At 68.5% G+C, this 55,330-nt stretch carries 51 protein-coding genes; 26 read left to right on the top strand and 25 right to left on the bottom strand.

Annotated features, from left to right (window positions below; genetic code table 11):
• Positions 1-353: 353 nt before the first annotated feature.
• Positions 354-791, bottom strand: a complete 438-nt coding sequence (locus MKK84_RS28890) for a DUF488 family protein (protein WP_243925556.1) — start codon at positions 789-791, stop codon at positions 354-356.
• Positions 792-993: 202 nt separating this feature from the next.
• Between MKK84_RS28890 and MKK84_RS28895 the strand changes: the two genes are divergently transcribed.
• Positions 994-1,878 (top strand): glycoside hydrolase family 25 protein, encoded by an 885-nt coding sequence (locus tag MKK84_RS28895; RefSeq protein WP_243925685.1) that lies wholly within the window; start codon positions 994-996, stop codon positions 1,876-1,878.
• Between the two features lie 134 nt (positions 1,879-2,012).
• Entirely contained in the window at positions 2,013-2,771 is a 759-nt protein-coding gene (locus MKK84_RS28900) for a Crp/Fnr family transcriptional regulator (protein ID WP_243925557.1), read from the top strand.
• 105 nt (positions 2,772-2,876) lie between these two features.
• Here the strand turns inward: MKK84_RS28900 and MKK84_RS28905 are convergent, their stop codons facing one another.
• Positions 2,877-3,260, bottom strand: a complete 384-nt coding sequence (locus MKK84_RS28905) for a VOC family protein (RefSeq protein ID WP_243925558.1) — start codon at positions 3,258-3,260, stop codon at positions 2,877-2,879.
• A gap of 218 nt (positions 3,261-3,478) precedes the next feature.
• On the opposite strand from MKK84_RS28905, the gene MKK84_RS28910 reads away from it, so the two are divergent.
• Entirely contained in the window at positions 3,479-4,405 is a 927-nt protein-coding gene (locus tag MKK84_RS28910; RefSeq protein WP_243925559.1) for a DnaJ C-terminal domain-containing protein, read from the top strand.
• Between the two features lie 85 nt (positions 4,406-4,490).
• Complete coding sequence (fabI, locus tag MKK84_RS28915; RefSeq protein ID WP_243925560.1) at positions 4,491-5,315, top strand: enoyl-ACP reductase FabI; 825 nt, start codon at positions 4,491-4,493, stop codon at positions 5,313-5,315.
• 13 nt (positions 5,316-5,328) lie between these two features.
• Here the strand turns inward: fabI and MKK84_RS28920 are convergent, their stop codons facing one another.
• The gene (locus tag MKK84_RS28920; RefSeq protein WP_243925561.1) at positions 5,329-6,483 is read right to left on the bottom strand and encodes an AAA family ATPase; all 1,155 of its coding nucleotides are present in this window, start codon (positions 6,481-6,483) and stop codon (positions 5,329-5,331) included.
• A gap of 15 nt (positions 6,484-6,498) precedes the next feature.
• Complete coding sequence (locus MKK84_RS28925; protein ID WP_243925562.1) at positions 6,499-7,473, bottom strand: polyphosphate kinase 2 family protein; 975 nt, start codon at positions 7,471-7,473, stop codon at positions 6,499-6,501.
• Positions 7,474-7,570: 97 nt separating this feature from the next.
• On the opposite strand from MKK84_RS28925, the gene MKK84_RS28930 reads away from it, so the two are divergent.
• The 3 genes from MKK84_RS28930 to MKK84_RS28940 all read left to right on the top strand — a co-directional run bounded on the left by MKK84_RS28930 (position 7,571) and on the right by MKK84_RS28940 (position 13,837).
• Positions 7,571-8,158, top strand: coding sequence for a histidine phosphatase family protein (locus tag MKK84_RS28930; RefSeq protein ID WP_243925686.1), 588 nt, complete (start codon positions 7,571-7,573; stop codon positions 8,156-8,158).
• A gap of 111 nt (positions 8,159-8,269) precedes the next feature.
• On the top strand, positions 8,270-12,340 hold the full coding sequence (locus MKK84_RS28935) for a Pls/PosA family non-ribosomal peptide synthetase (RefSeq protein ID WP_243925563.1): 4,071 nt from the start codon (positions 8,270-8,272) through the stop codon (positions 12,338-12,340).
• 339 nt (positions 12,341-12,679) lie between these two features.
• A complete protein-coding gene (locus MKK84_RS28940) occupies positions 12,680-13,837 on the top strand; it encodes a sensor domain-containing diguanylate cyclase (protein WP_243925564.1) in 1,158 nt (385 codons plus the stop codon).
• A gap of 19 nt (positions 13,838-13,856) precedes the next feature.
• On the opposite strand, the gene MKK84_RS35580 is transcribed toward MKK84_RS28940, so the two are convergent.
• Positions 13,857-15,332 carry a PAS domain-containing methyl-accepting chemotaxis protein gene (locus tag MKK84_RS35580; protein WP_279599765.1) on the bottom strand — a complete coding sequence of 492 codons (1,476 nt, stop codon included), beginning with the start codon at positions 15,330-15,332 and terminating at the stop codon, positions 13,857-13,859.
• Between the two features lie 835 nt (positions 15,333-16,167).
• Between MKK84_RS35580 and MKK84_RS28955 the strand changes: the two genes are divergently transcribed.
• On the top strand, positions 16,168-16,374 hold the full coding sequence (locus MKK84_RS28955; protein WP_243925565.1) for a SlyX family protein: 207 nt from the start codon (positions 16,168-16,170) through the stop codon (positions 16,372-16,374).
• Between the two features lie 8 nt (positions 16,375-16,382).
• Here the strand turns inward: MKK84_RS28955 and MKK84_RS28960 are convergent, their stop codons facing one another.
• Positions 16,383-17,816: an NAD-dependent succinate-semialdehyde dehydrogenase gene (locus MKK84_RS28960; RefSeq protein ID WP_243925566.1), complete on the bottom strand. Its 1,434-nt coding sequence runs from the start codon at positions 17,814-17,816 to the stop codon at positions 16,383-16,385.
• A gap of 101 nt (positions 17,817-17,917) precedes the next feature.
• The gene (locus tag MKK84_RS28965) at positions 17,918-18,703 is read right to left on the bottom strand and encodes a class II glutamine amidotransferase (protein WP_243925567.1); all 786 of its coding nucleotides are present in this window, start codon (positions 18,701-18,703) and stop codon (positions 17,918-17,920) included.
• A 320-nt stretch (positions 18,704-19,023) separates the two neighbouring features.
• On the opposite strand from MKK84_RS28965, the gene MKK84_RS28970 reads away from it, so the two are divergent.
• Positions 19,024-19,416 carry a response regulator gene (locus MKK84_RS28970; RefSeq protein WP_243925568.1) on the top strand — a complete coding sequence of 131 codons (393 nt, stop codon included), beginning with the start codon at positions 19,024-19,026 and terminating at the stop codon, positions 19,414-19,416.
• Between the two features lie 434 nt (positions 19,417-19,850).
• Here the strand turns inward: MKK84_RS28970 and rpsU are convergent, their stop codons facing one another.
• Complete coding sequence (rpsU, locus tag MKK84_RS28975) at positions 19,851-20,186, bottom strand: 30S ribosomal protein S21 (RefSeq protein WP_243925569.1); 336 nt, start codon at positions 20,184-20,186, stop codon at positions 19,851-19,853.
• Between the two features lie 221 nt (positions 20,187-20,407).
• Here rpsU and MKK84_RS28980 point away from each other — a divergent pair, with 221 nt between their 5' ends.
• Positions 20,408-21,454: a threonine aldolase family protein gene (locus MKK84_RS28980; protein WP_243925570.1), complete on the top strand. Its 1,047-nt coding sequence runs from the start codon at positions 20,408-20,410 to the stop codon at positions 21,452-21,454.
• Between the two features lie 240 nt (positions 21,455-21,694).
• Here the strand turns inward: MKK84_RS28980 and MKK84_RS28985 are convergent, their stop codons facing one another.
• Together MKK84_RS28985 and MKK84_RS28990 are read right to left on the bottom strand one after the other, a co-directional pair.
• Positions 21,695-22,882 carry a DUF1501 domain-containing protein gene (locus tag MKK84_RS28985; protein ID WP_243925571.1) on the bottom strand — a complete coding sequence of 396 codons (1,188 nt, stop codon included), beginning with the start codon at positions 22,880-22,882 and terminating at the stop codon, positions 21,695-21,697.
• The gene (locus MKK84_RS28990) at positions 22,879-24,408 is read right to left on the bottom strand and encodes a DUF1800 domain-containing protein (protein WP_243925572.1); all 1,530 of its coding nucleotides are present in this window, start codon (positions 24,406-24,408) and stop codon (positions 22,879-22,881) included. The genes MKK84_RS28985 and MKK84_RS28990 overlap by 4 nt, the downstream gene beginning before the upstream one ends.
• A gap of 179 nt (positions 24,409-24,587) precedes the next feature.
• Between MKK84_RS28990 and MKK84_RS28995 the strand changes: the two genes are divergently transcribed.
• On the top strand, positions 24,588-26,201 hold the full coding sequence (locus MKK84_RS28995; RefSeq protein WP_243925573.1) for a peptide chain release factor 3: 1,614 nt from the start codon (positions 24,588-24,590) through the stop codon (positions 26,199-26,201).
• A 64-nt stretch (positions 26,202-26,265) separates the two neighbouring features.
• Here the strand turns inward: MKK84_RS28995 and MKK84_RS29000 are convergent, their stop codons facing one another.
• Positions 26,266-26,724, bottom strand: coding sequence for a response regulator (locus MKK84_RS29000; protein WP_243925574.1), 459 nt, complete (start codon positions 26,722-26,724; stop codon positions 26,266-26,268).
• 8 nt (positions 26,725-26,732) lie between these two features.
• On the bottom strand, positions 26,733-27,200 hold the full coding sequence (locus tag MKK84_RS29005; protein WP_243925575.1) for a BLUF domain-containing protein: 468 nt from the start codon (positions 27,198-27,200) through the stop codon (positions 26,733-26,735).
• A 290-nt stretch (positions 27,201-27,490) separates the two neighbouring features.
• Between MKK84_RS29005 and MKK84_RS29010 the strand changes: the two genes are divergently transcribed.
• From MKK84_RS29010 to MKK84_RS29030, 5 genes are all read left to right on the top strand, one after another.
• On the top strand, positions 27,491-28,837 hold the full coding sequence (locus MKK84_RS29010; protein WP_243925576.1) for a flagellar hook protein FlgE: 1,347 nt from the start codon (positions 27,491-27,493) through the stop codon (positions 28,835-28,837).
• A gap of 31 nt (positions 28,838-28,868) precedes the next feature.
• On the top strand, positions 28,869-30,698 hold the full coding sequence (flgK, locus tag MKK84_RS29015; RefSeq protein WP_243925577.1) for a flagellar hook-associated protein FlgK: 1,830 nt from the start codon (positions 28,869-28,871) through the stop codon (positions 30,696-30,698).
• A gap of 2 nt (positions 30,699-30,700) precedes the next feature.
• The gene (locus tag MKK84_RS29020; protein WP_243925578.1) at positions 30,701-32,257 is read left to right on the top strand and encodes a flagellin; all 1,557 of its coding nucleotides are present in this window, start codon (positions 30,701-30,703) and stop codon (positions 32,255-32,257) included.
• 150 nt (positions 32,258-32,407) lie between these two features.
• A complete protein-coding gene (locus MKK84_RS29025) occupies positions 32,408-32,668 on the top strand; it encodes a hypothetical protein (RefSeq protein ID WP_243925579.1) in 261 nt (86 codons plus the stop codon).
• Position 32,669: 1 nt separating this feature from the next.
• Positions 32,670-32,990, top strand: a complete 321-nt coding sequence (locus tag MKK84_RS29030; RefSeq protein ID WP_243925580.1) for a porin — start codon at positions 32,670-32,672, stop codon at positions 32,988-32,990.
• A 20-nt stretch (positions 32,991-33,010) separates the two neighbouring features.
• Here the strand turns inward: MKK84_RS29030 and MKK84_RS29035 are convergent, their stop codons facing one another.
• Genes MKK84_RS29035 through MKK84_RS29045 form a run of 3 tightly spaced genes read right to left on the bottom strand, consistent with a single transcriptional unit; the run spans position 33,011 to position 34,978 of the window.
• Complete coding sequence (locus MKK84_RS29035; protein ID WP_243925581.1) at positions 33,011-33,484, bottom strand: hypothetical protein; 474 nt, start codon at positions 33,482-33,484, stop codon at positions 33,011-33,013.
• On the bottom strand, positions 33,471-33,815 hold the full coding sequence (locus MKK84_RS29040; protein WP_243925582.1) for a rod-binding protein: 345 nt from the start codon (positions 33,813-33,815) through the stop codon (positions 33,471-33,473). The genes MKK84_RS29035 and MKK84_RS29040 overlap by 14 nt, the downstream gene beginning before the upstream one ends.
• A gap of 26 nt (positions 33,816-33,841) precedes the next feature.
• Positions 33,842-34,978 (bottom strand): flagellar basal body P-ring protein FlgI, encoded by a 1,137-nt coding sequence (locus MKK84_RS29045; RefSeq protein ID WP_243925583.1) that lies wholly within the window; start codon positions 34,976-34,978, stop codon positions 33,842-33,844.
• A gap of 243 nt (positions 34,979-35,221) precedes the next feature.
• Between MKK84_RS29045 and MKK84_RS29050 the strand changes: the two genes are divergently transcribed.
• Positions 35,222-35,650, top strand: coding sequence for a flagellar assembly protein FliX (locus MKK84_RS29050; protein ID WP_243925584.1), 429 nt, complete (start codon positions 35,222-35,224; stop codon positions 35,648-35,650).
• On the opposite strand, the gene MKK84_RS29055 is transcribed toward MKK84_RS29050, so the two are convergent.
• Positions 35,651-37,147: a helicase HerA domain-containing protein gene (locus MKK84_RS29055; RefSeq protein ID WP_243925585.1), complete on the bottom strand. Its 1,497-nt coding sequence runs from the start codon at positions 37,145-37,147 to the stop codon at positions 35,651-35,653.
• A 156-nt stretch (positions 37,148-37,303) separates the two neighbouring features.
• Between MKK84_RS29055 and MKK84_RS29060 the strand changes: the two genes are divergently transcribed.
• The 6 genes from MKK84_RS29060 (at position 37,304) to dksA (ending at position 42,695) form a co-directional block, all read left to right on the top strand.
• Positions 37,304-38,551, top strand: a complete 1,248-nt coding sequence (locus tag MKK84_RS29060; RefSeq protein ID WP_243925586.1) for an Hsp70 family protein — start codon at positions 37,304-37,306, stop codon at positions 38,549-38,551.
• A 274-nt stretch (positions 38,552-38,825) separates the two neighbouring features.
• On the top strand, positions 38,826-39,392 hold the full coding sequence (locus MKK84_RS29065; RefSeq protein ID WP_243925587.1) for an HAD family hydrolase: 567 nt from the start codon (positions 38,826-38,828) through the stop codon (positions 39,390-39,392).
• A complete protein-coding gene (locus MKK84_RS29070; protein WP_243925588.1) occupies positions 39,359-39,523 on the top strand; it encodes a hypothetical protein in 165 nt (54 codons plus the stop codon). The genes MKK84_RS29065 and MKK84_RS29070 overlap by 34 nt, the downstream gene beginning before the upstream one ends.
• Positions 39,524-39,708: 185 nt before the next feature.
• Entirely contained in the window at positions 39,709-41,082 is a 1,374-nt protein-coding gene (locus MKK84_RS29075; protein WP_243925589.1) for an MBOAT family O-acyltransferase, read from the top strand.
• Positions 41,083-41,084: 2 nt separating this feature from the next.
• On the top strand, positions 41,085-42,101 hold the full coding sequence (locus tag MKK84_RS29080; protein WP_243925590.1) for a hypothetical protein: 1,017 nt from the start codon (positions 41,085-41,087) through the stop codon (positions 42,099-42,101).
• Between the two features lie 174 nt (positions 42,102-42,275).
• A complete protein-coding gene (dksA, locus tag MKK84_RS29085; protein WP_243925591.1) occupies positions 42,276-42,695 on the top strand; it encodes an RNA polymerase-binding protein DksA in 420 nt (139 codons plus the stop codon).
• A gap of 88 nt (positions 42,696-42,783) precedes the next feature.
• On the opposite strand, the gene MKK84_RS29090 is transcribed toward dksA, so the two are convergent.
• The 3 genes from MKK84_RS29090 to MKK84_RS29100 are packed head-to-tail and all read right to left on the bottom strand — an operon-like array spanning position 42,784 to position 45,771.
• Positions 42,784-44,571, bottom strand: coding sequence for a pilus assembly protein TadG-related protein (locus tag MKK84_RS29090; protein ID WP_279599766.1), 1,788 nt, complete (start codon positions 44,569-44,571; stop codon positions 42,784-42,786).
• Complete coding sequence (locus MKK84_RS29095; RefSeq protein ID WP_243925593.1) at positions 44,498-45,145, bottom strand: TadE/TadG family type IV pilus assembly protein; 648 nt, start codon at positions 45,143-45,145, stop codon at positions 44,498-44,500. Before MKK84_RS29095 ends, MKK84_RS29090 begins: the two co-directional genes overlap by 74 nt.
• Positions 45,139-45,771, bottom strand: coding sequence for a TadE/TadG family type IV pilus assembly protein (locus tag MKK84_RS29100; protein WP_409566558.1), 633 nt, complete (start codon positions 45,769-45,771; stop codon positions 45,139-45,141). The genes MKK84_RS29095 and MKK84_RS29100 overlap by 7 nt, the downstream gene beginning before the upstream one ends.
• A 207-nt stretch (positions 45,772-45,978) precedes the next feature.
• Here MKK84_RS29100 and MKK84_RS29105 point away from each other — a divergent pair, with 207 nt between their 5' ends.
• The gene (locus tag MKK84_RS29105; RefSeq protein ID WP_243925693.1) at positions 45,979-46,392 is read left to right on the top strand and encodes a hypothetical protein; all 414 of its coding nucleotides are present in this window, start codon (positions 45,979-45,981) and stop codon (positions 46,390-46,392) included.
• Positions 46,392-46,862, top strand: coding sequence for a hypothetical protein (locus MKK84_RS29110; protein ID WP_243925595.1), 471 nt, complete (start codon positions 46,392-46,394; stop codon positions 46,860-46,862). Before MKK84_RS29105 ends, MKK84_RS29110 begins: the two co-directional genes overlap by 1 nt.
• 3 nt (positions 46,863-46,865) lie before the next feature.
• On the opposite strand, the gene MKK84_RS29115 is transcribed toward MKK84_RS29110, so the two are convergent.
• A complete protein-coding gene (locus tag MKK84_RS29115; RefSeq protein WP_243925596.1) occupies positions 46,866-48,143 on the bottom strand; it encodes an NAD(P)/FAD-dependent oxidoreductase in 1,278 nt (425 codons plus the stop codon).
• Positions 48,144-48,296: 153 nt separating this feature from the next.
• On the opposite strand from MKK84_RS29115, the gene gltX reads away from it, so the two are divergent.
• Positions 48,297-49,637, top strand: coding sequence for a glutamate--tRNA ligase (gene gltX / locus MKK84_RS29120; RefSeq protein ID WP_243925597.1), 1,341 nt, complete (start codon positions 48,297-48,299; stop codon positions 49,635-49,637).
• A gap of 369 nt (positions 49,638-50,006) precedes the next feature.
• Here the strand turns inward: gltX and MKK84_RS29125 are convergent, their stop codons facing one another.
• From MKK84_RS29125 to MKK84_RS29145, 5 genes are all read right to left on the bottom strand, one after another.
• Positions 50,007-50,774, bottom strand: a complete 768-nt coding sequence (locus MKK84_RS29125; RefSeq protein WP_243925598.1) for a class I SAM-dependent methyltransferase — start codon at positions 50,772-50,774, stop codon at positions 50,007-50,009.
• Between the two features lie 111 nt (positions 50,775-50,885).
• Positions 50,886-51,071: a type II toxin-antitoxin system RelE/ParE family toxin gene (locus tag MKK84_RS29130; RefSeq protein WP_279599772.1), complete on the bottom strand. Its 186-nt coding sequence runs from the start codon at positions 51,069-51,071 to the stop codon at positions 50,886-50,888.
• Positions 51,072-51,172: 101 nt separating this feature from the next.
• Complete coding sequence (locus MKK84_RS29135) at positions 51,173-51,424, bottom strand: type II toxin-antitoxin system ParD family antitoxin (RefSeq protein ID WP_243925600.1); 252 nt, start codon at positions 51,422-51,424, stop codon at positions 51,173-51,175.
• 98 nt (positions 51,425-51,522) lie between these two features.
• On the bottom strand, positions 51,523-52,731 hold the full coding sequence (locus MKK84_RS29140) for an MFS transporter (RefSeq protein WP_243925601.1): 1,209 nt from the start codon (positions 52,729-52,731) through the stop codon (positions 51,523-51,525).
• A gap of 490 nt (positions 52,732-53,221) precedes the next feature.
• Positions 53,222-55,321, bottom strand: a complete 2,100-nt coding sequence (locus MKK84_RS29145) for an OmpA family protein (protein WP_243925602.1) — start codon at positions 55,319-55,321, stop codon at positions 53,222-53,224.
• Between the last annotated feature and the right edge of the window lie 9 nt (positions 55,322-55,330).

Below are 55,330 nucleotides of genomic sequence, written 5' to 3' on the forward strand. Positions count from 1 at the left end.
ACACGCGCGCTCCCTCGACCGCAAAGAGGCTACGACGTTCACAGATCTCCAGCGGTCACCGACGCCGGCGGCGGAGCGCGACAGGCCCCCTCTCCCGCACGGGAGAGGGGACCCGCGCTTGACCCTGAACCGATATAGCCAGACCCGATGCCTGAATCCGCAAGCGCAGAGGTGAAAGGGCGGTCGCATGGGAGGTTTGGACAGCCGGACCTCATGACCAACGTCGATTTCACATCCGCTTTGTGACCCTGCAGCACTGTGCAGGAAAGTGGACCCATATCCTTCGAGAGTGCAGGCGAGGCCGCCAACGCGTCTGATCCGGATTGCTGTCTTCTGCTGTCTGAAACAACCTTTCAGAGATCCCGCACCGCAAATCCCCGCGCGGTGAGCCGCTCCGACAGGATGCGCCGGTGGCAGACGGACGGGTCGCGTTCGAAGCACAGCAGGCAGAGCGGTGCCGCCTCGGCCATCGCCGACAGGTCGTCGAGGGCCGTCTGCCCGGCGGCGGTGTCGAGCACCTCCTCGCAGTAGATCCGGCGCAGCAGCGCCGCATCCCCCGCCCGGGCCGCCTGCCGGCCGGATTTCGGAGTGCCGAGGCTGCGCAGGTGGACATAGCCCAGGCCAGCCTCCTGCAGCGATGCCGCGAGCACGCCCTTCGAGAACCCGCGCTTGCGCGAATTCGCCACTGCCCGGACATCTGCCAGCACGCCAACCCCGGCATCGCGCAGGATGCCGCCGAGCTGCTCCGAATCCAGGCCTTCGTACCCTATGGTGAAGATTTGCTTGCTCACGGCGGTGTGACCGAACTCGCTTTGTGGACCCGGCACTTAGCCGGGCGTCATCCTGTGCAACACCGCTGGATCCCCTGCGTATGTCACGGCAATGCAACGCGTCTCGGAATTCCGCCGCAATGATCGCAAAGGTCCGTTAACTGCGCTGGGGCCATCGATTACGCCTGTCTTTGGCGCTTCTTCGGTGGCGGGCTCAACACTGATGTCGCGAATTGCTCAGCTCTCGCGCACTTCCTTCCTCGGCGACGCGCACGGCGTGACGGGGCGCCTCAGGGCGGTCCGCCGGCTCGCCGGCCGGTTCGCCGCGGTGGCGATTCTCGCCGGGTTGGCGGCCTGCGCGTCGAACAACGACTTCTATCCGACCAAGGGCGATGCCAAGCCCCATCCCGGTGTGGCCAAGGCCAAGCTCCACCCGATTCAAGGCATCGATATCTCCAAGTGGCAGGGCAACGTCGACTGGGCTTCGGTCCGGGCCTCCGGCACGCAGTTCGCCTTCATCAAGGCGACCGAGGGCGGCGACCACGTCGACGAGCGATTCCGCACCAACTGGGACGGCGCGGCTCGGGCCGGCGTGCCGCGGGGCGCCTACCACTTCGTGTTCTGGTGCCGCTCGGCCCGGGAGCAGATGGACTGGTTCAAGCGGAACGTCCCGAACGATCCCACCGCCCTCCCGCCGGTACTGGACGTCGAGTGGAACGGCCATTCCCAGACCTGCCCAAAGAAGCTGCCGCGGGCGCAGGCCCTCGCGATGGTCACCGAGATGCTGGAAGAGATGGAGCGCTATACCGGCAAGCGCCCGATCATCTACACCGACATCACCTTCCACAAGGATGTGCTGGAGGGCGAACTGCCCGACTACCCGCACTGGCTGCGCTCCACCGCAGCGGAGCCGGAGCAGCGGTTCGTCAATCGCAAATGGATGCTCTGGCAGTTCACGTCTACCGGCCGTGTCCCGGGCGTGCGGGGCGACGTCGACCGTAACGCTTTCTACGGTACGCCGTCGGATTGGGCTTCGTTCCTGACGACGGATTGCGATCCTCGGGAGCATAAGCGCCTGTCTGAACAGGGACTTTGCACCGACAAATAACGTCGCTGAGTGATTGCCAATATAAGTTAGTTCAGCGTCGGACAGCGAGGGCTATGCGTGGGAGCCCGGTCAAGACTGGGCGCACCTGAGAGGATTCTTTCGGGAGCTACGGATCTTAGATTGTCCCCAGCCCGATGCCAATCGAAAGTTCCGGCCCCACGGGCAATCTGCTCCTGGATGCGCTCTCGGACCCGGATCGGGCGCTGATCGCGCCGCATCTGGAGCGCACCACCTACGCCCGCGGTGAGACGGCTTTCGAGGCCGGTGCGGCGGTCACGCACGTCATCTTCCCCTGCCGCGATACGATTCTCGCGCTGGTCGTGACCACCCGGGACGGGCGGACCGCCGAGACCGCAACCATCGGCCATGATGGGGCCGCGGGCGCGGTCGTCGGCGGGGGGCGCGTACCGGCCTTCGCCAAGGGGATGGTGCAGATCGGCGGTTCGGTGCTGCGCCTCGAAGCCGACCGTCTGGAGGAAGCGGCCGGCCGATCCGCTTCGTTGCATGATCTGTTCATGCGCTATGCCGATTGCTTCGTGGCGCAGTTGCTGCAGACCGCGGCCTGCAACGCGCTCCATCCGATCGAGCAGCGCTGCCTCCGCTGGCTACTGACGATTCAGGACCGGATCGAGGGCGATACGCTCCCGGTCACCCACGAGCTTCTGGCCGCGATGCTCGGGGTCCAGCGCACCTATCTGACCCGCATCCTGCGGGTGCTTCAGGACCAGGGCCTGATCCGGGTCGGGCGCGGGCGGATCACCGTCCTCGACCGTGACGCCGTCTCGGCCAGTGCCTGCGAGTGCCACGCCCGCCTGCGGATCCGCTGCGAGACGGTGCTGGGGACGGTGTACGGCCCGGCGAGCCGCACAGCCATCGCATCGGCGGACGGCTAGAGAGGCTGCCGATCGCGCCACAGCACGGTCGGCGACAATTCCGTTCCGGCCGGCTCGGAAGGCGCGAGGAACTCCCCGTTCCGTACGGGCTCTTATGCGCCCGCTTCAGGCCGCCTTGCGCTCCAAAATCTCGATCAGCGCCCCGTCCGGACCCTCCACGAAGGCGATGCGCAGGCCCGGTCCGCGCTCCGTGATCCCGGTGCGGATCGGAACGCCACGCGCTTCGAGATCGGCCATCGCAACTTCGAGATCGTCGACGCGCAACCCGACATGCTCGAGGCCGAGGCAGGGCATCGGCCCGGCCGGTGCGGTCTCGGCCGGGGCCTGCTCGATGAACACGGTTAGCCCGCCGAGATCGAGGACGACCCGCTGCACCGGATCGCCGCCGACGCGCTTCACCTCCCGGGCCCCGAACGTCTCGACATAGAACATCGCGGCCCGCACCGCGTCGCGGCTGCGCAGATGGATGTGGTCGCAGGCGTAGTGCATCGGGGCCTCAATTCCTCGCGATTCGGCCTCGGGACCGGCTGTCGTGCAGCCTTCGACCCGGCAGGGTGGCGACGTTATGCACCTTCTGCCTCCGCGGCGAGGGGCACCGCTTGACGTCCCGTGCGAACCCGCAGACTTTCGCCGCCAGCAACGTTGCAGGTATGCAACAACCTTCCCACATCCGGGTGGAAATCCCACACCGCACAGCCAAGAGTTCCATGCGCAATCCCTACGACGTGCTGGGCGTGGCCAAGGGGGCGAGCGAGGCCGACATCAAGAAGGCCTATCGCAAGCTCGCCAAGGACTTCCACCCCGACCGCAACAAGAACGACGTGAAGGCCAAGGACCGGTTCGCCGAGGCGAACTCGGCCTACGAGATCCTGGGCGACGCCGAGAAGCGTAAGCAGTTCGACCGCGGCGAGATCGATGCCGACGGCAAGCCGCGCGCGACCGGATTCGAAGGGTTCGGCGGTGGACGGGGCGGCGGATTCGATTTCGAGGGCATGGCCCGCAGCCGCCAGGGCGGCATGGGCGGTGGCATGGCCGGCGGAATGGGCGAGGACATCTTCTCGCACATCTTCGGCGAGGCGTTCCGCGCGGGCGGCGCCGGCCCCGGCGGCCAGCGCGGAACGCCCAAGGGCGATGACGTCGCCGCCGAACTGGCGGTGACGCTCGAGCAGGTCGCCAGCGAGGAGAAGCTGCGCCTCTACCTGCCCACAGGGCGGGAGGTGGACGTGGTCATCCCGCGGGGCATGGTCGACGGCCAGACCATCCGGCTGCGCGGCCTTGGCCAGAGTGCGGGACCGCGCGGCGAGCCGGGTGACGCGCTGCTTACCATCCGGATCCGGCCGCATCCGCGCTTCACCGTGGACGGGTCGGACCTCCGCACCACCGTCGACGTGGCCCTTGAGGATGCCGTGCTCGGCGGCACGATTCGCGTGCCGACGCTGACCGGCGCCGTCGAGATGCGGATCCCGTCGATGACGAGTTCGGGCCGCACCTTCCGCCTGCGCGGCAAGGGTCTGCCGCGCAAGGACGGGAGCGCCGGCGACCTGTTCGCCACCACGGCCATCGTGCTGCCCGAGGGCGAGGATGCGGCCTTGATGGAATTCGCCCGGTCACGGCGCGGCGCAAAGGCTGCGTGAGGCGGGCCGGACTTCCGTCGCCCGGCGGCCTCCGCTAAGGAGGCCCCCCGGCTCCGTGATGGGCCGCGCGGCTTCGGGATCGATCATGGCGGAACACGGGCAGGGCCTTCTGGCGGGCAAGCGGGGCATCGTCCTGGGCGTCGCCAACAACCGCTCGATCGCCTGGGGCATCGCCCGCAGCGCCCGCGCTCACGGGGCGGAACTGGCCTTCACCTATCAGGGGGACGCCCTGCGCAAGCGTGTCGAGCCCCTGGCCAAGGAACTCGACGCCCACGTCATCGGCCATTGCGACGTCACCGACTCGTCCACGATCGATGCCGTGTTCGAGGAAGCCGCACGGGTCTTTCCCGAGGGCATCGATTTCGTGGTCCACTGCATCGCCTTTTCCGACAAGGACGAGCTGACCGGCCGCTATATCGAGACCTCGGAGGACAACTTCACCAAGTCGCTCCTCGTCTCGTGCTACTCGTTCACCGCGGTGGCCCAGCGCGCGGAAAAGATCATGCGGCCGGGCGGCTCGCTCGTGACGCTGACCTATTACGGCGCCGAGAAGTGGATGCCGCACTACAACGTCATGGGCGTCGCCAAGGCGGCTTTGGAAGCTTCGGTGCGCTACCTCGCGGCCGATCTCGGCCCGAAGAACATCCGCGTCAACGCGATCTCGGCGGGCCCGATCAAGACCCTCGCGGCCTCGGGGATCGGCGACTTCCGCTACATCCTCAAGTGGAACGAGTACAATTCGCCCCTGCGGCGGACCGTGACCATCGGCGAGGTCGGCGAGACGGCGGCTTATCTGGTCTCCGACATGTCGGCCGGCATGACCGGCGAGATCCTGCACGTGGATGCCGGCTACCACGTCGTCGGCATGAAGAACCCGGATGCGCCGGATCTGACGCTCGACAAGGATTGAGAGCGCGGCGCGCTCAATCCTCCTCCGCTTCGGCGAACGCTCCCGTCAGCGTCAGCCCGTCGATCCAGGTCTCGCCGTCGCGCTTGACGACGATATGGGGCTGGGCGCCGCCATGCGCCGCGATTCCCGCCGCCAGCCGCTCGGAATGCGTCACCAGCCAGACTTGCGTGCGCCGCGACGCCTGGGCGATCAGTCGTGCCAGCGGATCCATCAGATCGGGATGCAGGCTCGTCTCGGGTTCGTTCAGCGCGATGAACGGCGGCAGGCGGTAGCCGAGCAGCGCGCCGGCCACTGCCAGATAGCGCAGGGTCCCGTCCGATAATTCGGGCGGGTCGAAGATCCGGGCGGGAAAATCGGGGACGCGCAGGCCGAAGCTTGCGTGGCGGCCGGGCACCGGCACCACCAGACGTGCGTCCGGAAATGCGGCATCGACCGCCGCGTCGATCTCGGTGGTGTCCTGCCGGATATGCGCCAGGGTGGCGAAGACGGCCGCGAGGTCGGAGCCGTCCGAGGCGAGCGTCGGCGTCGTAACCGCGAGGCAGGGTCGGCGCAGAGGTGAGTCGGCGTCCGTCCGGAAATCATGGTGGAAGCGCCACGCCGTCAGGGCGATGCGGACCAGGGCGATCTCCGGATGGTCCGTCGCGCCGAGGAGGCTGCCGAGCGCCGTCTCGGTCGGGAGCAAGTCCTCGCCGAGGGAGCGCTTGCGGCCGTCCCCGTCGCGAACGAAACCGGTGCGCCCGTCGCGGTCGAGGATCACCGCCGCGCGGCCGCGGGTCCGGAGCGTCAGGCGCTCGGCCTTCACCTGTGGCTCGTGCTGGAAAGCCGCGCCGTAGGTTGCCCCGCCGGCCTGCTGCACGAGGCCGATCTCCACCGTGTAGCTGAAATCCTGGGCGATCCCTTCATGGCGCAGGGTGGCGGATAGGCGGATCCGGGCGGCCTCTCCCCGGCGTCGCCGACCGGCCCAGAGAGCCGACTCCATCCCGCCCTCGGCGGCGAGGTCGCGGGTCAGCGTGCCTGTGGCGGCCGCCTGGAGCAGTTCGAGCGCCCTGTAGAGGTTGGTCTTGCCCGTGCCGTTGCCGCCGACGAAAACCGACAGGTCCTCGACCGGGAATCTGATCTGCCGGAGCGACCGGTAACCCGACACCGTGACGTCGCGAACCACCAGCATGCGGGCTTCCCCGTATCAGTCCGGGACCGTCAGATCCGCGATGCCCTTTGGGGCCTCCGGGAATCGCGGGTCCATCGCCTCCAGCGTATCCGCGACGGTCCGCGCGATCACGTAGTTGCGGAACCACTTGTGATCGGCCGGCACCACCAGCCACGGGGCCGCGGGCGTCGAGCAGCGGGTGAGCGCATCCGCGAAGGCCTGCTGATAGGCATCCCAGGATTGGCGCTCAACCAGATCGGCCGGATCGAACTTCCAATGCTTCTCCGGATCGGCGATCCGGGCCTCGAGGCGCTTCTTCTGCTCCGCTTTGGAGATGTGCAGGAAGAACTTGAGGATCGTCGTGCCCGATTCGGCGAGCAGGCGCTCGAAATCGTTGATCCGGCCGTAGCGGCTCTCCCAGACCGCATTCGGCACGAGGCCCTTCACGCGCACCACCAGCACGTCCTCGTAATGGCTGCGGTTGAACACGCCGATCATGCCGCGCGCCGGCGTCCGGGCATGGTAGCGCCACAGGAAATCGTGAGCGCGCTCGTCGCTCGACGGAACCTTGAACGAGGTGACGGCGCAGCCCTGCGGGTTCACGCCTTTGAGCACAGACCGGATTGTCCCGTCCTTGCCGCCGGTGTCGATCGCCTGGAAAACCAGCAGCAGGCTGCGCGCGTGTTCGGCGTAAAGTCGTTCCTGGAGGGCATCGATGCGCGCCCGTTCGTTTGCCAGCGCGTCCTTCGCCCAGTCCTTGTCGAGGCCGCCATCGGCACGCGGGTCCACGGCCTGGAGGTCGAAGGGCGCACCCGGCTCGACCGTGACGATTCCCGGGGCCGCGCGGGCGGAAACCGGGGCATGTCCGCCCGTCATGGTCGGCGCAGTGTCCGCGACGGCGCCGGCCCAGCGGGCCGTCGAGGGTCGGGCCGATCCGTGCAGGTCGGCGCTGTCTGTCACAGCGTCCTCGTGCTTCTGGCCGCGATGATGCTTGCCGTGCTTCTTCGACATGAGGCAGGACCTGTTTCCGGGTGTTGCCGACCGTCGGCGAAAACGGGTTGGCGCTCCGAGCCGTTCCGAGTGCCGGCGCAGGACGGGGTTGAGACGGTTGGTCAGCATCTACTTCATCCGCCACGGCCAGACCGACTGGAACGCCGAGGGGCGCCTCCAGGGCGGCCGCGACATCGATCTGAACGCGCATGGGGAGAGCCAAGCCGCCGCCGTCGCGGAGCGCATCGCCGCCGCGGCGGGTCCGGGGCTGGCCGACGCGGACTTCGTGGCCAGCCCGCTCAAGCGGACCCGGCGGACCATGGAAATCCTGCGGACGCAACTCGGCCTGCCGCCGGACGCCTACCGGACGGATCCGCGGCTGCGCGAGATCAGCTTCGGGAGCTGGGAGGGCTCGACCTGGGCGGAGATCCGGCGCCGGGATCCGGCCGGCGCCGCAGGCCGCGATCGGGATCGCTGGCACCACCGCCCGCCCGGTATTGGCGGCGAGAGCTACGCGGCTTTGGTCGAGCGTGTCGGGCCGCTGCTCACGGAGTTGGAGCGGGACACGGTCATCGTCGCCCATGGCGGCGTCGCGCGGGCGGCGCTGGTTTCGCTCGGGCATCTCGATATCTACACCGCGCCCCGGCTCGGCATCCGTCAGGGCGAAGTGTTGATTCTGGAGCGCAGTGGTTGGCGCTGGGCTTGATCACGTGCGCGGGCGCAGTGCAAAGCCGCCTCGATAACGGCATGATCGGTGGGCTATAGGGCGGCTGCCACGGGAGGCGCCGACCTCAGCGGCCGGCCAGCGGAGCAGCGGATGAGTGACGTCGCCGAGAAGACCCGGCCCGGACCGGCTGCCGGGGACGGCGGACGTCACGATGCCGGCGCGGCCGTCCTGCGGGGCGCGCAAAGGCCCGACCTGATCCGCGACGAGGTGCTGGCCGAGATTTTTTGGGACTCGGCCCGGTCCCGGCCCGACCATCCCTGCCTCGTGGACGGGGCGAACGTGGCGGCGGGCGGCGTCCATCCACATCTGACCTACGCCGAGGTCGCGGCCCGCGCCGGCCGGATCGCCGCCGGGCTAAGCCATCGCGGCATCGGGCCGGGGGACGTGGTCGGCCTCTGGATGGCCCGGGGCCCTGAACTGCTGGTGACGCAGATCGGCATCACGATGTCGGGCGCCGCTTGGCTGCCTTTCGACGCCGAGGCGCCCGCCGACCGGGTCGGCGTGTGCCTGACGGATGCCGCCGCCAAGGCGCTCCTCATCTCGCCGGCGCTCAAGCCGGCCGCGCCCGATGTCGCGCCAGTGCTGACACCGGCCGATCTCGACGCCGCCACCCCGGCCGATGCGCCAGTGCCCGATCTCCGCGCGCTCGGCCTGACACCGGAGCACCCCGCCTACCTGATCTACACCTCCGGCTCGACCGGCGTGCCGAAGGGCATCGTCATCAGCCACGCCAACATCTGCCACTTCCTGCGCTCCGGGAACGCGCTCTACGGGATGCGCCCCGACGATGTGGTGTTCCAGGGGGCCTCGGTCGCCTTCGACCTTTCGATGGAGGAGATCTGGGTCCCGTACCTCGTCGGCGCGACGCTGTTCGTGGCAAGCCCCGCGATGATGGGCGACTTGGAATCGCTGCCCGGCATCCTGGAGGCCGAGCGCATCACGGTGCTCGACACCGTGCCGACCCTGCTGGCGATGATCTCCGGCGACCTGCCGACCGTGCGCCTCGTCCTGCTGGGCGGCGAAGCCCTGCCGGAGCCGCTGGTGGCGCGCTGGGCCACGGGCACGCGCCAGCTGTTCAACACCTATGGGCCGACCGAGGCGACGGTTGTGGCCACCGCCGCCGAGATGCGGCCCGGCGAGCCGGTCACCATCGGCGGGCCGATCCCGAATTACTCCGTCTACGTGGCGGGCGAGGATCTGGGCCTTCTAGGCTACGACCAACAGGGCGAGTTGCTGATCGGCGGTCCCGGCGTCGCCCGCGGCTACCTCGCGCGGCCCGAGCTGACGGCTGAAAAGTTCATCGCTAACCCGTTCGCGTCGGACGGGACCGATCCGGTGCTCTACCGCTCGGGCGATGCGGTCTCCCTCGATGCCGCCGGGCGGATCGTGTTCCACGGCCGCATCGACGATCAGGTGAAGATCCGCGGCTTCCGCGTCGAGCTTGGCGAGATCGAGGCGCGGATCCGCAGCGTGCCCGACATCAACCAGGCCGCCGTGGTGCTCCGGCAGGATGACGGCGTCGATCGTCTGGTCGCCTTCCTGATCCCCGAGCGCGGACAGACCATCGATACCGCTGCCCTGCGCAAGACGCTGGCCGGCCAGATGCCGCCCTACATGGTCCCGGGCCATTTCGAGGTGACCGAGACGCTGCCGCGACTCACCTCCGGCAAGGTCGATCGCAAGGCCCTCAAGATCGCCCCGCTCACCGTGGTGGCGGCCGATGGCGAGCAGGAGCCGCCCGCCAACGAGACCGAGGCTGCCCTCGTCGCTGCCGCCAAGCAGATCTTCGGCAACCAGCCCATCCCGCTGGAGGGCGACTTCTTCGCCGATCTCGGCGGCCATTCGTTACTGGCCGCCCGCTTCGTCTCGGCGGTGCGCGAGAACCCGCCGCTGGCGGGCATCACCCTGCCGGACGTCTATTCCCTGCGCACGATGCGGGCGATGGCCGACGCACTGATCACCCGCACCGGCGGCATGGGCGCAGCGGCTGCAATCCGCGACCTCAGCTTCGAGCCGCCCCCGCTGCTGCGCCGGGCGCTGTGCGGCCTCGCGCAACTGGTCGCGCTGCCCATGGTGATCGCGCTTTTCACCGCGCAGTGGCTCGGCATGTTCGTGACCTATCTGCTGCTTACCGGCGGGGGTTTGAGCTTCTTCGCCGAGCTCGGGGTGTTGCTCCTCGTCTACGTGGCGATCAACGGCGTGACCGCCGTGATCGCCGTGGCCGGCAAGTGGTTGATCCTGGGCCGGACCAAGCCCGGCCGCTATCCGCTCTGGGGGGTGTATTACTTCCGCTGGTGGCTGACGCAGCGGCTGGCGGCCCTCGTTCACGTGAAGTGGCTCCAGGGCTCGCCGGCCATCGCGATCTACCTGCGCCTGATGGGCGCGAAGATCGGCCACGACACCCTGATCTCGGACATCGAAGTCGGCGCCCCCGACCTCCTGAGCATCGGCGACGGCGCGTCACTGGGCGGGCGTCTCGTCATCGCCAATGCCGAGATCGTCGGCAACGAGCTGGTCATCGGCCCGGTGGCGATCGGCGCCGACGCGGCAGTGGGTACCTCCTGCGTGATCAGCCACGACACCGTGATCGGCCCGCAGGCGGAGATCGCCGACCTCACCACGATCCCGACCGGCTCGCGGGTCGGGGCCGCGGAAATCTGGGACGGGTCCCCCGGGCGCAAGGTCGGGATGGCGGATCCGGCCGCACTGCCCGCGTCCGCAGAGGCCTCCTGGCGACGCAGGGCCGGCTTCATGGCCGCCTACACGCTGCTGCTCGCCGTGATCCCCGCGGTCGGCCTGCTGCCGATCTTCCCGGCCTTCTTTATCTTCGACCAGATCTCAGACTCGCTGTCCGACATGACGGACGTCGATTATCACTGGTACCTGCCGATCCTTACATGGCCGACCGCCATGCTGATGACCGCCGGCACGGTGCTGCTGATTGCTGGTATCCGCTGGGTCCTGCTGCCCCGGACCAGTTCCGGCACCTACTCCATTCACTCGCTGTTCTATCTGCGGAAATGGTCGCTGGCGCTCGCCGTCGAGGTGACGCTGGAGACGCTCTCGTCGCTGTTCGCCACCGTCTACATGCGCGCGTGGTACCGGCTGATGGGCGCGCGGATGGGCTATGGCGCCGAGATCTCCACGAATCTGGGCGGGCGCTACGACCTCGCCGATATCGGGGCGAAGAACTTCGTGGCCGACGAAGTGGTGTACGGCGAGGAGGAGATCCGGCGCGGCTGGATGCACCTGGAGCCGACCAAGACAGGGGCGCGGGTGTTCGTCGGCAACGACGCCGTGGTGCCACCGGGCGCGGTGATCCCGGACGACGTGTTGATCGGCATCAAGTCGAAGCCGCCGGCCAACGACGCCATGAGCCCGGGCGAAACGTGGTTCGGCTCGCCGCCGATCCGGCTGCCGGCCCGCCAGAAGGTCGATCTCGGCTCCAACGCCCAGACCTACGAGCCGGGGCTGTGGCCGAAGGTCCGGCGCGGCGTGTTCGAGGCGTTCGCGACCTCGTTCTCGCCGATGCTCTACATCACGCTCGCGATCACGGTGATCGACTGGTATTTCTACCCGGCGATCCTCGACAAGGATTGGTGGGGGCTGGCCATCAGCTTCGTCACGGCGAGCGTCGCCATCGCGCTGATCCAGTCCTCGGCGGTCATCGCGATGAAGTGGCTGCTGATGGGCGTCTACAAGCCCGGCATGCAGCCGATGTGGTCGTGGTGGGCGATGCGCACCGAGGCGATCGCGGTGGCCTATTGGGGACTCGCCGGAAAGGTACTGCTGGAGCATCTCCAGGGCACACCGTTCCTGCCCTGGGTGCTGCGCCTGTTCGGTGTGAAGGTCGGACAGGGCGTGTGCATGCTGACCACCGACATCACCGAGTTCGACTGCGTGACGATCGGCGACTACGCCACGATCAACCGGGTCTCGGCGCTCCAGACGCACCTCTACGAGGACCGGATCATGAAGATCGGCCGGGTGGTCGTGGGCAAGGGCGTCTCGGTCGGCGCCTTCTCGACGGTGTTGTACGACACCAAGGTCGGCGACTACGCGCGGCTGCGCCCGCTCACCATCGTGATGAAGGGCGAGTCGATCCCCGGCAACACCGAGTGGGAAGGCGCCCCCGCGGTCCCGGTGATCCACGCCGCCTGAACGCGGAGACGGACCCGATCCTGATGCGGTCGGGTCCGGCACGCTGCCGCGTGGCTGCACGCGCCCGTGCCGAACCTGCCTGCACTCCCGAGCCGCGCACTCGGGCCACGAATCGCCGACCTCGCCGCGCCTCGGCAGGAGCGAGGCTCGGCAGCCGCGTCTTTGTTCAATAGAGAACCGTTCTGTTACCGCGGTCCGGCGGATTTCAGCGCCGATATAGCGCTTTGAAGTAGATGAATCTCTAACGATAGCTGTATATACTGATTCGTCGGCGCGCGTGTGCAGTCGCGCCCGGTCGGCATCATGTGCCGCGTCCAGGCAGGAGATCGATGGTCGGCCGTGCACCTTGATCCCGCCACCCTGCTGATCGTCAGTGCTGCGATCGCCTTGCTGGTGGGCGCGCTGTTCCTGACCTCATGGCGACAGGCGCCCGAAGAGCGGTCGCTCGCCTTCTGGGGCGCGGCGCATCTCGTCGGGGCGGCCGGAAGCGCCGGGCTCGCTTTGAGGGGCCAGATCCCGGATCTGCTCTCGATCGGGTTGGCCAATGCCGTGGTGCTGGCCGCCTACGGTCTGATCTGGTGCGGCGTTCGCGCGTTCGAGAAGCGTCGTCCGAGCCTGGGGTTCGCCCTGGCGGGCGCGCTCGTCTGGTGCGCGCTATGTCTCGTCCCGGCTTTCTATGCCTCGATCGCGCTGCGCATCGTCTACGCCTCCGCGGTCGCCACCCTCTATTGCGGTGCCGCGGCTGTGGAGCTCTGGCGCGGCCGCTCGGAGCGGCTCGCCTCCCGGTACGCAGCCGGTGCCGTCCTGGCCCTGCACGGGGCCTTCTACTTCGTGCGGATCCCCGCGACGCTGCTCGCGCCGCCGCTGATCGGGCCGAACCCGCTGGCTTCGCCCTGGGTGGCGATCCTGTGCTTCGTGACCATGCTGTTCTCGATCGCCTCGGCCTTCACCGTCATGGCGCTCGTGAAGGAGCGGGCCGAGCGGGAGCAGCGCATCGCCGCCTCCACCGACGCGCTCACCGGCGTGCGCAACCGCCGCGCCTTCGTGGAGGGCGCCGAGGCTGCGCTCGGCGCAGACGAGGACGGGGCGCTCCTCCTGTTCGATCTCGACCGGTTCAAGGCCGTCAACGACGTCCACGGCCACGCGGTCGGGGATGCAGTCCTGGTGGCGTTCTGCGCCATGGCCGGGTCCTTGCTGCCGCGGCATGCGCTGCTGGGGCGACTGGGCGGCGAGGAGTTCGTTTGCTTCCTGCCGGAGGCTTCGGCCGCGGAGGCCCTGGCCCGGGCCGAGGAACTGCGCCGGGCCTTTGCCGGCCTCCGCGTGCCCGAGCTTCCGGACCTGCGCGTCAGTGTCAGCATCGGCATTGCCCAGACCCGGGACGGAATCGGGTTCGACGCGCTGATGCGGCGGGCGGATGCCGCGCTCTATACCGCCAAGAATGGTGGCCGCGACCGGGTGGCCGTGGCCGCCGAGGGCGCCGCTGCCCAGGCCGCGTGAGCCCGGCGAGGCCGTCCGCTCAGGCCAGCGCGCGGGCCGCCTCGGAGACCTGACGCACCGAGCGGTCCACCTGGGCGGCCGAGGCCGCGATGTCGGCCATGGCGGCGCGCGCCGTATCGACGCTGTGCGCGGCCGACTGCATGTTCTCGGTCAAGTCGCGGGTCACCGCCGCCTGCTCGGTCACGGCGGACGAGACGCTGAGCGTGATCGCGCTCAACTGTTCGATGGTCACGCCGATCCCGTCGATGGCCGACACGGCCTTGGCGGTCTCCGCCTGGACGGCCGCGATCTGGCTGCCGATCTCGCCGGTCGCCCGGGCGGTCTGCTCGGCGAGCGCCTTCACCTCGGCGGCCACGACCGCGAAGCCCTTGCCGGCGGCGCCCGCGCGGGCGGCCTCGATCGTGGCGTTGAGGGCCAGGAGGTTCGTCTGATCGGCGATCGAGCGGATCAGGTTCACGGCGGCGCCGATCCGGTCGGCGGCGCCGGTCAGCCCGACCACGATCGCCCCCGCCTCCTCGGCACGGATCACCACTTGGTCGACCGAGGTTTTCGCCCCGAGGGCATGGCGGCTCAGCTCCTCGATGGAGGCGGAGAACTCTTCCGAGCCGGCTGCGACCGCCTGAACGTTGCGGGCGGTCTGGTTCGACGCCTCGGCGGTCTCGTCGGCCTGCCGAACGACGCGGCTCATCGAATCCCGGATCGCCGCGATGTCCCCGTCGATGGCGCGCTGGCCCTCGGCCCGGCGATGCCGGTCCTCGACCTGCTGGGTCACGTCGGTGGCGAACTTGACCACCGCGCAGGGCTTGCCGTCCGCGTCGAGGATCGGGTTGTAGGCGCCGAAGATCCAGACGGTCCGACCCTCCTTGCCGATCCGGCGGAACTCGCCCGCCTGATATTGTCCCGCCGCCAGCGCGGCCCAGAACGCTTGATAGTCCGCGCTCGCCGCGTCGGCGGTGGGCATGAACATCCGGTGATGACGGCCACGAACCTCATCGAGGGTGTAGCCCATGGTGGCGAGGAAGTTCGCGTTGGCGTCCGTGATGGTCCCGTTGATGGCGAAATGGATCACCGCCTGCGAGCGATTGATGGCTGCGATCTGGCCCGCGTCCATGGCGTTGCGCGCTCGCTCCGCCGTGACGTCCGTGGCGATCTTCACGACCTTGACGGTTTTTCCGTTGCGGTCGAGGACCGGGGTATAGGCCCCCTTGATCCAGACGATGCGGCCGTCCTTGGTCAGGCGGGCGAACTCACGGACCTCGGGCTGGCCGGCCCGCAGGCGATCCCAGAACGCGGCATAACTCGGGCCCGTGCGCTCGGCTTCAGGCACGAACAGGCTGTGGTGGCGCCCGCGCACCTCCGCGAGGCTGTAGCCGATGACATCGAGGAAGATCGCGTTGGCGTCCGTGACGTGGCCGGCCAGATCGAACTCGACCCGGCCCATGGTCCGGTCGAGCGCAGCCAGCGGCATTTCCGAACGCGACCCGAACATTGCCATCGTTAGCCCCGACCCATGTAGTCCATCTGTCTAATTATTTACGGTAAGACGGTTTAAAATGCTCTAATTTATCCGAACATCGATCCGAAGGGCCGGTTTTGTCTGGTGGTAGACAGACCAGTCGCCGATCGGGCTCGGACAAGACACATTTTGGGCCAGCGGAGCGTCCAAGCCCTGCCGTCAAACGACCGGCGTGTATGTCGAGGGCCATGCTGTGATCGGCGTAGTCACGGCTCCCGCTCCGCGCACATCCACCGCGTCGAAATCCAGGGAGTGCGGAGAGGACATGGTCAAGGTGCTTGAGCGAGCGGATCGACCTGTCTGAGTCCGACGCCAACGACCTTGATGCGAAGCGCGTTTTCCTGACTGCGGCAATTCTCAGCCTGCCTTGGATCGCCTGAACTTATGGGCGGGGCAGGCGTAGCGGTGACGTAAAAGGCGCCCACGCCTCATCCTGAATTACCCCTGCCTCCAACAGCTTCTTACGAGTGAAAGAAGATGGCGTCCGTCCAGCGGATGAGTGAGGGAATCAGGCTGATCGAGCGGATCACGCCAAGCGGTACGGCCGCGCGTTTTCCGATGCGTGATTGTATGGACGCCCGGACGCCCTCAAAGCGTTGACGGGTTCCGAATGAAGGCGGATCGGTGCGTTTGGGTCGAAGAGGTGCGCGCGGGACCTCTGCCTATCAGGTGGCGTGCCGCGCGGTCTGATTTGCGATCCGGGATCGTGGTGGGCATCCGCGTGATCGTTCGGCTCCTCCGGCGGGCCGGGCGCAAGGTGCGCAAAAACGATCCGCGCGCGGCCGGCCCGATGCCGGGCCGAAGGAGATCAGGGATGGACGAGCCGAGCCGGATGGACCGTCTCGAAATGCGCCTCACCGAACAGGAGGCGACGATCGAGGATCTGAACCGCACCGTCACCGAGCAGTGGCGTATGATCGACCGCCTGTCCCGCCTGATCGCGGGCCTGCGCGAGCAGGTCGAGGAGGCAGCGGCCCGGGTATCCCCACGCGGTCCCGAGCCGCCGCCCCCACATTACTGAGTGGCCGGTCAGAAATTCGCTTGGGTGACGAACTTGATCACGAGGTAGGCGTCGAGCGCCTCCGGACCGCCCTCGCTGCCGTAGCCGGAATCCTTGACACCGCCGAACGGCGTCTCGGGCAGGGCGAGGCCGTGATGGTTGATCGAGATCATGCCGCTCTCGACCCTATTCGACACCCGGGCCGCCCGCTCGGCCGAGCGGGTATACGCGTAGGCCGCCAGACCGAAGGGCAGCCGGTTCGCCTCGGTCAGGGCCTCCTCGTCGTCCGAGAACCGGTTGATGATGGCGAGCGGGCCGAACGGCTCCTCGTTCATGATCCGGGTGGTGAGCGGGACCTCGGTGAGAACGGTCGGCTCGAAGAAGTTGCCTCGGTTTCCGATCCGCTTGCCGCCGGCGCGCAGGGTGGCGCCGCCCGACTCGGCGTCCGCCGTCAGCGCCGTGACATCATCGAGGCGCCGCCCGTGGATCAGGGGGCCCATCTTGGTCTCGGGATCGAGCCCATCGCCGACCTTCAGGGTCTTGGCGAAGGTCGTGAAGCCCTCCACGAAGCGGTCGAACACGGAATCGTGCACGAGGAAGCGAGTCGGCGAGACGCAGACCTGTCCGGCATTCCGGAACTTGGCCGGGGCGAGGATCGAGACCGCCTTGTCCACGTCGGCATCGCCGAACACGATCGCTGGCGCGTGGCCGCCAAGCTCCATGGTGGCCCGCTTCATGTGCTCGCCCGCCAGCGCCGCGAGCTTCTTGCCCACTACCGTGGAGCCGGTGAACGAGATCTTCCGGATCACCGGATGCGCGATCAGGTAGGACGAGATCGCGGCCGGGTCGCCGTAGACCAGCGCGAGCGCATCCCCGGGGATGCCGGCATCCAGGAAGGCGCGCACCAGGGCGGCGCAGCTCGCCGGCGTATCCTCGGGCCCCTTCAGGATCACCGTGCAGCCCGTACAGAGCGCCGCGGATATCTTGCGCACCGCCTGATTGATCGGGAAATTCCACGGCGTGAAGCAGGCCACCGGGCCGACCGGCTCTCGGATCACGGCCTGGAGCACGCCATCGGCGCGGCCGGGAATCACGCGGCCGTAGGCGCGCTTTCCCTCTTCGGCGAACCAGTCGATGATGTCGGCCGCCGCAAGCGTCTCGATCCGCGATTCAGCCAGCGGCTTGCCCTGCTCCAAGGTCATGGTGTGGGCGATGTCATCGACCCGGGCGCGCAGCAGGTCAGCGGCCTTGCGCATCACCTTGGCCCGCTCGAACGGCGCCACCTTCCGCCAGACGGGGAAGGCGCGGGCCGCCGCCGCCAGGGCCTCGTCGAGATCCGCCATGCCGGCGACCGCGCATCGGCCGATCGTTTCACCCGTGGCCGGGTTCAGGACCGCTAGGGTCTCGCCTTCGACACCCGCACGCCAGCGTCCGGCGATGTGAAGCTCGGTATCCGGATACATCGATCAAATCCCGCATGGCCGCAGCATCGGCGGCCAGCGGATTGTGGCCATTCGGCGCGCCCGGGCAATGCCCGCAGCGGCATGGCTGGTCCGGTTGTCACTCAGGCCGCGGCGCGGGCCAGCCCGGGCGTCTCCACGAGGGTAGCGCTGCCGTGGCGGGCGCGGAGCGTTGCGCCCTTCGGCACCACGCGCCAGCCCTCGCGGCAGCCGTCGATCGGCTCGGACACCACCACGATCCCACCCGGCCCCTCGCGGTAGTACAGACTCGGCGGACGGCCGTCGCAGGCCCAGCGAAAGGCGGTCAGCGTCTCGCCGTCGGTGAGCAGCGCCGTGAATCGGACAGGCTCACAGATTGCGGCCTCGTCCATCAATCCGCGGATGATCGTCAGGGTCCGTGCCATGGCGCCCACGGCATCCTGCTCGAGCCCGTTGGCGAGCGCCAGCAGGAAAATCGCCTCGGAATCGGTGCTGCCGCGGCGATTGTCGTAGAGCGCATCGGGGATCATGGCTTCGAGCCGGCGCTTGATCCGGTGATAGCCGCCGATCTGACCGTTATGCATGAACAGGTGCCGGCCGTGGACGAACGGATGGCAATTGGCCCGGACGGTCGCAGTGCCGGTCGAGGCCCGGACATGGGCGAAGAAGGTCCGCGCCCGCACCTGCCCGCAGAGATTCACCAAGTTCTCGTCCGACCACGCCGGCGAGATGTCGCGATAGACGCCGGGCTCCGGCCGCTCCGCATACCACCCGATACCGAACCCATCGCCGTTGGTCTCGGTTTTCCCCTCATCGGCATGCAGCGACTGGTGCACCAGCGAGTGGGTCGGCGCGCAGACGAGGTCGGAGAGGAAGACCGGCTCACCGCTGTAGGCGAGGAAACGGCACATGTCGGACAACGATCCTTCAGCTCTGGCCCACGCGAACCCGATGGAACTTCGCCGCGGGGTGGGGACGTTCCGTCACAGGATGTTAACAGTCGGTCCACACGGGTGAACAGTTTCTTAACCGCACAGCCAATGCGCCAAATTCGGGCGCATCGCACGAATGTGCAGCGGACTGATCGCAGGGCGGGCATGCCACCCCGGATGGCGCCGACTCTTGTGAGCCGGCTGTTGACAGGTCAGCATGGCCGAATCGGGGAATCAGAAGCCTCATTCGCAGGCCGTAACCCCGGTGTGGGGCATCGCACCCAGCTCAGGAGACATCAATGGATCGCGCACAGCCCGAGTGTTCCAACCCGGTGGCCCTCGTCGTGGAAGACGACGCGGCGGTCCGCGACCTTGCCACCGCGGTTCTGGAAGAGACTGATCTCGGGGTGATCGCCTGCGAGAGCGCCGAGGCCGCGCTCTCGGTGCTGGAGCGCACGGACGTCACGGTGGCGCTGCTCTTCGCCGACGTGCGCCTCCCGGGCGCGATGGACGGTGTCTCCCTGGCGCAGGCGGTGGGCCGCCGCTGGCCGGACGTTCGGGTGGTCGTGACCTCCGGCGCGAGCCGCGATGCGCGCCTGCCCGATCAGGCGGTCTACATGCAGAAGCCCTGGCGGGCGCTCGACGTGCTGGTCCAGGCCGAGCACGCAACGATGGCTGCAAAGGCGGCTTGAGCGGGCGAGGCGCAGTCGGCCTTTTTTCCTGCTTCTGCAGAGCTGAAGGCTACACGGGTTCGGCATGCGGATGATGACATAGCGCCGACGCGCCCCCTCTCCCGTGCGGGAGAGGGTTGGGGTGAGGGTCCAGAACAATCAGAATAAAGCACCCTGGCGCAGCGCGTTCAGGCGGTTCCGCGTTCTGAACGTTCTCATCCCTCACCCAGCTTTCTGCGAAAGCAGACCTCTCCGGCGCGGGATAGGGGACAAGCGTCTCATTCTCGCGATGGTCGAGCCAGCCGAGGCTTGAAACCCGTGCCGGTCTCGGCCCGCAAAGGAGGCCGGGCGCGTCGCTGAGCCGAACCGCCATCCCTAACGCTATCGCGCCGACCCAAACGAAAAAACCCGGCCGCTCGCGCGGGCCGGGTTTTCTCTGGTCGCGGTGTCGTCGTTCAGGCGGCGGGAGCCGGGGTCACCGGAACCTGACCCGAGGCGTTGCCGCCCTGGCCCTGGGTGGCCGACGGCGACGGGAAGCCGGGGCGACGGCTGCCGGCGGGGAAACGGGGCTTCGGCTTCGGCGCGGCGATCAGGCCCTCGCGGATCGCGGTCTTGCGGGCCTGCTTGCGGGCGCGGCGGACGGCTTCGGCCTTCTCACGTGCCTTACGCACGGAGGGCTTCTCATAAGCCTTGCGCTGCTTCATCTCGCGGAAGATGCCCTCGCGCTGCATCTTCTTCTTGAGGACGCGGAGCGCCTGATCGACGTTGTTGTCGCGAACGAGTACCTGCAACGGACTTGATCCTCTGGACCTGGATTTGGGGCTCGCGCAGCCCGCCGCCGATCTGGAAACCGACAACGTCCCTCGGCCGGGATGGACCCGGGAGGGACGGGAACGTCGGTTTCCGAATCGGCGTGGAGCCCACGCCTTGACGGGGCTATTACACCAACCGCGCACCAGTTCCAACCTGTTCGCACGATCGATCTGCGCGACCGCCGTGCTAGGTTGCCGGGATGAGACAGGACGACTCGCAGCAATTCGCCAGCGACAACTATTCCGGCATCTGCCCTGAGGCCTGGGCGGCCATGGAGGCGGCCAATCGCGGCCACGCGCCGGCCTATGGCGAGGATGCCTGGACCGCCAGGGCCGCCGACGCCTTCCGCCACCTGTTCGAGACCGAATGCGAGGTGTTCTTCGCGTTCAACGGCACGGCCGCCAACGCCCTCGCGCTTGCCGCGCTCTGCCAATCCTACCACAGCGTCATCTGCGCCGATTCGGCCCATGTCGAAACCGACGAGTGCGGCGCGCCGGAATTCTTCTCCAACGGCTCGAAGCTGCTCACCGTCCAGACCGAGGGTGGCAAGCTCACCCCGGAGGCAATCCGCGGCCTCGCCACCAACCGCAGCGACATCCACTTCCCCCGGCCCCGGGTGGTGACGATCACCCAGCCCACCGAGACCGGGCAGGTCTACACCCTGGCCGAGTTGCGGGCGCTGTCTGCCACCTGCCGGGAGCTGGGGCTTGCCCTGCATATGGACGGTTCGCGCTTCGCCAATGCCTGCGCGCGCCTCGGTTGCAGCCCCGCCGATATGACGTGGCGGTCGGGCATCGACGTCCTGTGCTTCGGCGGCACCAAGAATGGTATGCATGCCGGCGAGGCGGTGGTGTTCTTCGATCCCAAGCTCGCCGAGGATTTCGGCTACCGCTGCAAGCAGGCCGGCCAGCTCGCCTCCAAGATGCGCTTCCTCGCCGCCCCCTGGGTCGGGATGCTGGAGAGCGGCGCGTGGCTGCGGAACGCGGCCCACGGCAATGCCTGCGCCCAGCGCTTCTCCGAGGCGGTCGCCGGTCTGCCGGGGGTGCGGGCGCTGTTTCCCGTGGAGGCCAACGCGGTGTTCCTCACGCTGCCGCCTGCCACCATGGAGGGCCTGCGCACCCGGGGCTGGCGGTTCTACACGTTCATCGGCGGCGGGGCGCGGTTCATGTTCGCCTGGGACGCGCAGCCTGAGCGGGTGGACGCGCTGGTTGCAGATCTGCGTGCGCTGACGGCTGCAGCGGCCTGAGGCCAGGCCGCTGCAGCAGGTCTCGCAAAAAGGGCACCCGGTTCTGCGGCGAAAACCTGTGGCTACACAAAGATCTGCTCGGACGACGTGTGAGCGAGTTCACGTTCCACGACGGTGACGCCACCGGCGCCGAATGAGGCGCGGGTTCCCTCTCCCGCTCGGGAGAGGGGGCCGGTTGCGCTTGGCTACTCTGTCGGTGGAAGACTGACATGTGCCGTTGGAACGCCAGCACAAGTCTACTTAAAGCAGCGCCAGATCCGCCGGGTCCGCGCTCGGAAAGATCCGGCGCAGGCTCGCCTGATCGAGGCCGTAGAGACGTCGGAACAGGCCGCCGAGCAGGCCGCGATAGTTGGTCAGCACCGGATAGTCCCGGTTCTGGAACAGGTTGGCCTCGTCGGCGCGCGCCTGCGGCCCCGCGATCCGACCACCCCGGACGCCGCCGCCGAGGATCCAGTAGGCACTGCCGTGGCCATGGTCGGTGCCACGGTTGCCGTTCTCCCGGAAGGTGCGGCCGAACTCCGATAGGACCACCACCACGGTATCGGACCAGCCAGGCCCGATCTCCTCGACGAAGCCGGACAAGCCCCGCCCCAGCTCGCCCAGCCGATCGGCGAGGTAGCCGGTCCCGGCGCCCTGATTCACGTGCGTGTCCCAGCCGCCGACATCCACGAAGCCGAGGTTGAACGAGTCGCGCATCAGCCGGCCGATGCGCCGGGCCGACAGCTCGAACCCCTTCGGCGAGACCGCGCCGCGGTCGGCCTGCGCCGCATGGTCGGAGATCGAGCGGTAGACCTCGTCGCGCACGCGAAAGCCCTCGCTGACGGCTCCGGCGAGCTTGGTCCCGCTGTACATGGCGGCGATGAGCTTCGCCTGCCGATCGTCGATGCCAGGCTTGCCGACGCCGTTGATGGCGATGTTCGGCACCGTCTCGCCGCCCCGGAAGATCAGGGGCATCTGATCGGTGAAGGCGATCGGGCGGACCCGGGTCAGCTCCGTAGCCAGCCGCGCCATGAACCCGGAATTGTAGTCGCGCACGGCCCCGATGGTCTGGCCCATCTCGATCGTGTCCTGGGTCTCGAAATGGCTGCGCGTCAGGTCGTCGGTGCCCGCGAAGGGCACGAAGGCCGCCTGTCCCTTGGCGTAGAGGGGCAGGATTGTTTCACGGAGCGCCGGATGCAGGCTCCAGTCGGCGTCGAGCGCCAGGGCGGCCTTGGGATCGGCGGCGTCGGGCTTGGCGATGGCGAGATTCGGCCGCGACCGGTAATAGAAATCGCTGCCGGTGGGGATCACCACGTTGGCGGCGTCGTAGGCGCCGCGCAGGAACACCACGAGGAGGCGGGCATCGGCCTTCGGCGCCGCCCAGACGCGCCCCGCCACCGTGGACAGGCCGAGCGCCGCCGAGGCGCGGATCAGATCACGACGGTTCATCGCATGAACTCCGGCGAGGCGAGGTAGAGGGTGTTCCAGTCCTGGGGTGAGACCGCCTGCGCGAGCGCGGCCCGCGTCGAGGCCGAGAGGCTGCCCGACAGGGCCGTGAAGTAGAGCCCGTTGGCGAGAACCGGGAAGGCCGGCTGCTCCGGCTGATCAGGGGTCGGCGGCTTGAACAGCCCGGCCGAGCCGGAGCCGATCTGCCGGGCGATCTCGAAGCGGGTCGCGAGCTGTCCCGGCCCGCTCCAGGAAGCGGAATCGAGCGGGTAGCCGTCCGGCGTCGAGCGGTTGAACAGGCCCTCGCCGAGCCGGTTCAGCCAGCCGAGCACCGGGCCGGGATTGAGGATCACGCGCTGGTCATAGGCCATGCGGACGGCCGAGAAGACGTAGCGCACCGGATCCTTGAAGGCGCCGGCGCGCTCGGCCGTGAAGGCCGGCTCGCGCACCAGCGCCTCCATGACCGCCGCGATGTCGCCGTCCGTCCGGGTGAAGATCGCGGCGAGCCGGGCCACCAGCCCGTCGTCCGGTGCCTGCCCGAGGATGTAGGTGGCGAGCGACCGGGAGACGTTCGTGGCGGTGGCGGGATGGTGGACGATGAGGGTCACCGCCTCCTCGACCTCCGGCCAGCCGCGGCCCTGGATGCGCGTGCCGAGGAAAATCTTGTCGCCGTAATCGTGGCGGTTCGGGTTGAACTCGAACAGCCCGTCGCGGCGGAAATCGGCGGCGTGATCGGGCCGGACTTTGGGATCCTCGGGTTTCAGGTCGATGCCGACCCCCGTCAGGATCCGCGCCAGCGCCTCGACGTCGCCCTGCGAGTAGCCGGAGCCGACACCCATGGTGTGCAGCTCCATGATCTCCCGGGCGTAGTTCTCGTTGATGTGGCCGGCGGCGTTGTCGGCATTGTCGAGGTAGCGCAGCATCGCCGGGTGGCGCAGGCTCGCCATCAGCAGGTCGCGGAAGTGCCCGAGCGCGTGTGGGCGGATCGCGGTGTCGACATAGTCGCCCACGGCGGCGCGGAGCGTCGCCTTGCCTTGGTGCACGTTGAACCGGTTGAACCAGAACCACGTCAGCCGCTCGCGCAGCTGGTCCGGGCTGTAGAGGGCGCGCAGCACCCAGGATGAGGCGGCGTTCCGGGCCGCCGTATTGAGTGCGGCCTGGAACGCCTGCTGCCCGGCCTTCTTGGCTTCGGGGTCCTGGATGTCCTTGAAGGCTTTCGCCTGTGCGTCGAGCGCCTGGGCCCGCTCGAACAGGCTGCCCAGCGGCGTCAGCGCGTCCACGGCGGCCTGCGCCTCCGGCGGCAACCGTGTCTCTGCGGGCGGATGGAGCTGTCCGTGCAGCCAGCCCGCGCGTCCCTCGGCCTCGAGCTGCGCGAAGGCGGAGGGCGTGGCGCCCCAGGTCAGCGCGTCGAGGAAGGCGACATCGGCCGCCGCCGAGGGAACGGGCGAGCCGGCCGCCTGCGGCCCGGGCCCCGCGGACGACACGAGCAGGGCGGCGATCAGGAGACAGCGTGGTGCGTCGCGTACCAAGGCAGCCTCGCGGGTCGTGAACCAGCCTACGGAGCCTGTTGCCGGGCTCGTGTACGGTCCCTGAAGGGACGTCCCGATGAGCCCCGCGTCTTTGCCAATATCGGGGCGTGCCGCTACACGATCCCGAGACCGCGCCCGAGGCGCACCCTCACGTTCCGCCGATCCAGAGCGCTCGCTCCATGCTGATGCAGACCAAGACCGAGGCGAAGCCGGCCGATCCGGTGGCGCGGCGGCGCACCTTCGCGATCATCTCGCACCCGGACGCGGGCAAGACGACGCTGACCGAGAAGCTGCTGCTGTTCGGGGGGGCGATCCAGCTTGCCGGCGAGGTGAAGGCCAAGCGCAACCGGGTCTCGACCCGCTCCGACTGGATGGGGATCGAGAAGGAGCGCGGTATCTCGGTGGTCACCTCGGTGATGACCTTCGAGTACGGCGACTGCGTCTTCAACCTGCTCGACACGCCAGGCCACGAAGACTTCTCGGAGGACACCTACCGGACCCTGACGGCCGTCGACTCGGCCGTGATGGTGATCGACGCCGCAAAGGGCATCGAGGCGCGCACGCGAAAACTGTTCGAGGTCTGCCGCCTGCGCGACATCCCGATCGTCACCTTCATCAACAAGCTCGACCGCGAGGCCCGCGACCCGTTCGAGCTGCTGGACGAGATCGAGAAGACGCTGGCGCTTGACGTCGCCCCGGTGACGTGGCCGATCGGCACCGGCCGCAACTTCTCCGGGACCTACGAGCTCGGCGGCAACCGCGTGCGCCGGCTCGACGCCGCCGAGGATGCCGGGATGGTGACGGTCTCCGGGCCGGGCGACCCGCTGTTCGACGAATTGCTCACCGAGAACGGCGCGGCGGCGACGTGGCGCGAGGAGGTGGAACTCGCCGAGGGCGGGCTCAAGCCCTTCGATCTCGACGCGTTCCGCGAGGGCCACCTGACGCCGGTGTTCTTCGGCTCGGCGCTGCGCAATTTCGGCGTGCGCGACCTGATCGACGGGCTGGCCAAGGTGGCGCCCCCGCCCCGGGGCCAGGACGCCGACAAGCGCCTCGTGGAGCCGACCGAGCCGCGCATGACCGGCTTCGTGTTCAAGATCCAGGCGAACATGGACCCGAACCATCGGGACCGCATCGCTTTCATGCGGGTCTGCTCGGGTAAGCTCAACCGGGGCATGAAGGCCCGTCTGGTGCGGACCGGAAAGCCGATCTCGCTCTCGGCGCCGCAATTCTTCTTCGCCCAGGACCGGGCCATCGCCGACGAGGCCTATGCGGGCGACGTGGTCGGGATCCCGAACCACGGCACGCTCCGGATCGGCGACACGCTGACCGAGGGCGAGGATATCGTGTTTCGCGGGGTCCCGAGTTTCGCCCCCGAAATCCTGCGCCGGATCAAGCTCACCGACGCCATGAAGGCCAAGAAGCTGCGCGAGGCGCTCCAGCAGATGGGCGAGGAGGGCGTCGTCCAGGTCTTCGTGCCGCAGGACGGCAGCCAGGCGATCGTCGGCGTGGTCGGCGCGCTCCAGCTCGACGTGCTGAAGGAGCGGCTCCAGGCCGAGTACGGCCTGCCGGTGGATTACGAGACCTCGCGGTTCTCGGTCTGCCGGTGGATCGAATCAGATTCGGAAGTCGAACTCGACAAGTTCATCGACACGCACGGCTCGGCCATGGCGAAGGATCTCGACGGGGCGCCGGTCTTCATGGCGACCACGGCGTTCTCGCTCCGCTACGAGGAGGAGCGCTACCCGGCGGTGCGATTCACTGATGTGAAGGATTATCAGAAGCGGGCGGCGTGAGGCGGAGGGGTGGGCAGAACCGTGCCCTCCCTCCCCCTCTGCGGGGGAGGGAAGGGGTCTGGTCCTAAAACTTCCCGAGCATCGGAAATTCCACACTCAAACTCGATTCCGCCGCCATCGGCGCCTCTCGCTTGCGCGGCTTGCGGTTGAGCACCTGCTTCAGCTTCGTCTTCAGCACCGCCATGTCGAACGGCTTGAGGATGAAGGCGTCGGCACCCGCTTGGTGAGCGAGGTTGATATCCTCGAAGTCGAAGGACGATTCGGTCAGCATGAACGGCGTGTTCATCAGCGCATCGTCGGCGCGGATCTCGCGCAGCAGGCTGAGCCCGTCCATCGGCTCCATGTCGAGGTCTGAGATCACCAGGGCGTAGCGGCGCTGGCGCAGGCGCTCCAGGGCCTCGGGCGCACTGGTGACGCCCTCGACGTCCGGGAAACCGATCCGGGTCATCAGCATGATGATCAGCCGGAGAAGTTTCTCCTGATCATCGACGATGAGGATCGGGGGCGTATCGCTCTCGGACATCGCGCGGCTCAGACGAAGAGATGATCGATGCCCTGGCGGGACATCGTGTCGGATTGCAGAGACAGGCACAGCCCGTGGATCGCCGAGGCCTTCGGTGTGCCGCGCTGGAGCATCGGCAGCAGGTTGGCCTTGGCGAACAGCGTCTCGTTCCCGGGCGTGCGCTGCGCGCTCTTGAAGGAGTGGACGAATTCGCGCTTGGCGATCTCGCGCCATTCGCTGATCTGCACGTCCCGATGGCGGCTGTCGGCGCTGACCCGGTCGAAGGTCTCGTGGACGGACGAGCGCTCGCCCTCGATCACCTGGCAGGCGAAGTTGCCCTCGATCACGAGGAAACTCGTGATGACCGCGAACTCGTTCTTCTTCTGGGCGATGCGGCCGATATCGCCGATCTGCTCCGACCGCTTCGCCGCGTCCGACGACAGGTTCAGGCGCGAGAAGTAGATGATGTGGACGAGGCTCGTCCGTTTCGCCCGCATGATCCCGAGACCTGAAATCCCCAGCGGTTCGACGCTTCCCGGTAGGACGCGCCGCACCCGATTCTGGCCGAAGGCGAGTCTCGCATGGGTCCGGATAACGCGTCGTAAACGAGGGCTGCCGGCCATCACGGGCCTGCTGGGCAGGTTTTGCCGGCTCCAGCCATCCAAGCTGCCAAGGCTGCCGGGTCGCTCCGAAGCAGACTCAGTGTTTTCAAGGGCTTAGCCCTGGCACAGCGGTTGCGGCCATTTGGGGCTGCGGGCCGTGCCGGCGCGCATCGGGATCGCTCGCCATGGATCTTTTCTCAGCCCTGCAGACCTCGGTCTCCGGATTGCAGGCGCAATCCTACGCCATCAGCAACATCTCCGGGAACATTGCGAACTCGCAGACGACCGGGTTCAAGCGCGTCGACACCAGCTTCGTCGACCTGATGAACGAATCGACGCCGAAGCGTGAAACCTCCGGTTCCGTCCTGGCGCAGTCGCAACTCACCAACACGCTGGCCGGCAACATCATCGCGACCACCGTGCCGACCAACATGGCCATCAGCGGCACGGGTTTCTTCACGGTGGTGCAGAAGACCGGCGATGCGAACGGAGCTTCGACGCTGGGCGGCACGACCATGTACACCCGCCGGGGCGACTTCTCGCAGGACAAGGACGGTTATCTGGTCAACGGCGCCGGCGGATACCTCACCGGCACGAATCTCGACCCGAAGACCGGCCAGGTGGTCAGCACCGGCCCCGTCCAGCTCAGCAGCGTTTCGCTTCCGGCTCAGGCGACGACCACGATCACTTACGCCGCCAACCTGCCGGCGACGCCCGCGACCGCCAATTACGCCGCCACGAAGGACGACACCTTCAATGGCGCGGCGGGCGCCTCGGTCACTGCGGCGAATGCTCCGGATTTCGTCAGCAAGAGCATCTCCGGCCCCTCGGTCACGGCCTACACGGCGACCGGCGCGCCACTGACCTTGAGCACGCGCTGGGCGAAGATGAAGGATGCCGACCCAGCCAGCAACACCCCGGCGACGTGGAATCTCTTCTACGCGTCCGACCCGACAGTCTCAGCAACCGCGAGCGCTTGGCAGAATGTCGGGCAGGATTTCACGTTCGACTCCACCGGCAAGATGCTGGGGCCGACCGCCAATCCTGTTCCCCTCGGCGCAATCACCATCGGCGATTACACGTTTCCAAGCGTCAGCATGAACATCGGAACCGGCGGCCTGACGCAGTACTCGGATACGAGCGGCGCCGTCACGACGAACAAGCTGACCCAGGACGGCAATTCCGCCGGCACCTTGACGAGCGTCGATGTCGGCAGCGACGGCAAGGTCAACGGCACGTTTTCCAACGGGTCGGTGGCGGCGATTGCCACGGTGGGCATCGCTCAGTTCGCCAATCCGGACGGCCTGAAGGGCGACACGAGCGGCAACTATCTCCAGACGGTCGATTCCGGTCCGCCGCTTACCGGGCTCAACGGCAGCACGATTTCAGGGGCGAGCATCGAGCAATCCAACACCGACATTGCGACCGAATTCTCTAAGATGATCGTAACCCAGCAGGCCTATTCTGCGAACACGCGGGTCATGTCGACGGCTCAGACGATGATGTCTGATCTGCTCAACGTGATCCGCTGAGTGATGAGCGCCGGGCCGCGGAGGGTGTGAGATGTCGCTGAATGCGCTTTCGACCGCCACCGCGGGGCTGGCCGCCACACAGGCGGCGATCAACGTCGTCTCGCAGAACGTCGCCAACGCAGGGACCGCGGGCTACGTCAAGCGGACGCTCTCGACGGTCTCCACCGGCCCCAACAATTCCGGGGTCGCGGCCGGGCAGATCACGCGCAGCTTCGACGCTGCGGCGCTCAACCAGCTGCGGCTCGAGACGTCGGGGGCTGCCTACACCAGCACCAAGGGCGGAATCACCACGCAGCTCGATGCCCTGTACGGCACACCGGGCACCGCGGCGTCGCTCGACGGCACGCTGAACACCTTCACCGAGTCGTTGCAGGAGCTGGCCGCAAGCCCAACCTCCGCGGCGGCGCGCACGACGGTCCTCGGCAATGCCTCGGCGCTGGCCAGCCAGATCAACAGTGCCGCCGGTACGGTGCAGTCCCTGCGCAGCGGGATCGAGGCGCAACTCGGCTCCGATACGAACGCGGCGGGCGCGCTGTTGACCAGCATCGCGAACCTGAACACCAAGATCCAGAACACCTCCGACGGCGCCTCGATCGCCGATCTGCAGGACCAGCGCGATCAGGCGGTCACGAGCCTGTCGAGCTACATGGACGTCAAGACCACCCCGCAGCGCGACGGGACGATCTCGGTCATCACCCAGTCCGGCGTGACGCTGGTCGACCGGGGATCCGCGGCTTCCCTGAGCTTCGACGGGCGCGGCACCCTGAACGCCACGTCAACCTATGCGACCGATCCGAACCAGCGTTCGGTCGGGACCATCACCGCCACGCTGCCGGGCGGCGGCATCATCGATCTCGGCGCACCGAATGTGCTGCGCTCCGGCAGCCTCGCGGCCGAATTCGAATTGCGCGACCAGACGCTGCCGCAGGCTCAGCGCCAGCTCGACGATCTTGCGGCCGGGCTCGCCACCGCGCTCACCAACAAGCAGGTGACGGCGACCCAGGGGGCTGGCAATTCCGCTGCGATCGATCTGACCGGCCTCCAGGCCGGCAACACCCTGATCATCCCCGCCAACGCGAACAGCACGGGCCGGAACATCATCCTGGTCGCGTCCAACGATGCCTCGCCGATCACGGCGAGCCAGACCGCAGACGCCAACGCCCTCGTGGCGAAGATCCGGATCCCGGTGGATCCGAACCAGGTCAGCGCGGCGCTGAATTCCCTCGATTCAACCCTGTCGGCGTCCGGCATCGGCGCGGCGATCACCATCACGAGTTCGGCCGCCTCCCCGCAGGTCACCGGGACGGCGAGCATCACCGTCCCGACCTCGGCGGATCCCGCATCGGGCTATCCGCAGATCGCGCTGTTCGTCGACGGCGCGGGCAACAGCCTCTACACGGGCTCGCTCGACGGCGGATCGAAGCTCGCGGGTCTGGCCCAACGCCTCACCATCAACAAGAATATCTCCGCCAACACGGCGTTCCTGACGGCGACGAGCGCCACGGACCCGACCGCGACCGGTAAACGCGCACAGCTCCTGTTCTCGGCCCTGACCTCCACGGCGATGACCTTCTCGTCGGCGAGCGGGATCGGCGGGGTCTCGGCGCCCTACACCGCCACCGTGGCGGGCTTCGCGCAGGACATCATCGCGACGCAAGGCGCGGCCTCCGCGAACGCGAATGCGATCGACGCGACACAGCAGACCGCGCTTTCCACCGCGCAGGCCCGGTTCTCCTCCGCGGCGGGGGTCAACATCGACCAAGAGATGTCGAACCTGATCGCTCTGCAGACCGCCTACGGTGCCAACGCCCGCGTGCTCTCCGCAGCCCGCGACATGCTCAACCAGCTGCTGCAGATCTGATCATGACGACGATCACGCCCTTCGCGGCCGGCTCCTACATCACGGCCCGCAACGCCTCGCACCTCACGGCGCTGAAGAACCAGCTGAACGACCTGTCGAATCAGGTCTCCAGCGGAAAGGTGGCGACGACCTATGGTGGCCTCGGCTCCGGGCGGTCGACGGCGCTCTCCGCCCAGGCCACGCTGAGCGCGCTCACCGGCTACGCTGCTGGTATCGGTATCGCCCAGACGCGCACGAACCTCGCGGTCACCAGCCTGACGCAGGTCGCAACGATCGGGACGAGCGCCCGGAACGCCCTCAACAACGGCCTCCAGAGCGCCGCGGCCACCAGTGTCGCGGGTCGCGCGACTGCACTGTCGGGCCTGCAGACCGCCCTCGACACGCTCAACCAGTCGGCGGCGGGCAACTACCTGTTCGGCGGCGGCAATGCGACCACGCAGCCAGTGGTGGATGGCACCACGATCCTGAACGGATCGATCAACAACGACGGGAGCAAGAAGCTCGGTCTGCAGGGATACATTGCCGACCAAGTGGCGGCGGATCTCGGATCGGGGATGGGTCGGCTAACGGTTTCTTCCGCCGGAAACAACCCGGTGGTGATCTCGGAGCCGAATGACGCGACCCGCGGGACCTTCGGCTTCACGCTGGGCAATGCCTCGTCGTCGACGACCGCGATCAGCGCGGCCCCCGTCACCGGAACAACCGGCACGCCAGGTTCGGTGAGCTTCAACGTCACCGGTCAGCCGGCTGTCGGCGACAGCGTCACGGTTACGCTGCAGATGCACGACGGTACCTCGACGACGCTGACGCTCACCGCAGTCGGCGGGACCACGGAAACGTCGTCTACGGGAACGGGGGCGACCTTCTCGATTGGTGCAAGCCCAGCCGCTACCGCCGACAACCTCAACGGGGCCTTGCAGAACGCCCTGAAGGGCGCTGCCGGAACCACCCTGGCGGCCAGCTCGACGGCAACCGCCGCGCAGAACTTCTTCACAGGCTCGGCCAACAAGCCTGTCTATCCCCCGCGCATCGCCGACCCAAGCGGCACGCCGAGCTACGTCGCTGGAACCAAGGACAGCACCGTCCTCTGGTATCAGGGCGAGGATTCCGGCACCCCGGCGATCGACACGCAATCGGTCCAGATCAGCGCGAGTGCCAGCGTCGGCACCGGCGCGCGGGCCAACGATGCCTCAATCCAGAAGGTGCTGACCGGCCTCGCCACGATGGCGTACGCCCTCCCGGCCACGACCAGCGGCGACGTCAACACGGCCTATCAGGCCGTGGTCGATCGGGCCGGACAGCTCCTCACCTCCGCGTATACGAGCCCCAGCGTTCAGGACACCGTTACCCAGCTCTCTCTCGCGTCCGCGCGCCTGACCAATGCCGGCACGACCAACGCAGCCACCCAGAACACCGTCCAGAATACCATCGATGGGATCGAGCAGGCCCCGACCGAGGAAGTCGTAGCCAAGCTCCTCGACGTCCAGAACCGGCTTCAGGCGAGCTACCAGATCACCGCCACGCTCTCGAAGCTCTCGCTCGTCAATTACATCAGCTGAGGAAGTCCGGCGGTCGATGTGCCGTCGCGCACCTCTTTGGTGAAGCCGATCTCGATCGGCCGCCGCGATCATAGTCTTGCCGCTTTCCCGCAGTGAACCATGGGTTGCGGATACGTCTTCGTGTCGCTACCGATGTGAGGAGAGGTTCGCATGTCGTTGTCCGAACCTGTCGAGCGTCTCCGCCGGCTTGGTCCCACGCCGGATGTCGGCGCCATCGTCCTCATGGAGCAGGCGATTGATCTGTACGCCGCTGGCTACGCCCGTCTGGACGAACGCGGTATCGCCCTCGACATCCTCCTGCGTGATCTTGCACGGCTGCGCACCGTCGAGCCGGATCGCGATGCGTTCATCGCGCAGGTTGAAAACTATATCGATTCGCTGCACCGGCAGTTGACGCGACAGGCCGCCTGAGATGCCGGAAAAACTGCTGCCGGCTTTGCTCCTGGCAGCCATCTTCCTGAGCTCCCCCGCTTACGCCGCCGAGTTGCCAAAGGCGCCTGTGGCGCCTGGGCCAGTGCCTTGTCCGTCGAAGGGGCAGGGTTTCGTGCGCCTGCCGGGCAGCGACAGCTGCGTGCGCATCTCCGGCCGGGTGACCGCCGGGATGGATCTGCGCGCCGGGCACGCTCCGGCGGCGAGGCCGCTCGTCGCGGGTCGCCTCGCGATCGACAATCGCGCCGACACGGATCTCGGCGAGGTTCGGACCTACGTGCGGATCGGCAACGGCCGCCGCTGACCGCCCCGTTCGCCGGTATCCTAGAGGTTCCGGGACAGGACCAGGGGTCCGCTGCGCACGCCGCGTCCATAAGGGGAGGGCGCCTGAGCCTGGCGGCCGTAGGTCGCGGGCAACTGTGCGCGACCGATCTCCTCGGCCAGGGACTTGATCAGACTTTCCGACACAGTCCGGGCGCTGTCGAGCACGGTCTGGTTCGCTTCCACGGCGGCGGTGAACTGCCGGTGCGCTGCGCGCAGGCGCTCGACGCCCTCGGGATGGAAACGCTTCAGCGCCACGGCGTTCGCCTTGGCAACCTCGAGCCCCTGCATGTAGGCGGCCGCCAGCGCCGCTTTCGGCTCGGACGCCGCGATCCCCTCCCGCAACCGCCCGGCGCGGACGTGGTCCGCTTCCTCGACGAGCACAGCCTCGAGCGCCGACATGTTGCCGAGCACGCCCGCGACCAGCGCCTCCGCGGTCACGCGATCCGCGACACGCAATGGCTCAGCCTTGTGCATGGGTCGCTCCATCGCTCGCTGCTCCCTGCATCTTCATGATTTCACGGAAGATCGAATCGGCAATGCCGACGCCGCCGCTCTTCACGATCTGTCCCGCGTATTCCTTGGTCAGCATCGAACGGTAAACGCCGCCCCCCGTGCCGTTCTCGCCCAGCGGGCCGTCGGTCCCCTGAGACTGCGTCAGCCTGTCGAGGCTCGATTCGAGGAACATCGACTCGAACTCGGTCGCGGTCTTCCAGGCCTTGGCCTTGCTGGCGGGGCCGATGCGGCCATCCGTTGCGGTTCCGAGGCTGGCGGCGACGTTCGCCGTGATGGTGGCACCTTGCAGCATGATCGTACCCTCCCCTTACGGTGTCGTCACATCAGCTCGATTTCGGCCTGCAGGGCGCCGGCCGCCTTGATGGCCTGAAGGATCGAGATCAGGTCGCGGGGGCCGACGCCCAGCGCGTTCAGACCATCGACCAGTTCGCGCAGGCTCACGCCTTCCTTGACCAAGGCCAGCTTGTTGCCCTCGCCGGTATCGACCTTCACGCCGGTCCGCGGCACCACGGTGGTGCGGCCGTTGGAGAGAGGGGCCGGCTGGCTCACCTGCGGCTGCTCGGTGATCGTGATGGTCAGATTGCCCTGCGCGATCGCCACCGTGGAGACGTGGACGTCGCGGCCCATCACGATGATGCCGGACCGCTCGTCGACGATCACTCGCGCCGTCTGATCGGGCTCGACCTTCAGCTGCTCCACCTCGGTGATCAGGCGGATCATGTTGCCGTTGTATCGGGCCGGGATCTGGATCGTCACGGTGGCCGGGTCGGTGGGCTCGGCCGTGTCGGCGCCCATGAAATCGTTGATCGCCGCCGCGATCCGCTTCGAGGTGGTGAAGTCGGGGTTGCGCAGCGACAGGCGCAGAGCCTTGGCGTCGTTCAGCTTGAACGCGATCTCGCGCTCGATATTGGCGCCGTTGGAGATGCGGCCATTGGTCGGCACGCCCCGGGTGATCTTGGCGGCGGCACCCTCGGCGGCGAAACCCGCGATCGCCACCGAGCCCTGAGCCAGGGCGTAGACCTCGCCGTCGGCGCCGAGCAGCGGCGTCACCAGCAGCGTACCGCCCTGAAGCGACTTGGCATCGCCAAGCGAGGAGACGGTCACGTCGATCCGGGTGCCTTGTGCGGAGAACGGTGGAAGGCTCGCCGTCACCATGACGGCGGCGAGGTTCTGAGTCCGCATCGTGGCGCCCCGGGTGTTGACGCCGAGCCGCTCCAGCATTGCCTGGAGGGATTGCTTGGTGAACGGGATGTTGTTGAGCGTGTCGCCGGTGCCGTTGAGGCCGACCACGATGCCGTAACCAACGAGCTGGTTCTGGCGCACGCCCTCAATGGAGGCGAGGTCCTTGACCCGCGACAGGGCAAGCGCCTGGCCCGACAGGGCGCCGAGCAGCAGCGCACCGGCGACGAGGCCGAGCAGGACTTGCAGGAGACGGATCGCGGGGCGCGGGCGCATGCCGAGGGTTTCACGGGTGAACGGACCTGCCGTCCTCCTGCCAGCGCCGTGCCATCAGCGGCCGGCTGCCAAGCATCTCAAACCATTATCTTTTTGAAAACAGCCGCGATGCCGGTGGGCGTCCGGCACCAGCACCGGACCTGCCTACCCGGCAGCTTCTGCCGGCTCGTTTACCGACGCTTAACCCCGTGGGCCGAGTTTCCGATGCGGCGCAGGGGCGCCGGGAGCACCGCGAACCGGATCATGCGCGTCGAGACTCGCCAGCCGATCCAGAGCGCAGGCGGCATCGCGGCCCCCCGGCGTCCCGAAGGCGGCCCCGGCTTCAGCCTCGACGCGGCTTCGACCCCGACCTCGGGCGCTAACGCTCCGGCGGCTGCCACGTCGCTGGCCGGGCTCGACGCGGTCCTGCTGCTTCAAACCGAGAGCGAAACCCCGCAGGAGCGGCGCCGCCGCTCGGCCAAGCGCGGCCAGGATCTGCTCGACGGCCTCGACCGGTTGAAGGCCGCGCTGCTCGGGGGCCGCGTTGCGCCGCAGGACCTGCGCGCGATCGCGGGCCGTTTGGCCGAGCGATCGGGTCCCTCGGGCGATCCACGGCTCGACGGCCTGATGGCCGAGATCGAGCTGCGGGCGGCGGTGGAACTCGCCAAGCTGGAAACACGCCGGGGCGTCTGACTAACCCGCCCGCCGCTTCGGCCCGGTCGGCAGCAATTGCGGTTCGCCAGGTCCGGTTTCCACGCCAAGATCCGGTACCGCGATGATCGGCGCGCCGCGCAGGTCCTTGCGGGTGACGATCGCGCCGCGCTCCTCCAGATAGGCCAGCATCCGCCGGGCTCGGCCGCCCGAGCTGGTGCCGTAGGCTTCCGCCAGCATCGTGTCGGTGGGGCAGGGCGCGCCCTCGATCGCCGCCCGGGCCACCACCAGGAACAGCCCGGCAAGATCGTCCGGCAGGCCGGCTGCGATCTCCTGCGCCCGCGTCCACCCGGAATCGTCGGCGACCGCGCCCCCAGCCTCGGCCCGGGCGACGGCGAGACGCCGTTTGAACTCGGGCAGGCCCATCGCGTCGCCGCGCAGGCGCCGGATCCGGCAGCGGACCGTGAAGTCCTGATAGAGGGTTGCGGGCGTGCAGGCGGCGGCATCCGCATCCGCCAGGACCGAGGCCAGCACCTCGGCGAGCGCCGCTTCGCGCACCTCCGGGTCCATCGGTTCCTCGTCGGGCTCCTCGGCGGGGGCCGGCGGCCGATAGTTCGCCAACTGGACGAGCACGTCCGGCGTCGGCGCGGGGCGCGGCTTCGGGCGCGGTGCGAGCTGCACCATGCTTTCCTGCGGGCTCGCCGTCAGGATGAGCGCTCGGGCATCCTCCGTCGCCTCCGGCAGCGGCACCAGGACCGGCGAGGAACTCCGGCTCACCGTGACGGTCGGGCCGACCGCGATCGTGAGCGGGCGCCGCGAAAGGGCCGGGCCCAAGGCCACGAAATGCCCCCGCGGCAGATCGCGAAACGTCTCGGCTTGGCGGCGTTCCAGGCCGAGGAGATCGGCGGCGCGGGCCATATCGATATCGAGGAAGGTCCGGCCCATCAGGAAGTTCGAGGCTTCCGCCGCGACGTTCTTGGCGAGCTTGGCCAGCCGCTGGGTGGCGATGATCCCGGCCAGACCCCGCTTGCGCCCGCGGCACATCAGGTTGGTCATCGCGCCCAGCGACAGGCGCCGCGCCTCGTCGGAGACCTCGCCGGCCGCCGCGGGCGCGAAGAGCTGCGCTTCATCCACCGCCACCAGCATCGGGTACCAATGGTCGCGGTCCGCATCGAACAGGCCGCCGAGGAACGCGGCTGCGGCGCGCATCTGCGCGTCGGCGTCGAGGTTCTCCAGCGACAGCACCACCGAGACCCGATGGGTGCGAACCCGGGCGGCGATCCGCTGCAGCGCGACATCGTCGCCGTCGGCCTCCACCACGACGTGGCCGTAGCTGTCGGCGAGGCTGGCGAAATCACCCTCGGGATCGATGATCGCCTGCTGCACGAGGCCTGCGCTCTGCTCCAGCAGGCGCCGCAGCAGATGCGATTTGCCGGAGCCCGAATTGCCCTGGACCAGGAGCCGCGTGGCGAGCAGTTCGGTGAGGTCGAGGAGCGCGGGGCGCTCGCCGGTCAGGCCGAGATCGATGTCGGAACGCATGGTGCCTCATAGCATGCCGGCGGCGGCTGCGGGCGGTCTGCTGGCATCTGTCCACGCTTCCCGCGATACCAGCCCCGCCGTTTCCGGCCTGGACCGCAACGCTCCGGCCCTGTTACGGCGACGCCCCTCCCAGACAGAACCCGGATCCAAGACACGATGGCGGCCTGCGGCCTCGATTTCGGCACGTCGAACACCACCCTCGGGCATGTCGGCCCGGACGGACCCATCCTGCTGCCGCTGGAGGGCGCGCACCGGACGATACCGAGCGCGATCTTCTTCGAGCTCGGCGAGGAGCCGGTGATCGGCCGCGCCGCCACGGCGGCCTACGTGGAGGGCCTGTCCGGGCGGCTGATGCGAGGCCTCAAATCCGTGCTCGGCACGCCGCTGATGGACGAGGCTACCCCGGTCGGCCGCCAACGCCTGCGCCTGCGCGACATCATCGCGCGGTATCTTACGGAGGTGAAGGCGCGGGCCGAGGCGGCCTGTGGCGCGACCCTCGACAGCGTGGTCCACGGCCGCCCGGTCCATTTCGTGGACGGCGACGCGGAGGCCGACCGCCGCGCCGAGGACACCCTCCGGGAGATCGCCCGCGAGGTCGGGTTCCGCACGGTGTCGTTCCAGTACGAGCCGATCGCCGCCGCCCTCGACTACGAGCGGCAGGTCGAGTCGGAGGAAATCGCCCTGGTGGCCGATATCGGCGGCGGCACCTCAGATTTCTCGATCGTGCGCCTCTCGCCGGAGCGCAGGGGCCGGGTGGACCGGGCCGGCGACATCCTGGCCAGTGACGGCGTGCGGATCGGCGGTACCGATTTCGACCGGCAGCTCAGCCTCGCGACCGTGATGCCGCTGCTCGGCCTCGGCAGCCCGATGCGCCGCGCCGACCTCGCGGTGCCGAACGCCTATTATCACGACCTCGCCACGTGGTCGGCGATCAACCGGCTCTACAATGCGAAGACCCTGCGCGAGATCGACGAGGTGATCCGCGACTGCGCCCGGCCCGATCTCGTGACGCGTCTGCACGCGGCGGTGGAGGGCGAGCGCGGCCACGCCCTGGCGGGTGCGGTGGAGGGCGCCAAGATCGCGGCCTCCGAGGGCGGCGCGGCGGAACTCGACCTCGGTCTCGTGGAGCGCGGGCTCGCGGCCCGGGTCGATCGCGGGACGCTCGCCATCCAGACGGGCGACCTCGCCCGTTCGGTGGCCGCACGGATCGGCCGCTGCCTCGCCCAGGCCGAGCTGGCGCCGGAGCGGATCGACGCCTTATTCCTCACCGGGGGCTCCACAGGCCTGCCGCATCTGCGCGCCGCGCTGACGGCGGCCCTGCCGTCGGCCCGGGTGGTGGAGGGTGATATCTTCGGTTCGGTGGGGCTGGGGCTGACCATTGAGGCGGCGCGGCGCCGAGGGTGACTCGTAGCGCTCAATGGCGCTGCCGGCCTGGCGGCCGGGGCGATGCAGCCCCGGCTTAGCGCATCGCTTGTGTTTGGTGAGCTGGGCCAGGGCCAGAATCGTATCGGCAGGACCATGCGAGGGGCTGCTCCCAACCCAACTCAGCGACCCGAACTGCCGTCAGTGCGTTCCTAATGCGTTCGCTCGTGAGTTCGGCCGCAACTTTGGCTCGGGGGTGGGAACCGGACTTTGCGGACAGGGATAGTCCGCTGAGGGCCGCCCGGTGAGACCGATCATGCTGCAGCTGCAACCCGCGCCGACCGTCATTACCTTCGACTGCTACGGCACCCTCGTTCAGTGGCATGACGCCGTCCGGTCCGCCGCCCGCGCGATCCTCGCCGGCCGCATCGCGCAGGCGGAAGTGGAAGACCAATCGACCGCTCTGGCCGACCGGCTGCGCAGCGCCGCCGTCGAGCGCCAGCAACGCCCGCCCTACTGCGACTACAAGTCTGTCCTGCGGTCCGCCCTCGCGATCGCGCTCGCCGAGGCCGGTCATACGGCGACGCCCGAGGACGAGGGAACGCTGTTCTCGATCCTCGGCCGGATCGAGCCGCATCCCGACGTCCCGGCTGCGCTGGCTCGCTTACGCGCGCGCTACCGGCTCGCGGTCATCAGCAACACGGACGACGACCTGATCGCCGGCTCCATCGAGGCGATCGGGGTGCCGATCGACTTCGTCGTCACGGCCCAGCAGGCCCGCGCCTACAAGCCCGATCACCGGCTTTTCTTCACGCCTACGAGATCATGGGGGTCACGAAGGAGCAGACCGTGCACGTCGGCATGGGACAGTTCACCGACCTGAAGGTCTGTCACGAACTCGGTATCCGGTCCGTATGGATCGACCGGGCAGGCGAGCCGCTGAACCCGAACTGGCCGCCGGACGCCGAATTGAACGACCTTGTGGGTTTGCCCGACCTGCTGTCGGTCTCCTGAACGGCTTCGAGCGCTCTCTGCCGAAGTGGCTACCGGTTCGGCGCAAGAGCCCGTTTGTGATCCCGCAAGGGGGCACGAGCGGATGAGAGCGGCGATTGACGGGCCGCGCACGATCCCCGACAAGGCGGGCCCTTCCGCTCAGGACAACGGCGGCCCATCCGGGCTCCTCCGCGCCGCCTCGCCCGATGCTGTTCAACTCCTTCGTCTTCCTCCTCGCCTTCCTGCCCGCCGCCCTGGTCCTGCACGCGCTGGTGGCGCGCGCCGCGCCGGCGTGGCGGTTGCCGCTCCTCGTCGGCCTGTCCTTCGTGTTCTACGGCTGGTGGGACATCCGCTTCGTTCCGCTGCTCGCTGGTTCGATCCTGGCGAACTGGTGCGTCGCCCGCACCTATCGCCGCTGGCCCGAGCGCTGGTTGATCCCGGCGGCCATCGCGGCCAATCTCGCGCTGCTCGGCGTGTTCAAGTATTTCGATTTCGCGGCCGATCTCGCCAACCTGATCCCGGGCCTGGAGGCGCCGCGGCTTGGGCTCGCTCTCCCGCTCGGCATCTCGTTCTTCACCTTCCACCACATCATGTACCTCGCCGACCTGCGGGCCGGCCGCGCGCCATCCTTCGAGCTGGTGAAATACGCCCTCTACATCGCCTTCTTCCCGCAGGTTCTCGCCGGCCCGCTCGTGCGCTGGAGCGAGATCATGCACCAGTTCGACGCCGAGCCCTACGCGCGGCCGGACGCCGCCGAGCGCTTCAGCCGAGGCCTGATGCTGCTCACGGTGGGGTTGGCCAAGAAGGTGTTCCTCGGCGATCCGCTCGCGGCCTACGTGAATCCCGTGTTCCAGGCGGCGGCCGCCGGGAAGGTCGTCACGGTCGCGGAGGCGTGGCAGGCGACGCTGGGCTTCACTTTCCAGATCTATTTCGACTTTTCCGGCTACACCGACATGGCGCTCGGCATCGCACTGCTGTTCGGGCTGGTCCTGCCGCAGAATTTCGACGCGCCCTACCGCGCCACCTCGCTGCGCGACTTCTGGCGACGCTGGCACATGACGCTGTCGCGGTTCCTGCGCGACTACCTCTATGTCCCCCTGGGCGGGAACCGGCACGGGCTGCCGCGGCAGGTCGGGGCGCTCGCCGCCACCATGACGCTGGGCGGCCTCTGGCACGGGGCCGGTCTGACCTTCCTGGCCTGGGGCGCCCTGCACGGAGTCGGTCTCGGCGCCGGCGTGATGGCGCGCCGCGCCCGGATCGCGATCCCGGCCCCGGTCGGCTGGCTGCTAACCAGCCTGTTCGTGATGCTGACCTGGGTGCTGTTCCGCGCGACGAGTTTCGATGCCGCGCTGATCGTGTTCAAGGGTCTGTTCGGGCTGGCCCCAAAGGGTTCGGGCTTCAAATGGCGCACCATCGCGGCCGCCGCCCTGGTCGCCACGATCGGGCCCACCGCCTGGGCCGCCGTCCACCGGCTACCGCCGCGGCGCCTCCTCGCCTTCGGCTTCGCGCTCCTGTTCGTCCTCGTCCTGCTGAAGATCGGCGACGATGCGAACTACGAGTTCATCTACTTCCAGTTCTGAGCATGGCGGCGACCCCACCCAGCGCGGACCGGGACTGGCAGGGCTTCGCCCGGTTCCTGCTGCTGTCGGTGGCCGGCGTATTCGTGGCCTATCTGGCGCTGGCGGTGCTGGTCGATCCCTACGATACCGGCCGCTCGACCCTGCTGTCCCGCGGCGCCGTCCGGCCGCAGGGCCCGCGCACCGCCTCGGCCGTGCGCGGGCGCGATCCGGCCTATACCGGTGCGGTGATCGGCAATTCTCACATCCAACTGATCGAGCCGGCGACGCTGACCCGGCTCACCGGCATCCCGTTTGTCCAGCTCTCGGTGCCGGCGACTGGCCCGATCGAGCAATTCGCGGTGCTCGATTGGTATCTGCAGCACCACGCCCGGCCCGAAGCTCTCGTCCTCTCGGCCGATGCCTTCTGGTGTGCCGACGATCCCACTTTCCCGAGTGAGCACGGGTTTCCCTACTGGCTGCTCGGAGGCTGGCCCGACTACCTGAACGGCCTCATCCGCTTCCCGGCCGCTCAGGAGACGATCAACCGGCTCGGCTGGCTGCTGAATCCACGGCACAAGACGGCCGCGGCCGATGGCTGGTGGGACTACGAGCGCAATTACCTCAGCCAGGGCTTCGGTATCGACCCGGCCAAGAAGGCGGCCCTTGAGAAGCCCGCCAGCCCCACGCCGGAGCCGCATCACGGGGGCCCGTTCCCGATCGCCGCCCGGCTGCGGGCCGAACTCGCGCGGATCCCCGCGCGAACGCCGGTGGTGATCGTCTTCCCCCCGGTCTACGCACGCGCGGAACCGCCGGCTGGCAGCCCTCGGGCGGTGGCCGAGGCGGCCTGCCGCGCCGAAGTCCGAGCCGCGCTGTCGGAGCATCCGTCGAGCACGGTGGTGGATTGGCGCGATGGGCGCCCCGAGGCCGGGGATCCCGACCTGTTCTTCGACCAGACGCATTACAGGCTGCCGCTCGCCCGCATCCTGACCACGGACATCGCCGACGCGATTGTTCGCTTGCGAACACGGATGACAGACTAAAAGGTCTGTACCGTGACCGGATTGCCGCACGCGGCGGTACAGTGGGGGGCGCCTTCACATGGCGAGTCCCGGGCGCGTTGTCGCGATAGACCGCCTCGACTATACGGCACCTCACGTTATCGCCGCGCACCGGCCATCCCCTGGTGGGCGGCTCGATTCCAGCGAGGGTGACGCATGGCGAAGGTGACGCTGGAGGACGGCTACGTCCCGTCCGACGACGAGCCCTTCATGAACGACCGGCAGCGCGAATACTTCCGGCGCAAGCTGCTGAGCTGGAAGACCGATATCCTGCGCGAAGCGCAGGACACCCTGGTCGCGCTCCAGAGCGAGAACGAGAATCATCCGGATCTCGCCGACCGCGCCTCATCGGAGACCGACCGGTCGATCGAGCTGCGGGCGCGGGACCGCCAGCGCAAGCTCACCGGCAAGATCGACGCCGCGCTCGCCCGGCTGGAGGACGGCTCCTACGGCTTCTGCGAGGAGACCGGCGAGCCGATCTCCCTGCGCCGCCTCGATGCCCGACCGATCGCGACCCTATCGCTGGAAGCCCAGGAGCGCCACGAGCGGCGCGAGCGGGTCTACCGGGACGATTGAGCCTTCGTCCGTCGGCATTGCGAGGCGTCGCCGATCCTGCGGAGGCGACCACTGATTCGCCCACGGGTCGATCAGGCGCTGGCTCGGCTTACTGCGTCAGACGCAGCGCGCCGATGCTCGACTGGATCTTCTGAAACGCCGCGATCAGGTCGTCCGCGGTGTTGGCGATGAAGAACTGGCTTGCCGAGGAGGCGCAGTTCTTCAGGAGCGTCTGGCCCGCCGCATCGATCGGGTCGGTCGAGACGCTGAACCCGATCGTATAGATCGAGATGTTGACCGCCTTCGCGTTGGCGCAGGCCGTGGCAGTCAATGCGTCGAGCGCGTTCCGGGCGCTGTTGGCGTCCGAGACGTTCTGGTACTGCCCCGGCGGCATCCGCGGATTGGCGCTCGTCTGGTTGGCGTTCTGGAAGTAGCCGGCCGAGAAATACAGCGATCCGGTCGGCGCGCTGGGATTGGCCGTCCAGCTGTTCGTGCCGTCGGTCATCAGGATCATGATCTTGTTGATCGCCGTAGCGTTCGATGAACTCGAGGTCGTCGTGTAGGCCGCCGGCGCGGCCGCGGCCGGATTGATGGAAGCATAGCTGGACGAGAAGACGCTGACCGGCGAGAGCGTCCGCCAGCCCCACATGAGGCCCTCGAAGATATTGGTCGAGCCCAGCGGCGCCATGTTGCCGATGAGGCTCTTGAGCGCGGTCTGGTTGCTGGTGAGCGGCAGGAGCGGCTGCGTCGTGCAACCGAAATTCGGTCCGCTGGGGATCCCGAGATAGGTGCTGGACGTGGCGTTGCGTGGGTTCACGTATTTGCACGCTCGGGCCAGGGCGGCATCGTAAGACAAGCTCGAATTCATCGAGCAAGTGCCGAGGAAGCTGCTGTTGTCGTCGTCGATGTAGCTGTTGTACGATCGCCAATAGCCTGAACTGTCATTGTAGTCGCGATAGGTGTTGCTCGCATCGCCCGGCTCGTCGGGGGCGAACAACGGGACGAAATAGGAATCCTTATTGGCAGAGGTCGGGGCGGCGTCCTGGGTGTTCAGCGGATAAGGCAGCGATTCCAAGCATCCGCCCCAGCCCCACCCGCTGACACCGCTGCTCTGCAGCTTTGTGAAGATGTCGAACCGGTTCGCGAAGCCGGACGCGCTGGCATTGAGAACGTTGGTCCAGTGATAGCTGGACTGCCCGTTCTGGTCGATCCAGCTCGCGGTCCGATAGATCGTCGGATTGACCGCCACGGCCCCGGCGAACGGCACGATGGAGATCCGGGTCGCGCTGCTGAAGGACGAGTTGGTGTAGACGTAGTTGACGAAGTTCGTCGCGGCCTGCTGCACCGCCTGCAGCTTCGACTGGCCGCCGCTCGACGCGGCCATCGACCCCGTATTGTCGAGCACCAGCGCGATCTCGAAGGTCTTCGGGATCGGCGTGGCGCATTGAGACGTGGCGCCCGGGTTGATGCGCGTGGTGCCGGTCAGCTTGCCGAAGAAGGTCGTCGACAGCTTGTGCGCCGTCAGGGTGATCTGGCGTGGGTTGCTGGTGATGGCCAGCGGGTCGACGACGAGGTTGGGCGCCCCCATGGCACCGATCATCGTCGTCTGGGCCAGGGCGTTCAGGTCGGCCGGGGTCGCGGTCGCGGGCGTCTGGCAGAGGAGCAGCGCGGTGGCGTCCGTCGCGGCTTGGAGCTTCGTTTCCAGCCGCGTCGCGAAACCGTAGTCGATGGCCGCACCGCTGAGCATGAGCATCGGCACGCTCATGAAAGCGAACAGGAGCGCCACGTTGCCGCGGCGGTCTCGGGTGAAGCGGTGGGGTGCGTTACGGAGCCGACTTATCGCACGCCGCTGCGTTCGCGCCGGGCAACACCACCTCAGTGTAGATATTGTTCCCATAGGTTTTACCGCCCCGCGTTGGCCATGGAACGACGCTGGAGAAGGTGATGGTGCCGCTGACACCCTTGGCGAGCTTCACCAGGGCGCTTCCGATCATCGGTGCATACGGGATGCTGACCTCGGCAAGGACGTAGCGCATGCCGAGAGTCTGATAGCCGGGCGGTACGGTGAGGCCGGTCGCCAGACCGGTGCTGCGCGGCGTGGCGTTGCCGGTGGCATAGCTGGAGCAGACGGTCGGGATCAGGGTCGAGCCCGAAAGTCCGACGCCCATCGCGCTGACTACAATCTTCGCATCCGCGGTGTTGAATGGGCGCATCACCGTTGTCGCCGAGGCGAAGATGTCGGTCATCAGGGGCGTACTGATCGGATTCTTGGTATCGCCCTGCGCGGTCAGATCGGCGACCGTGCGGGCAAGCACGGTCAGCTTTCGCCACTCGTCGAGGGCATGGGCCAGTTCGGTCATGCCGGCCCAGATCGCCAGCAGGACCGGCAGGATGACGGCGAACTCGACGGCAGCCGTGCCGCGGCGATCGCGCCGCAACTGCCTGGCCTTGCGCGGCAGGCGCCTCAGCATGGGCTCGCCCCGTTCGTCTGGTACGGTTCGGTGCGGAACACCGCGGTCGAGATCAGCAGGCTCGATCCGGCACCGCTGCCGGTCGTGAACTGCCGGGTGTTGAGCCCCATGAGGTTGAAGAAGGTCGGGAATTGCACGGCCGCGGTGACGATCACGATCGTCCCCGGCGCGGCGCAAGCGTAGTTCGTGCCGAATTTGGTGTTCCATGTGCCGGTCGTGCTGTTGACCGGGATCGTCGGGCTCGCGCTTGAAAACGTGCTCGAGGTCGTGACGTCGATCTTGACGTTCTGACAATTGAAGATGTTGACGATGGTGGCGTTGGCCGGGCCGCACATCGTGGTCTTCAGAGCCGCCAGAAGCTTGGTCGCGTCGGTCTGCCCGGCATTCGCCTGCTGGAATTCACCCGTGAAGATCGAGCGGACGGCGTTCTGCAAGGACCGGTCGAAATTCTGTGTGGCCCAGATTTGGAGAAGGACCTGAAAGATCGCGCCGCAGAGGGCGAGGAAGGGCAGGCTCACCAGAGCGAATTCCACCGCGGCGGCACCATCGGCCGCGCCACGGAGGCGTGCCAGATGCCGACCCAACGTTCTGCCTCGATCGGGAAACCCTGGTTTTATGTCCGTCATGCGCTGTGAATTACGCAGCAATAGTCTCGTGTATCTTCGTAGGATCGAGCTTTTACCAAAGACTTAATACGATTGCTGGGGTCGGCCCGGAACGAAACTTATCCCACCGGTTCCGGCCCGATCGCGCCGGCTCGGAGCGTCCCCACGCACGATTGACGGTCGAGTGAGCTGCACCACTTCCGGGTGCAGGCTTGGCCGGAGATCTCCATGAAACGCCCCCTGACCGCGATCGTGGCCGCCACGGTCGCGGCCCTTACGCTGGCGGGTTGCGATCAGCCGAAGCCGGGACCGGCCGGCCCGCCCGGGCCGAAGGGCGATCAGGGGCCGCCGGGACCGCAGGGTCCTGCCGGCCTGAACGGGGCGACGGGCGAACGTGGAGTTACAGGTGAACGGGGCCCGCCCGGGCCCACGGGGCCGGCAGGTCCGGCCGTAAACAGCCAGATCCGGCTGGATGTCGCCTGCCGACGCGACGAGGAGTTGATCGGCGCCTATTGCCGGGGCATGGCGGTGCTGCCGTCCGTCACCGTTACGGACGGCGTCGCCACGGTCGGCTGCCTCGACATGACCGCGAAGGCCGCCAAGGCTGCCCAGCCTGTCGCGGTCTGCATGAAGAAGCCGTGATGAGAGCCCTGGTCTCCGCCTTCCTGGCAGCGCTGGTCTCCACTGCCGCCTGCGCCCAATCGGTCGTCCCCAGCGAGCGCGCGGCCATCGACCTCGTACGCGACCGCCGCACCGCCGGGTTCGCCACCGTCGCCCAGACCCTGGCCTATGCCGAGCGCGTCACTGGCGGAGCCTTCAGCTTCGGCGGCTACCGCGTCGATTACCGCCCGGAGGCGCCCTTCGCCCGGGTGCGGATCTGCTACCGGCTGGGGATCGATCCGCCGACCTGCGGCCTCGATTACCGGGTTGCCGTGAATCCCGCCCATGTCGAGCCGTCCGACCGCTACGACGGCCTCACCCGCGATCTCGAACACGGGCCCCGCGCCTTCCTGCGGGCGTTGGCCCGCGATGTCGACCTCCAACGCCAGCCCGCGATCCTGCGGAAGATCCAGGCGGCGCTCGACCCGTACAACCCCTACGACTGGCGCTAAAGTTTAGAAGAGGCGAGGCCAGCGCAGCAGACGCTCCGGCGCGAAGGCCGCCACCGGCACCGCCGGGCTCCGGCCGGTGGCGAGATCGGCGACGATCTCCCCGGTAATCGGGCCGGTGGACAGGCCGATATGGCCGTGGCCGAAGGCGAACAACAATCCGTCGTGTCGGGGCGCCCGGCCGATCACGGGCATTCCGTCCGGCGTCGAGGGACGGGAGCCGAGCCACGGCGTATTGTCGAGGGGTCCGCCCAGCCGCAGGGTCCCGGCCGCTTCCTGGGAGGCCGCCTCGATCTGGGTATGATCCGGCGCGGCGTGGCTCGCGTTGAGTTCCACGCCCGACAGCACGCGCACCCGGTGATCGCTCATCGGCGAGAGGATCGAGCCGGCGCCGGTATCGAGCACCGGCCGCGTCAGCGGCGGGCTCTCCGGATGCAGGGCGTAGTGGCGATGGTAGCCGCGCTCGGCCGCCACCGCGAAGCGGTAGCCCAGCGGCCGCGCGATCGCTCCCGAGGCGGCGCCGGCCGCGAGAACCACCTGGCGGGCCCGGACCGCACCGGACTCCAGATCGATCCGCCATCCGCCCGAATCGGGCGCCAGCCGCGCGACGCTGCCCCGGAGGCGCCGTCCGCCGAGGCCGGAAAAGAGCGCCTCGCAGGCTTCGATCAGGCGACCGGGCTCGCGAACCGAGCCGGTCTCGGTCAGCAGCATCGCCTTGGCGTAGGGTCGGACCACGGCCGGCTCCAGATCGCGCAGGGCCGCCGTATCGAGGATGTCGAAGACCACGCCGTGCCCGGCCAGGATCTCGCGCTCCAGGGCGGCCCCCGCGAAAGCCGCTTCGGTGCGGTAAGCCTTCAGCCATCCGGTTCGCTGCAGCCGGTCGCTCGTCCCGGCCCGGGCCGCGAGGCGTTCATGGGCCGGGTAGGCGGCACTCGTCAGCGGCAGCAGCGCTTCGGCGGCCCGGCGCCAGCGGGTGGCGCGGGCGCTCGCCAGGAAATGCGCCGTGTAGGGAAGGATCCGCGGCAAGTGCGCGTAGTTCAGGCGCAAACCACGGTCGGCGTTGCGCAGATAGGCCGGGAGCTTGCCCCACAGGGCCGGGCTCGACATCGGCAGGATCGACCCACGGCTGACCACGCCGGCATTGCCGTAGGAGGTTCGGGCGCGGGCCTCGCCGGGATCGCACAGGACCACATCGAGGCCCCGATCCTTCAGCGCGATGGCGCTGGCGAGACCGACCATCCCGCCGCCGATCACCACGATGTCGGCCGTCTCGTCCGTCGCCATCGAGCCTTGTCCCGCGCAGCGCCAAGCGCAGCCTTCTGACCGGTTTCCACGCCCCTGGGTAGCGCCTTCCCGGTGGGCCGCCATGAGCCGGGCGAGGGGCAAAGACCATGAAGTCCTGCGCCATCGGCCCCAAGATCGGCTATGGAGCGGACCATGACTCTCGTTCGCTTCGCTCCTTCGCCGACCGGCTACCTCCATATCGGCAATGCCCGTCCGGCCCTGCTGAACGCGCTGTTCGCCCGCCGGACCGGCGGACGCTTCCTGCTGCGCCTCGACGACACCGATGCGGAACGCTCGACCGAGGCCTTCGCCCAGGCGATTCATGAGGATCTCGCGTGGCTCGGCATCAAGCCCGATCTGTTCGCCCGGCAGAGCGACCGGAAGGCGCAGCACGATACCGCCGCCAATCGCCTGCGCGCCGCGGGCCGGCTCTACCCATGCTACGAGACCCAGGAGGAGCTGGAGCGTCGCCGCAAGCGCCAGCTCGGCCGTAACCAGCCGCCGATCTACGACCGGGCGGCGCTCAAGCTCACCGCTGAAGAGCGTGCCACCCTGGAAGCCGATGGGCGGCGACCGCACTGGCGCTTCCTTTTGGAGGCCCGGACCGTGACGTGGGACGACCTCGTCCGTGGCCCGGCCCATGTCGATTGCGCGTCGCTGTCCGATCCGGTGCTGATCCGCGGCGACGGCAGCTACCTCTACACGCTGCCCTCGGTCGTGGACGACGCCGACCTGGGAATCACCCACGTCATCCGCGGCGAGGACCACGTCACCAACACCGGTGTGCAGGTGCAGATCTTCGAGGCACTGGGCGCCGCCGTTCCGATCTTCGGCCACCACAACCTGCTCACGACCGCAGACGGGGAGGGACTATCGAAGCGGCTCGGCCACCTGTCGCTGCGCGGCCTGCGCGAGGCCGGCTACGAGCCCGCCGCGGTGCGCTCCCTCGCCGTCCTGACCGGCTCCGCCGAATCCGTCCGGGCGGTCCCCGACCTCGACACTTTGGCCGGCCTGATCGACCTCGCCGAGATCTCGCGGGCGCCGGCCCGGTTCGACACCGCGGAGCTCGACGGTCTCAACGCACGCCTCGTCCACGCCATGCCGTACGCGGATGTTTCCGATCGGCTGGAGGACCTTGGAATTCCAGCGGATCGCGCGGAGGCGTTCTGGCTGGCGGTGCGGGCCAATCTCAACCGGGTCGCGGAGGCGGCCGAGTGGTGGCGGGTCGTCGCCGGTTCGGTCGAGCCGGTGCTGAGCGAGCCGGCGGTGATCGCGGCTGCGCAGGACAGTCTGCCGCCCGAGCCGTTCGGCCCCGAGACCTGGAAAGCCTGGACGACCGAGATCCGGACGCGAACCGGGGCAAAGGGCAAGGGCCTGTTCATGCCGCTGCGGCTCGCGCTCACCGGGCTGGAGCATGGGCCTGATCTCGCCGGTCTGCTGCCGCTGATCGGGCGGGACCGGGCGGCGCGGCGGCTGGCGGGTGAGGCGGCCTGAGCTACTCCGCCTCGGCCGCTTCCAGCTTGGTCGCCAGCGGCTTGTCGACACGCCGTCCGTCGAGATCCACCACCTCCAACTGTCAGTCGGCGATGTGGCAGATCTCGCCAGTCTCCGGCAGACGCTGAAGCGTGGCGATGACGAGGTCGGGAGCCGAACGCCGAGCCGGTCGGCCAGTTCGTCGGCCGGCATCGCGCCCGCGATCCGCCTGGTCGACGCACCGCGTCCGGCTCGGCCTGCGCGGAGTCGAACGCGCCCGCGATGGCGTCGAGGATGTTGGCTGGCGTCACGAGCCTGTCGAAATGGCCGTCCTCGTCGTGGACCAGCGCCATCGGCACGGACGCGCTGCGCTGAACCGTGAGCCGCGGTTCAGCGTGGTCGTGCTTCGATCAGCACCGAGTCGAGCAGAAAGCTGCCATCCGGCTCGATCCGGAAATGCGCCGTGACCTCGGCGGCAGCCGAAGCCTGGATGGCCCGGATCGCCGCGACATGGGTCGGCGGCGTGCGCATACGGGCGATCCAGCTCGCGAATTCCATGCGCGGGCGGCTCGCCATGACGGCGCCCGGCGCGAAGCCGGCAGCTTCCAGCATGGCGCGCCATTCCGAGACCCGGTAGTCGCGCACGTGGGACGGATCGCGCAGCAGCTCGACCGCCTGGAGATGCGTGTCGAGCAGCGGATCCTCCGGGGCCACCACATCGCAGGCGACGAGCAGGCCATCGGGTTTCACCACCCGCCTCGCCTCCGCAAGGGCGGCCGGAACGTCACGCCAATGATGGGCGCTGAACCGGGTGAGCACCGCGTCGAAGCTCGCATCCGCGAAGGGCAGCGTCTCGGCCGCCCCCTGGTGGGTCTCGATCCGGTCGAGCCCACGCCGGGCTGCTTCGGCGGAGACGGCCGCCAGCATCTCGGCCGAGAGATCATAGGCAGTGACCGCAGCACCGGCCGCCGCCGCCGCGAAGGCGACGTGACCGCCGCCGCAGCCGAGATCGAGCGCCCGCGCCCCCGGCAGCGCGCCGATCACGGCGCCGATCCGATCGAGATCGGCACCGCCCGCATGGACTGCGCTGGTGACATAGGCCGTGGCCTGCGCGCCGAACTGGTCGACGACGTGGCTGGCGTGGCTGCGCCCGGACATGGGCTTGTCTCCTGGAGCGGACGCATCGTGCGTACGACCTCGCGGGGACGATGCCTCGCGCTGTCGTGATCCGCAATCATGCAAGCTGAGCAAGCGCTGCGGAGGCTATGCTCACGCGAGCGCGCGTTCCCAATCCTGCCGCCCGTGCAGGGTGCGGATGACGAGGATGCCCGCTCCGTTTTCGAGGTAGACGATCATGTGGGCGCCGTAGGGATGGAGCCGCACCGGCGGGTCGAACACTTGGCGCTCGCGCGTCATCCGCGGGTTGGCGGCCAGCAGCCGGAACGCATCGAACAGTCCGTTCTAATACCGTTCCGCCGCAGCCTCGCCAAAGCGGATCGCGCCCGCCGCGTAGGCTTCGGCGAAATCCTCATCAGCCCGCTGTGTCGTCCGGAAACTCATTCGCCCCGAAGGACCGCCAACCTCTCCCGGCCGAGGCGACGAATATCCTCTTCCGTTCGGTCACTGACGCCACTCGCCAAGCTCTCATCGATGAGTCTTTGCAAATCATCGATCTTCCCGAGGCGCTCTTGGTCCCGCCGGATCAGATCTCGCACGTAGTCGCTGGCATTGGCGTAGCGTCCTGCGCCGGCTTGAGCTTCGACCCAAACCTTCGAAGCGTCGGGCAACGAGATCGTCATGGTCGCCATGCCGGAATCTCCTCGCGGTACGATGCCAGGAATCGACCTCGTCTGCCAATGAATCGGTCGGCAGCATCACGCACGCAGCGGCCACCGCACGAATCGGCTCATGACGCCAGCGGCTCCAATCGAGACAGCCGCAGGGCCACGGCCAGCGCCAGCCCGTAGAGCCCGCCCACGAACAGCACCACGCCGGTCCAGCCGGAATGGGCGAAGAACCAGCCGCCCGCCGTGCCGAGCACGGAGGAGCCCAGATAGTACATGCACAGGTAGACCGAAGAGGCTTGCGCCCGGTCGCGCCGCGCGCGCCGACCGACCCAGCTGCTCGCGACCGAATGTGCCGCGAAGAAGCCTACCGTCGTGACCACGACGCCGAACACGATCAGCACGATGTTGTCGAAGAGGGTTATCAGGATCCCGGCGAGCCCGAGGCTGGTTGCGAGCCACAACACCCGCCGCCGGCCGAACTGGCTGGCGAGCTCCCCGGCGACCGGGCTGCTCACCATGCCGGCGAGGTAGACCGAGAAGATCAGCCCGATCACCGTCTGGCTCAGAGAGAAGGGCGGATCGAGCAGGCGGAACCCGATGTAATTGTAGATGCAGACGAAGCCGCCCATCAGCAGGAACGCCTCGACGAACAGCCACGGCAGGCCGGCATCGCGGAAATGGTGGCCGAAGCTGCCCGGCACCTCGCGCCACGCCATCCGGCGCGCCACGAAGCTGCGGGAGGGGGGCAGCCAGCGCCAGAAGGCAACGGCCGCAGCCAGTGCCAGCACGCCGATCGTGGCGAGCCCGATCCGCCAACCGACATGATCGGCCATCACGCCGCTGATGAGCCGTCCCGACATGCCGCCCAGCGCATTGCCGCCGACCAGAAGGCCCATCGACAGGCCGATCGCCTGCGCGTCCATCTCCTCTGCCAAATAGGCCATGGCGACCGCCGGCAGGCCGCTCGCCGTGAGGCCGGTGAGTGCGCGCAGGATCAGGAACCCATGCCAGCCGGGGACCAGGGCGGCCACGATGGTGAGCAGCGCGGAGGCCAGGAGTGAGGCCAGCATCACGGGCTTGCGGCCCCACATCTCGGACAGCGGACTGACTACCAAGAGCGCCATGGCCAGCAGGCCGCAGGGCAGTGACAGGGCGAGGCTGCTCTCGGCCGGGGACACGCCGAAATCCTCGGCGTAGATCGGCAGCAGGGGCTGCACCGCGTAGAGCACCGCGAAGGTCGAGAACCCCGCGGCCGCCAATGCCAGCGCCGTCCGGCGGAAGACCGGCGTGCCTGACCGGATCAGCCGCCCGTCCGCTTCGCTGTCCATGCCCGTCCCGCGTTGCCGATCTTCGCGCGTTGGTGATGTCCGCAGGTGCCGTCGTCAACTGCCGCGCATCGGGCTGTCGGGGCGATCAGCGTTCGCAACGCCCCGCGTGTAGGGCCGTCGCGCCTGGAACGCGATCGCCTACTTGATGATGCTGTGGAAGAACGCGGCCAACCGCTGCGCATCCGCCCCGGGCGGCAGGTCGCCGGGCTCTCTGGCGTTTAAGGCAATCGCGGATCAGCACGAGCGTTGTGCGGCCTCCGTGGCGGAGCTGTTGGCGCGGGCTGTCGGTGGCGGGAAGGCTGCTGACCATGCCGAGGATCAACAGGTTGCCGCGCGACTGGTTCGAAGGGGCAACGTCGATGCTGCCGTCCAGCCTCGTGTGCAGGCCCTCGCGCGCCTGTGGCTTCTCAGCCTCGGGCCGCCCGACTGACGTTGAATGTGAAGGACTGGGCGGCCGACGGCGGCCGCCCGATCGAGACGTCCTCTCCACTCAGCGTGGCGGCGGTGGCGCTGCCTGTCCCTGCCCCTCGCCCTGCTGAAGCAGCGGCGTGATCCGCTGGACGACGACGCGGCGGTTTTCCCGCGACGGGCCCTGCGTGTTCACCTTCAGGTACTGCTCGCCGTAGCCCTGCGTGGTCAGGTTCTCGGGTGGCACGCGGAACTGCTCGGTGAGCACGGTCGCCACCGACTGGGCACGCCGGTCCGACAGGGAGAGGTTGTCGATCGCGGAGCCGACCGCGTCGGTGAAGCCTTCGATCAGGAAGACTTCGCGCGGGTTGGCCTGGATGGCGCGGTTCATCGCGGCCGCGATCACCGAGAGCTTCGCCGCCTGCTCCGGCGTGACCGTGAACGAGCCGGTGTCGAAGGTGATCGCGTTGATATCGACCGAGCGCATCCGGGCCCGGAGGTCCGGACTGTAGCGGATCTGGTCGAGGGTGTAGCGGCGCTCGACGGGGACCACCGGCGGTGCCGTCAACGCCTCGTAGACCTCGCCCTCGTCGGCCTGCGCGTAATCCACGATGTAGCGGTCCCGCGGGATCCGGATATCCGGGGGCGGCAGCACCACCACGTCCTCATAGATCGGGCGGATCGGGCCCGCGTAGCTGTTGTCGATCAACACGACTTCGCGGCCGTCACGATAACGCAGGTACCGGCGCAGCATCCGCCCGTCATCGGCGGTCACGGTCACGACCTGCTCCCCGCCCGGCCGATCGAGGTAGCTGTAGAAATCGGCGCCCTGCTGCACGTAGCGGTAGCCGCGCGGATCGAGGGCACGGAAGCGCTCGTTCTCGTCGTGGCGGATCAGGTAGGTGTCACGGTCGCGCACGATGATGCGCCCGGGCTCGCGGTAGTAGGTCCGCCCGTCCTCGTTGTACTCGCGCCGCTCGCGGACCACTTGGTCGAAGCTTCGGACGTTATCGTCTTGGCGGAAGCCGCCCGGCACGTAGCCCGGCTGACCCGGTGCGCTGAACACGCCGTTTCCAGCGCGCCCGCCGGGGCCACCGACTTGGCCCGGGCCGCCGGCTTGACCCGGCGGCTGAAATGGACGCCCGGGGATGCCCGGGGCTTGGTTGGGCGGAACGGGGCGACCCGGTTCTGCGCCAGGGCCGGCATTCGGCTGTGCGCGACCATCGGGCTGGACGTCCTGACGCTGGAACGGCCGCCCGGGCACGCCCGGCGCCACGTTGGGCGGAGCTGAACGGTTCGGCTCGGCACCGGGATTGGCATTCGGTTGCGGCCGGTCACCGGGCTGCACATCCTGGCGCTGTGGATTCTGGCGCTGAAGATCCTGGCGCTGGTCCGGCCGTCCGGGAGCTCCGGGAGCCGTGTTGGGCGGCACGGGACGGCGCGGCTCGGCGCCGGGTCCTGCACCCGGCTGCGGGCGGTTGTCGCGCTGGTTGTCGGGCCGCTGATCGGGCCGACCGGGAGCACCCGGCGGCGGGTTCGGGCGATCGGCATCGGGCGCACGGCGATCACGATCGGGGCCCTGTTGCCGCGGCGGCGTCCCTGGCCGGTCGTTGTCGGGCCGGGGCTGGGCACCGGGACCGCCGTTCCGATCCGGTGCGGGCCGATCCGGTTGACGGTCCTCCCGGTCGGGCTGGCGCTCCTGACGGTTCGGCCGGGCATCCGGTGAACGCGGCTCCGGACGGTTCGGCCGCGCGTCGGGAGACCGCTGCTCTTGACGGTCCTGGCGGTCCTGCCGCTGCTCCTGACGATCCGGGCGAGCATCCGGCCGCTCCTGGGCAGGCGGACGCGGGGCCGGCGGTTCCGGCCGGCGCTCAGGCGCACGCTCCCGTTGCGGGGGCTCGGCCTGACGCGGGGCTTGAGGCTCGGGACGCTCGCGCGGCGGCGGGGCTGCTCGCTCCGGACGCGGCTCCGGCCGCTCGCGTCCCGCCGGTGGGCCGGGACGTTCCTGCGGCGGGCGCTCCGGACCTGGGCCACCGCGCGGGGGCTCACCGCCGCGGGGCCCACGCTCCTCCGGACCGCCCTGCGCCAGCAGGATCGGGCCCGGCGACGCATCGGCCGGTTGGAGGGAGGTCAGAGCCGGCAGCACGGTGCCGGTCAGGAGAAGCAATCGCAGGAGCCGCATCGAGGCCTC

This window comes from Methylobacterium sp. E-065 (genome assembly GCF_022829605.1).
In the GTDB taxonomy this organism is placed as follows: domain Bacteria; phylum Pseudomonadota; class Alphaproteobacteria; order Rhizobiales; family Beijerinckiaceae; genus Methylobacterium.

What these genes read in the sequence shown, in the direction of transcription:
- MKK84_RS28895 (WP_243925685.1), top strand. Translation starts at nt 994, where the DNA reads ATGTCGCGAATTGCTCAGCTCTCGCGCACTTCCTTCCTCGGCGACGCG.
- MKK84_RS28900 (WP_243925557.1), top strand. Translation starts at nt 2,013, where the DNA reads ATGCCAATCGAAAGTTCCGGCCCCACGGGCAATCTGCTCCTGGATGCG.
- MKK84_RS28905 (WP_243925558.1), bottom strand. Translation starts at nt 3,260, where the DNA reads ATGCACTACGCCTGCGACCACATCCATCTGCGCAGCCGCGACGCGGTG.
- MKK84_RS28910 (WP_243925559.1), top strand. Translation starts at nt 3,479, where the DNA reads ATGCGCAATCCCTACGACGTGCTGGGCGTGGCCAAGGGGGCGAGCGAG.
- fabI (WP_243925560.1), top strand. Translation starts at nt 4,491, where the DNA reads ATGGCGGAACACGGGCAGGGCCTTCTGGCGGGCAAGCGGGGCATCGTC.
- MKK84_RS28920 (WP_243925561.1), bottom strand. Translation starts at nt 6,483, where the DNA reads ATGCTGGTGGTTCGCGACGTCACGGTGTCGGGTTACCGGTCGCTCCGG.
- MKK84_RS28925 (WP_243925562.1), bottom strand. Translation starts at nt 7,473, where the DNA reads ATGTCGAAGAAGCACGGCAAGCATCATCGCGGCCAGAAGCACGAGGAC.
- MKK84_RS28935 (WP_243925563.1), top strand. Translation starts at nt 8,270, where the DNA reads ATGAGTGACGTCGCCGAGAAGACCCGGCCCGGACCGGCTGCCGGGGAC.
- MKK84_RS35580 (WP_279599765.1), bottom strand. Translation starts at nt 15,332, where the DNA reads ATGGCAATGTTCGGGTCGCGTTCGGAAATGCCGCTGGCTGCGCTCGAC.
- MKK84_RS28955 (WP_243925565.1), top strand. Translation starts at nt 16,168, where the DNA reads ATGGACGAGCCGAGCCGGATGGACCGTCTCGAAATGCGCCTCACCGAA.
- MKK84_RS28960 (WP_243925566.1), bottom strand. Translation starts at nt 17,816, where the DNA reads ATGTATCCGGATACCGAGCTTCACATCGCCGGACGCTGGCGTGCGGGT.
- MKK84_RS28965 (WP_243925567.1), bottom strand. Translation starts at nt 18,703, where the DNA reads ATGTGCCGTTTCCTCGCCTACAGCGGTGAGCCGGTCTTCCTCTCCGAC.
- MKK84_RS28970 (WP_243925568.1), top strand. Translation starts at nt 19,024, where the DNA reads ATGGATCGCGCACAGCCCGAGTGTTCCAACCCGGTGGCCCTCGTCGTG.
- MKK84_RS28980 (WP_243925570.1), top strand. Translation starts at nt 20,408, where the DNA reads ATGAGACAGGACGACTCGCAGCAATTCGCCAGCGACAACTATTCCGGC.
- MKK84_RS28985 (WP_243925571.1), bottom strand. Translation starts at nt 22,882, where the DNA reads ATGAACCGTCGTGATCTGATCCGCGCCTCGGCGGCGCTCGGCCTGTCC.
- MKK84_RS28995 (WP_243925573.1), top strand. Translation starts at nt 24,588, where the DNA reads ATGCTGATGCAGACCAAGACCGAGGCGAAGCCGGCCGATCCGGTGGCG.
- MKK84_RS29000 (WP_243925574.1), bottom strand. Translation starts at nt 26,724, where the DNA reads ATGTCCGAGAGCGATACGCCCCCGATCCTCATCGTCGATGATCAGGAG.
- MKK84_RS29005 (WP_243925575.1), bottom strand. Translation starts at nt 27,200, where the DNA reads ATGCGGGCGAAACGGACGAGCCTCGTCCACATCATCTACTTCTCGCGC.
- MKK84_RS29010 (WP_243925576.1), top strand. Translation starts at nt 27,491, where the DNA reads ATGGATCTTTTCTCAGCCCTGCAGACCTCGGTCTCCGGATTGCAGGCG.
- flgK (WP_243925577.1), top strand. Translation starts at nt 28,869, where the DNA reads ATGTCGCTGAATGCGCTTTCGACCGCCACCGCGGGGCTGGCCGCCACA.
- MKK84_RS29020 (WP_243925578.1), top strand. Translation starts at nt 30,701, where the DNA reads ATGACGACGATCACGCCCTTCGCGGCCGGCTCCTACATCACGGCCCGC.
- MKK84_RS29025 (WP_243925579.1), top strand. Translation starts at nt 32,408, where the DNA reads ATGTCGTTGTCCGAACCTGTCGAGCGTCTCCGCCGGCTTGGTCCCACG.
- MKK84_RS29030 (WP_243925580.1), top strand. Translation starts at nt 32,670, where the DNA reads ATGCCGGAAAAACTGCTGCCGGCTTTGCTCCTGGCAGCCATCTTCCTG.
- MKK84_RS29035 (WP_243925581.1), bottom strand. Translation starts at nt 33,484, where the DNA reads ATGCACAAGGCTGAGCCATTGCGTGTCGCGGATCGCGTGACCGCGGAG.
- MKK84_RS29040 (WP_243925582.1), bottom strand. Translation starts at nt 33,815, where the DNA reads ATGCTGCAAGGTGCCACCATCACGGCGAACGTCGCCGCCAGCCTCGGA.
- MKK84_RS29045 (WP_243925583.1), bottom strand. Translation starts at nt 34,978, where the DNA reads ATGCGCCCGCGCCCCGCGATCCGTCTCCTGCAAGTCCTGCTCGGCCTC.
- MKK84_RS29050 (WP_243925584.1), top strand. Translation starts at nt 35,222, where the DNA reads ATGCGCGTCGAGACTCGCCAGCCGATCCAGAGCGCAGGCGGCATCGCG.
- MKK84_RS29055 (WP_243925585.1), bottom strand. Translation starts at nt 37,147, where the DNA reads ATGCGTTCCGACATCGATCTCGGCCTGACCGGCGAGCGCCCCGCGCTC.
- MKK84_RS29060 (WP_243925586.1), top strand. Translation starts at nt 37,304, where the DNA reads ATGGCGGCCTGCGGCCTCGATTTCGGCACGTCGAACACCACCCTCGGG.
- MKK84_RS29065 (WP_243925587.1), top strand. Translation starts at nt 38,826, where the DNA reads ATGCTGCAGCTGCAACCCGCGCCGACCGTCATTACCTTCGACTGCTAC.
- MKK84_RS29075 (WP_243925589.1), top strand. Translation starts at nt 39,709, where the DNA reads ATGCTGTTCAACTCCTTCGTCTTCCTCCTCGCCTTCCTGCCCGCCGCC.
- MKK84_RS29080 (WP_243925590.1), top strand. Translation starts at nt 41,085, where the DNA reads ATGGCGGCGACCCCACCCAGCGCGGACCGGGACTGGCAGGGCTTCGCC.
- dksA (WP_243925591.1), top strand. Translation starts at nt 42,276, where the DNA reads ATGGCGAAGGTGACGCTGGAGGACGGCTACGTCCCGTCCGACGACGAG.
- MKK84_RS29090 (WP_279599766.1), bottom strand. Translation starts at nt 44,571, where the DNA reads ATGGGAACAATATCTACACTGAGGTGGTGTTGCCCGGCGCGAACGCAG.
- MKK84_RS29095 (WP_243925593.1), bottom strand. Translation starts at nt 45,145, where the DNA reads ATGCTGAGGCGCCTGCCGCGCAAGGCCAGGCAGTTGCGGCGCGATCGC.
- MKK84_RS29100 (WP_409566558.1), bottom strand. Translation starts at nt 45,771, where the DNA reads ATGACGGACATAAAACCAGGGTTTCCCGATCGAGGCAGAACGTTGGGT.
- MKK84_RS29105 (WP_243925693.1), top strand. Translation starts at nt 45,979, where the DNA reads ATGAAACGCCCCCTGACCGCGATCGTGGCCGCCACGGTCGCGGCCCTT.
- MKK84_RS29110 (WP_243925595.1), top strand. Translation starts at nt 46,392, where the DNA reads ATGAGAGCCCTGGTCTCCGCCTTCCTGGCAGCGCTGGTCTCCACTGCC.
- MKK84_RS29115 (WP_243925596.1), bottom strand. Translation starts at nt 48,143, where the DNA reads ATGGCGACGGACGAGACGGCCGACATCGTGGTGATCGGCGGCGGGATG.
- gltX (WP_243925597.1), top strand. Translation starts at nt 48,297, where the DNA reads ATGACTCTCGTTCGCTTCGCTCCTTCGCCGACCGGCTACCTCCATATC.
- MKK84_RS29125 (WP_243925598.1), bottom strand. Translation starts at nt 50,774, where the DNA reads ATGTCCGGGCGCAGCCACGCCAGCCACGTCGTCGACCAGTTCGGCGCG.
- MKK84_RS29135 (WP_243925600.1), bottom strand. Translation starts at nt 51,424, where the DNA reads ATGGCGACCATGACGATCTCGTTGCCCGACGCTTCGAAGGTTTGGGTC.
- MKK84_RS29140 (WP_243925601.1), bottom strand. Translation starts at nt 52,731, where the DNA reads ATGGACAGCGAAGCGGACGGGCGGCTGATCCGGTCAGGCACGCCGGTC.
- MKK84_RS29145 (WP_243925602.1), bottom strand. Translation starts at nt 55,321, where the DNA reads ATGCGGCTCCTGCGATTGCTTCTCCTGACCGGCACCGTGCTGCCGGCT.